This is a genomic window from Microbacterium sp. NPDC056044, from assembly GCF_042267145.1.
GTDB lineage: Bacteria > Actinomycetota > Actinomycetes > Actinomycetales > Microbacteriaceae > Microbacterium.
Map to the genome: position 1 here is coordinate 121,890 of NZ_JBHJWZ010000004.1, position 55,097 is coordinate 176,986.

Annotated in this window: 55 protein-coding genes and 1 riboswitch (1 of these 56 only partly in view); of the genes, 28 read left to right on the plus strand and 27 right to left on the minus strand. The window is 71.0% G+C overall.

The features are described 5' to 3' along the window. From ACFC1I_RS12455 to ACFC1I_RS12465, 3 genes are all read right to left on the minus strand, one after another. Positions 1 to 1,701, minus strand: a 1,701-nt coding sequence (locus tag ACFC1I_RS12455) for a sigma-70 family RNA polymerase sigma factor (RefSeq protein ID WP_376009658.1), incomplete at its 3' end; no start/stop codon positions are given. 306 nt (positions 1,702 to 2,007) lie between these two features. Then, positions 2,008 to 3,144 carry an N-acetylglucosamine-6-phosphate deacetylase gene (gene nagA, locus ACFC1I_RS12460; protein ID WP_376009660.1) on the minus strand — a complete coding sequence of 379 codons (1,137 nt, stop codon included), beginning with the start codon at positions 3,142 to 3,144 and terminating at the stop codon, positions 2,008 to 2,010. Between the two features lie 27 nt (positions 3,145 to 3,171). After that, on the minus strand, positions 3,172 to 4,686 hold the full coding sequence (locus tag ACFC1I_RS12465) for a beta-N-acetylhexosaminidase (RefSeq protein WP_376010850.1): 1,515 nt from the start codon (positions 4,684 to 4,686) through the stop codon (positions 3,172 to 3,174). A 151-nt stretch (positions 4,687 to 4,837) separates the two neighbouring features. Then, positions 4,838 to 4,922, plus strand: a riboswitch (ZMP/ZTP riboswitch). 52 nt (positions 4,923 to 4,974) lie between these two features. Between ACFC1I_RS12465 and glyA the strand changes: the two genes are divergently transcribed. Both glyA and ACFC1I_RS12475 read left to right on the plus strand, forming a co-directional pair. Continuing rightward, a complete protein-coding gene (gene glyA / locus ACFC1I_RS12470) occupies positions 4,975 to 6,249 on the plus strand; it encodes a serine hydroxymethyltransferase (protein WP_376009663.1) in 1,275 nt (424 codons plus the stop codon). A 313-nt stretch (positions 6,250 to 6,562) separates the two neighbouring features. Beyond that, positions 6,563 to 7,444 (plus strand): bifunctional methylenetetrahydrofolate dehydrogenase/methenyltetrahydrofolate cyclohydrolase, encoded by an 882-nt coding sequence (locus ACFC1I_RS12475; protein ID WP_376009666.1) that lies wholly within the window; start codon positions 6,563 to 6,565, stop codon positions 7,442 to 7,444. A 103-nt stretch (positions 7,445 to 7,547) separates the two neighbouring features. On the opposite strand, the gene ACFC1I_RS12480 is transcribed toward ACFC1I_RS12475, so the two are convergent. The 14 genes from ACFC1I_RS12480 to ACFC1I_RS12545 all read right to left on the minus strand — a co-directional run bounded on the left by ACFC1I_RS12480 (position 7,548) and on the right by ACFC1I_RS12545 (position 20,332). Next, complete coding sequence (locus ACFC1I_RS12480) at positions 7,548 to 8,195, minus strand: NAD(P)H-dependent oxidoreductase (protein WP_376009669.1); 648 nt, start codon at positions 8,193 to 8,195, stop codon at positions 7,548 to 7,550. Beyond that, positions 8,192 to 8,653, minus strand: a complete 462-nt coding sequence (locus ACFC1I_RS12485) for a MarR family winged helix-turn-helix transcriptional regulator (protein ID WP_376009672.1) — start codon at positions 8,651 to 8,653, stop codon at positions 8,192 to 8,194. The genes ACFC1I_RS12480 and ACFC1I_RS12485 overlap by 4 nt, the downstream gene beginning before the upstream one ends. A gap of 156 nt (positions 8,654 to 8,809) precedes the next feature. Next, positions 8,810 to 9,544 (minus strand): amino acid ABC transporter ATP-binding protein, encoded by a 735-nt coding sequence (locus ACFC1I_RS12490; protein WP_376009674.1) that lies wholly within the window; start codon positions 9,542 to 9,544, stop codon positions 8,810 to 8,812. Next, complete coding sequence (locus ACFC1I_RS12495; protein ID WP_376009677.1) at positions 9,541 to 10,386, minus strand: amino acid ABC transporter permease; 846 nt, start codon at positions 10,384 to 10,386, stop codon at positions 9,541 to 9,543. The genes ACFC1I_RS12490 and ACFC1I_RS12495 overlap by 4 nt, the downstream gene beginning before the upstream one ends. A gap of 22 nt (positions 10,387 to 10,408) precedes the next feature. Then, positions 10,409 to 11,263: an ABC transporter substrate-binding protein gene (locus tag ACFC1I_RS12500; protein ID WP_376009680.1), complete on the minus strand. Its 855-nt coding sequence runs from the start codon at positions 11,261 to 11,263 to the stop codon at positions 10,409 to 10,411. 264 nt (positions 11,264 to 11,527) lie between these two features. Then, on the minus strand, positions 11,528 to 12,577 hold the full coding sequence (locus tag ACFC1I_RS12505) for an RNA polymerase sigma factor (protein WP_376009683.1): 1,050 nt from the start codon (positions 12,575 to 12,577) through the stop codon (positions 11,528 to 11,530). Further along, the gene (locus ACFC1I_RS12510; RefSeq protein WP_376009686.1) at positions 12,577 to 12,957 is read right to left on the minus strand and encodes a YciI family protein; all 381 of its coding nucleotides are present in this window, start codon (positions 12,955 to 12,957) and stop codon (positions 12,577 to 12,579) included. The genes ACFC1I_RS12505 and ACFC1I_RS12510 overlap by 1 nt, the downstream gene beginning before the upstream one ends. A gap of 74 nt (positions 12,958 to 13,031) precedes the next feature. Further along, entirely contained in the window at positions 13,032 to 13,631 is a 600-nt protein-coding gene (locus ACFC1I_RS12515; protein ID WP_376009689.1) for a hypothetical protein, read from the minus strand. Positions 13,632 to 13,694: 63 nt separating this feature from the next. Further along, positions 13,695 to 14,498, minus strand: coding sequence for an aldolase/citrate lyase family protein (locus ACFC1I_RS12520; protein WP_376009692.1), 804 nt, complete (start codon positions 14,496 to 14,498; stop codon positions 13,695 to 13,697). Continuing rightward, positions 14,483 to 15,268, minus strand: coding sequence for a 2-keto-4-pentenoate hydratase (locus tag ACFC1I_RS12525; protein WP_376009695.1), 786 nt, complete (start codon positions 15,266 to 15,268; stop codon positions 14,483 to 14,485). The genes ACFC1I_RS12520 and ACFC1I_RS12525 overlap by 16 nt, the downstream gene beginning before the upstream one ends. Before the next feature lie 9 nt (positions 15,269 to 15,277). After that, positions 15,278 to 16,441 carry a 3,4-dihydroxyphenylacetate 2,3-dioxygenase gene (hpaD, locus tag ACFC1I_RS12530; protein ID WP_376009698.1) on the minus strand — a complete coding sequence of 388 codons (1,164 nt, stop codon included), beginning with the start codon at positions 16,439 to 16,441 and terminating at the stop codon, positions 15,278 to 15,280. A 44-nt stretch (positions 16,442 to 16,485) separates the two neighbouring features. Continuing rightward, positions 16,486 to 18,018: a 5-carboxymethyl-2-hydroxymuconate semialdehyde dehydrogenase gene (gene hpaE / locus ACFC1I_RS12535; protein ID WP_376009700.1), complete on the minus strand. Its 1,533-nt coding sequence runs from the start codon at positions 18,016 to 18,018 to the stop codon at positions 16,486 to 16,488. A 59-nt stretch (positions 18,019 to 18,077) separates the two neighbouring features. Then, on the minus strand, positions 18,078 to 18,767 hold the full coding sequence (locus ACFC1I_RS12540) for a GntR family transcriptional regulator (protein ID WP_376009703.1): 690 nt from the start codon (positions 18,765 to 18,767) through the stop codon (positions 18,078 to 18,080). After that, positions 18,764 to 20,332 carry a fumarylacetoacetate hydrolase family protein gene (locus ACFC1I_RS12545; RefSeq protein WP_376010852.1) on the minus strand — a complete coding sequence of 523 codons (1,569 nt, stop codon included), beginning with the start codon at positions 20,330 to 20,332 and terminating at the stop codon, positions 18,764 to 18,766. Before ACFC1I_RS12545 ends, ACFC1I_RS12540 begins: the two co-directional genes overlap by 4 nt. A gap of 134 nt (positions 20,333 to 20,466) precedes the next feature. On the opposite strand from ACFC1I_RS12545, the gene ACFC1I_RS12550 reads away from it, so the two are divergent. After that, positions 20,467 to 21,852 (plus strand): MFS transporter, encoded by a 1,386-nt coding sequence (locus tag ACFC1I_RS12550; RefSeq protein WP_376009706.1) that lies wholly within the window; start codon positions 20,467 to 20,469, stop codon positions 21,850 to 21,852. A 208-nt stretch (positions 21,853 to 22,060) separates the two neighbouring features. On the opposite strand, the gene ACFC1I_RS12555 is transcribed toward ACFC1I_RS12550, so the two are convergent. Then, positions 22,061 to 22,669: a TetR/AcrR family transcriptional regulator gene (locus tag ACFC1I_RS12555; protein WP_376009709.1), complete on the minus strand. Its 609-nt coding sequence runs from the start codon at positions 22,667 to 22,669 to the stop codon at positions 22,061 to 22,063. A gap of 114 nt (positions 22,670 to 22,783) precedes the next feature. On the opposite strand from ACFC1I_RS12555, the gene ACFC1I_RS12560 reads away from it, so the two are divergent. The 10 genes from ACFC1I_RS12560 (at position 22,784) to ACFC1I_RS12605 (ending at position 31,760) form a co-directional block, all read left to right on the plus strand. Continuing rightward, positions 22,784 to 23,521, plus strand: a complete 738-nt coding sequence (locus tag ACFC1I_RS12560; RefSeq protein WP_376009712.1) for an enoyl-CoA hydratase/isomerase family protein — start codon at positions 22,784 to 22,786, stop codon at positions 23,519 to 23,521. Then, positions 23,518 to 24,372, plus strand: a complete 855-nt coding sequence (locus ACFC1I_RS12565; RefSeq protein ID WP_376009714.1) for a 3-hydroxyacyl-CoA dehydrogenase family protein — start codon at positions 23,518 to 23,520, stop codon at positions 24,370 to 24,372. Before ACFC1I_RS12560 ends, ACFC1I_RS12565 begins: the two co-directional genes overlap by 4 nt. After that, on the plus strand, positions 24,369 to 26,486 hold the full coding sequence (gene paaZ / locus ACFC1I_RS12570) for a phenylacetic acid degradation bifunctional protein PaaZ (protein WP_376009717.1): 2,118 nt from the start codon (positions 24,369 to 24,371) through the stop codon (positions 26,484 to 26,486). Before ACFC1I_RS12565 ends, paaZ begins: the two co-directional genes overlap by 4 nt. A 19-nt stretch (positions 26,487 to 26,505) precedes the next feature. Next, entirely contained in the window at positions 26,506 to 26,967 is a 462-nt protein-coding gene (gene paaI, locus ACFC1I_RS12575; protein ID WP_376009720.1) for a hydroxyphenylacetyl-CoA thioesterase PaaI, read from the plus strand. 39 nt (positions 26,968 to 27,006) lie between these two features. Next, the gene (paaA, locus tag ACFC1I_RS12580) at positions 27,007 to 27,981 is read left to right on the plus strand and encodes a 1,2-phenylacetyl-CoA epoxidase subunit PaaA (protein ID WP_376009723.1); all 975 of its coding nucleotides are present in this window, start codon (positions 27,007 to 27,009) and stop codon (positions 27,979 to 27,981) included. Next, the gene (gene paaB, locus ACFC1I_RS12585; RefSeq protein ID WP_376009725.1) at positions 27,981 to 28,286 is read left to right on the plus strand and encodes a 1,2-phenylacetyl-CoA epoxidase subunit PaaB; all 306 of its coding nucleotides are present in this window, start codon (positions 27,981 to 27,983) and stop codon (positions 28,284 to 28,286) included. The genes paaA and paaB overlap by 1 nt, the downstream gene beginning before the upstream one ends. Positions 28,287 to 28,336: 50 nt before the next feature. Then, complete coding sequence (paaC, locus tag ACFC1I_RS12590; RefSeq protein WP_376010855.1) at positions 28,337 to 29,194, plus strand: 1,2-phenylacetyl-CoA epoxidase subunit PaaC; 858 nt, start codon at positions 28,337 to 28,339, stop codon at positions 29,192 to 29,194. An 83-nt stretch (positions 29,195 to 29,277) separates the two neighbouring features. After that, positions 29,278 to 29,793 carry a 1,2-phenylacetyl-CoA epoxidase subunit PaaD gene (gene paaD, locus ACFC1I_RS12595; RefSeq protein ID WP_376009727.1) on the plus strand — a complete coding sequence of 172 codons (516 nt, stop codon included), beginning with the start codon at positions 29,278 to 29,280 and terminating at the stop codon, positions 29,791 to 29,793. Further along, a complete protein-coding gene (paaE, locus tag ACFC1I_RS12600; RefSeq protein WP_376009729.1) occupies positions 29,793 to 30,989 on the plus strand; it encodes a 1,2-phenylacetyl-CoA epoxidase subunit PaaE in 1,197 nt (398 codons plus the stop codon). The genes paaD and paaE overlap by 1 nt, the downstream gene beginning before the upstream one ends. A gap of 9 nt (positions 30,990 to 30,998) precedes the next feature. Beyond that, positions 30,999 to 31,760 carry an enoyl-CoA hydratase/isomerase family protein gene (locus tag ACFC1I_RS12605; RefSeq protein WP_376009732.1) on the plus strand — a complete coding sequence of 254 codons (762 nt, stop codon included), beginning with the start codon at positions 30,999 to 31,001 and terminating at the stop codon, positions 31,758 to 31,760. Positions 31,761 to 32,032: 272 nt separating this feature from the next. Here ACFC1I_RS12605 and ACFC1I_RS12610 read toward each other — a convergent pair whose 3' ends face one another. Further along, complete coding sequence (locus tag ACFC1I_RS12610; protein ID WP_376009734.1) at positions 32,033 to 33,685, minus strand: thiamine pyrophosphate-binding protein; 1,653 nt, start codon at positions 33,683 to 33,685, stop codon at positions 32,033 to 32,035. Positions 33,686 to 33,836: 151 nt separating this feature from the next. On the opposite strand from ACFC1I_RS12610, the gene ACFC1I_RS12615 reads away from it, so the two are divergent. Beyond that, a complete protein-coding gene (locus ACFC1I_RS12615; RefSeq protein ID WP_376009737.1) occupies positions 33,837 to 34,145 on the plus strand; it encodes a hypothetical protein in 309 nt (102 codons plus the stop codon). Between the two features lie 11 nt (positions 34,146 to 34,156). Here ACFC1I_RS12615 and ACFC1I_RS12620 read toward each other — a convergent pair whose 3' ends face one another. Further along, positions 34,157 to 34,870, minus strand: coding sequence for an IclR family transcriptional regulator (locus tag ACFC1I_RS12620; RefSeq protein WP_376009739.1), 714 nt, complete (start codon positions 34,868 to 34,870; stop codon positions 34,157 to 34,159). Positions 34,871 to 34,998: 128 nt separating this feature from the next. On the opposite strand from ACFC1I_RS12620, the gene ACFC1I_RS12625 reads away from it, so the two are divergent. The 5 genes from ACFC1I_RS12625 to ACFC1I_RS12645 all read left to right on the plus strand — a co-directional run bounded on the left by ACFC1I_RS12625 (position 34,999) and on the right by ACFC1I_RS12645 (position 39,879). Next, on the plus strand, positions 34,999 to 36,909 hold the full coding sequence (locus tag ACFC1I_RS12625; RefSeq protein WP_376009742.1) for an FAD-dependent monooxygenase: 1,911 nt from the start codon (positions 34,999 to 35,001) through the stop codon (positions 36,907 to 36,909). A gap of 158 nt (positions 36,910 to 37,067) precedes the next feature. Next, positions 37,068 to 38,537: an NAD-dependent succinate-semialdehyde dehydrogenase gene (locus tag ACFC1I_RS12630; RefSeq protein ID WP_376010857.1), complete on the plus strand. Its 1,470-nt coding sequence runs from the start codon at positions 37,068 to 37,070 to the stop codon at positions 38,535 to 38,537. A gap of 103 nt (positions 38,538 to 38,640) precedes the next feature. Then, on the plus strand, positions 38,641 to 38,832 hold the full coding sequence (locus tag ACFC1I_RS12635; protein WP_376009744.1) for a dodecin family protein: 192 nt from the start codon (positions 38,641 to 38,643) through the stop codon (positions 38,830 to 38,832). 84 nt (positions 38,833 to 38,916) lie between these two features. Next, positions 38,917 to 39,282 carry a hypothetical protein gene (locus tag ACFC1I_RS12640; RefSeq protein WP_376009746.1) on the plus strand — a complete coding sequence of 122 codons (366 nt, stop codon included), beginning with the start codon at positions 38,917 to 38,919 and terminating at the stop codon, positions 39,280 to 39,282. Between the two features lie 3 nt (positions 39,283 to 39,285). Next, a complete protein-coding gene (locus ACFC1I_RS12645; RefSeq protein WP_376009747.1) occupies positions 39,286 to 39,879 on the plus strand; it encodes a GNAT family N-acetyltransferase in 594 nt (197 codons plus the stop codon). 6 nt (positions 39,880 to 39,885) lie between these two features. Here the strand turns inward: ACFC1I_RS12645 and ACFC1I_RS12650 are convergent, their stop codons facing one another. From ACFC1I_RS12650 to ACFC1I_RS12660, 3 genes are all read right to left on the minus strand, one after another. Beyond that, the gene (locus ACFC1I_RS12650) at positions 39,886 to 40,557 is read right to left on the minus strand and encodes a VOC family protein (protein ID WP_376009748.1); all 672 of its coding nucleotides are present in this window, start codon (positions 40,555 to 40,557) and stop codon (positions 39,886 to 39,888) included. 9 nt (positions 40,558 to 40,566) lie between these two features. After that, positions 40,567 to 40,707: a hypothetical protein gene (locus ACFC1I_RS12655; RefSeq protein ID WP_376009749.1), complete on the minus strand. Its 141-nt coding sequence runs from the start codon at positions 40,705 to 40,707 to the stop codon at positions 40,567 to 40,569. 98 nt (positions 40,708 to 40,805) lie between these two features. After that, complete coding sequence (locus ACFC1I_RS12660) at positions 40,806 to 41,171, minus strand: DoxX family protein (RefSeq protein WP_376009751.1); 366 nt, start codon at positions 41,169 to 41,171, stop codon at positions 40,806 to 40,808. Positions 41,172 to 41,274: 103 nt separating this feature from the next. Here ACFC1I_RS12660 and ACFC1I_RS12665 point away from each other — a divergent pair, with 103 nt between their 5' ends. Further along, complete coding sequence (locus ACFC1I_RS12665; RefSeq protein WP_376009754.1) at positions 41,275 to 41,706, plus strand: winged helix-turn-helix transcriptional regulator; 432 nt, start codon at positions 41,275 to 41,277, stop codon at positions 41,704 to 41,706. A 43-nt stretch (positions 41,707 to 41,749) separates the two neighbouring features. Further along, a complete protein-coding gene (locus ACFC1I_RS12670) occupies positions 41,750 to 42,829 on the plus strand; it encodes a winged helix DNA-binding domain-containing protein (RefSeq protein WP_376009756.1) in 1,080 nt (359 codons plus the stop codon). Between the two features lie 41 nt (positions 42,830 to 42,870). On the opposite strand, the gene ACFC1I_RS12675 is transcribed toward ACFC1I_RS12670, so the two are convergent. After that, entirely contained in the window at positions 42,871 to 44,307 is a 1,437-nt protein-coding gene (locus ACFC1I_RS12675) for a helix-turn-helix domain-containing protein (protein WP_376009759.1), read from the minus strand. Positions 44,308 to 44,448: 141 nt separating this feature from the next. Here ACFC1I_RS12675 and ACFC1I_RS12680 point away from each other — a divergent pair, with 141 nt between their 5' ends. Beyond that, complete coding sequence (locus ACFC1I_RS12680) at positions 44,449 to 46,329, plus strand: phosphoenolpyruvate carboxykinase (GTP) (protein ID WP_376009762.1); 1,881 nt, start codon at positions 44,449 to 44,451, stop codon at positions 46,327 to 46,329. Between the two features lie 343 nt (positions 46,330 to 46,672). Here the strand turns inward: ACFC1I_RS12680 and ACFC1I_RS12685 are convergent, their stop codons facing one another. Beyond that, positions 46,673 to 48,697: an ABC transporter ATP-binding protein gene (locus ACFC1I_RS12685; protein WP_376009764.1), complete on the minus strand. Its 2,025-nt coding sequence runs from the start codon at positions 48,695 to 48,697 to the stop codon at positions 46,673 to 46,675. 25 nt (positions 48,698 to 48,722) lie between these two features. Beyond that, on the minus strand, positions 48,723 to 48,938 hold the full coding sequence (locus ACFC1I_RS12690) for an AsnC family protein (RefSeq protein WP_363430483.1): 216 nt from the start codon (positions 48,936 to 48,938) through the stop codon (positions 48,723 to 48,725). A gap of 153 nt (positions 48,939 to 49,091) precedes the next feature. On the opposite strand from ACFC1I_RS12690, the gene ACFC1I_RS12695 reads away from it, so the two are divergent. From ACFC1I_RS12695 to ACFC1I_RS12720, 6 genes are all read left to right on the plus strand, one after another. Next, positions 49,092 to 50,033 (plus strand): ABC transporter ATP-binding protein, encoded by a 942-nt coding sequence (locus ACFC1I_RS12695; protein ID WP_376009767.1) that lies wholly within the window; start codon positions 49,092 to 49,094, stop codon positions 50,031 to 50,033. Further along, positions 50,030 to 50,917, plus strand: coding sequence for an ABC transporter permease (locus tag ACFC1I_RS12700; protein WP_376009769.1), 888 nt, complete (start codon positions 50,030 to 50,032; stop codon positions 50,915 to 50,917). Before ACFC1I_RS12695 ends, ACFC1I_RS12700 begins: the two co-directional genes overlap by 4 nt. Next, positions 50,914 to 51,741: an ABC transporter permease gene (locus tag ACFC1I_RS12705; RefSeq protein ID WP_376009770.1), complete on the plus strand. Its 828-nt coding sequence runs from the start codon at positions 50,914 to 50,916 to the stop codon at positions 51,739 to 51,741. The genes ACFC1I_RS12700 and ACFC1I_RS12705 overlap by 4 nt, the downstream gene beginning before the upstream one ends. A gap of 117 nt (positions 51,742 to 51,858) precedes the next feature. Further along, on the plus strand, positions 51,859 to 52,533 hold the full coding sequence (locus tag ACFC1I_RS12710; RefSeq protein ID WP_376009772.1) for a TetR family transcriptional regulator: 675 nt from the start codon (positions 51,859 to 51,861) through the stop codon (positions 52,531 to 52,533). Beyond that, positions 52,530 to 53,138 carry an SRPBCC family protein gene (locus tag ACFC1I_RS12715; RefSeq protein WP_376009774.1) on the plus strand — a complete coding sequence of 203 codons (609 nt, stop codon included), beginning with the start codon at positions 52,530 to 52,532 and terminating at the stop codon, positions 53,136 to 53,138. Before ACFC1I_RS12710 ends, ACFC1I_RS12715 begins: the two co-directional genes overlap by 4 nt. Beyond that, positions 53,135 to 53,827, plus strand: a complete 693-nt coding sequence (locus tag ACFC1I_RS12720) for a DUF4166 domain-containing protein (protein ID WP_376009777.1) — start codon at positions 53,135 to 53,137, stop codon at positions 53,825 to 53,827. Before ACFC1I_RS12715 ends, ACFC1I_RS12720 begins: the two co-directional genes overlap by 4 nt. Positions 53,828 to 53,892: 65 nt before the next feature. Here ACFC1I_RS12720 and ACFC1I_RS12725 read toward each other — a convergent pair whose 3' ends face one another. After that, positions 53,893 to 55,097, minus strand: the 3' portion of a protein-coding gene (locus ACFC1I_RS12725; RefSeq protein ID WP_376009780.1) for an MFS transporter. Its footprint extends 286 nt past the window's final position; the window shows 1,205 of its 1,491 coding nt (coding positions 287-1,491); its start codon lies beyond the right edge, outside the window; the stop codon is at positions 53,893 to 53,895.

Consider the following 55,097-nt stretch of genomic DNA (forward strand, 5'->3'; position numbering starts at 1 on the left):
CCCGGTGTTGCCGCCGTTGCCGTTGCCGGTGCCGTTGGTGGGAGTGCCGTTTCCGGTGGAGCCGCCGTTGCCGGTGTTGCCGCCGTTGCCGTTGCCGGTGCCGTTGGTGGGAGTGCCGTTTCCGGTGGAGCCGCCGTTGCCGGTGTTGCCGCCGTTGCCGTTGCCCGTGCCGTTGGTCGGCGTGGCGTCGCCGTTCTTCGCCGTCGTGCCATTGCCGTTGTTGCTGGTGGGGTTCCCGTTGTTGCTCGTCGGGTTCCCGTTGTTCCCGGTGGTGCCGTTCCCGTTGCCGTTGTTCGCGGTCGTGCCGTTGCCGGTGTCGGCCGTCGGGCTGCCGTCGTCGCCTTGCGCGTTCTCGCCTTGCGCGGTGCCGTCCCCGGTCGGACCCGATCCCGCCTCAGCGGTACCGCCCGCCTGAGCATCGCCGCCGGCGACGACGGGCTCGGAGACGAGGGGGATATCGGCCGGGCCGGGGCCCGACTCGCCGGGGAGCGGGAACGCGGTGTCGCCGGTCTCGTCCGGAAGGAGCGCCGGAGTGACCGCGTCGTCGGCCGCGATCTCGTTCGTCGGTGTCGGGTTCGGCGCGGGTTCGGGAGTGGCCGTGGCAGGCAGCATCACGGCCGCGGCGACCACGCCGCTGACCACGACGAGGCCCGCAGCGGCGAGCCCAGAGGCCGCGCCGATGCCGGCGACCGCCGAAGTGCCGAAGACCGCGGCGGAAGCGACGGCGGTCGTCGCCCCTGCTGCGCCGACCGCCCCCGCCGATCCGACACTGGCCGACGTCACCGCCGCACCGGCACTGACGCTTGCTCCCACGACGCCACCTGGCGCGATCGTCACAGCGCCGTGCACGACGCTCGACGGCATCGATGCCAGCGCCACCAGCGTGGTGCCGCCGCCCTGCACGGTCGCGAGGTAGCCGGCCGTGCCCACGGCGCCGAGGGCGAGGGGCAGCAGCACCAGGGCCAGCCGGCTCGACACCTCCTTGGCCTCGCTCGCGACGATGGAGCACCGCACGCAGCCGGCGAGGTGCCGCTCGAGCTTCGTGTGGTCACGGCGGCCGAGGTTCAGGCGCGCGTACGCGCCGAGGCGCTCGATGGTCCACTGGCAGTCCGAGCCGTCGGCCACCGAACGCAGATGCGCCTGGATCCAGGCTTCGCGCAGTCCCTCCCGCGCGCGGAACGTCAGCTGGGCGACCGCCGTCGGCTTCATGCCCAGCAGCGGCGCGATCTCGGCAGGCTTCATGCGCTCGATCTCGGAGTACCAGAGCACCTCCTGCCAGCGCGTCGGCAGACTGTGGAAGGCCTGATGCGTGAGGCCGCGATCGAGCGCGGCCTCACTCTCGTGCTCAGCACCGGACGGGTCTTCGACGCCGTCGAGCTCCGCGTATGCCGTCTCGCGGCGCGCGCGCCCCCAGGCCGCGGCGGTGTTGCGGATGCTGGTGAACAGGTACGCCCGGAACGAACCGGTCGGACCGCCGCCGTGGACGATCGACTGGTAGATGCGCGTGTACGCCTCCTGCACGAGGTCGTCTGCGTCGAGGCTCGAGGTCATGTTGCGCGCGACGGTGATGCCCGCGCGATAGTGGCGTCGCCAGAGCTCCGCGAACGCATCGGTGTCGCCCGATCGCGTACGCAGGACGAGATCGGCGTCGGCGTCTGCGACGACCTCCGTCTCGTGCTCCTGCACTTCCTCGTGGTCCATGGATCCCTCAGTTCCGCGGCGCTCATCGATGACGTCGATGCCGGGTGCCGACCGCGGCTCGTTCCATTGTCGTCGCCGCCTCTGGATTTGACCAGGTCTGCGACTCAGGGGACGCAGCATCCGTTCGAGCGATTTTTCAGAACTCGCGTAATAGATCGCGGGAGGCGCGGTCTCTTTCGTCAGAGTGGCCGGCCGCCCTTGTATGGGGCACGACGGCGGTCGCCTCCCGCGGGACACCCGCGGACATGGCGGGGCTCGGAGGTATCTCGGGGGAGGGACCTTCGGCCCCGCCTTTCCCGTGCGCGCTCAGGCGTCGCGCCCGGCGACCCAGACGCGGCTCACCGCGAGCGCGTCGTCGAGCAGCACCGCATCGGCGAGGGCGCCGACGTCGAGGGTGCCGAGGTCGTCGCGGTGGATCGCGTGCGCCGGCCGCCGGCTGAGGGCGCGCGACGCGACTTCGAGCGGCACGCCCGTGCCCACGACGTGGCGGAGGGCGGCGTCCTGCGTGAGGGTGGAGCCCGCGATCGCTCCGCCCTCTTCGAGGCGTGCGACGCCGTCGGTCACGCGCACCGCGAGGCCGCCCAGCTCGTACCGGCCGTCCTGCGCGCCGGCCGCGGCCATCGCGTCGGTGATGAGCGCGATGCGGTCGCCCGCGACGGCGAACAGCGTGGCGATGAGCTCGAGGTCGACGTGCACGCCGTCGGCGATGACCTCGACGGTCACCCGTTCGTCGCGCAGCCCCGCGACGACCGGCCCCGGTGCCCGGTGGTGGATCCCGGGCATCGCGTTGAACGCGTGGGTGAGCAGCGTCGCTCCGGCGTCGAACGCGCGCCGAGTCGTCTCGGCGTCGGCGTTCGTGTGGCCGACCGCGACCGCGACGCCGGCGTCGACGAAGCGCCGGATCGCGTCGAAGGCTCCCTGGCGTTCCGGCGCCAGCGTGACCTGGCGGATCGTCCCGCGTCCGGCCTCGAGAAGCCGGTCGACGGATGCCGCGTCCGGCGCCCGCAGCAGCGACTCGGTGTGCGCGCCTTTGTGGCCCGGGTCGAGGAACGGGCCCTCGAGGTGCGAGCCGAGGACGGTGGGATCGGCGTCGCAGAGGTCCGCGACCATCGCCACGCGTGCGGCGAGCTCGTCGATCGGCGCGGTGATGAGCGAGAGCACCGCGCGCGTCGTGCCGTGCCTGCGGTGCACCCCGCGGGCCGTCGCCACGGCCTCGGGCCCGTCGTCGAAGCTCGCGGCGGCCCCGCCGTGCCCGTGGATGTCGATGAACCCGGGGACGAGGCATCCGTTCCCGCCGTCCACGACCTCGTCGGCGACCGGGTGGTCGCCGCCGACGCCGGCCGCCGCGACGCGCTCGCCGTCGAAGAGCGCCCATCCGTCGGAGCGGTCGCTGTCGACCGTCGCCGAGCCCAGCAGGCGGACGGAGTGGACGAGGGTGCTCATGCGGTGCTCCGGATCAGTCGGCGCGGGTCACTCCGTGGCCCACGGGATCTCGTCGGACGGGTGGAAGCCGATGCCCAGGCTCGTCCACAGCGGGCCGAGGGCGCCGACGCGCTCGCGGAACGACGCCCACGTGCGTAGCTCGCTCGCCCCCGTCGCCGGCGACCACGCGGCCTCTGCGGCCGCGGCCGCACGCGGGAACGCCATCGTATCGATGTCGGCGGCGGTGCGGATCGTCTCGGTCCACAGCGGCGCCTCGACGCCGAGGATGCCGGAGTCGTCGACGCCGGGGACGACGTCGGACGGCTCCCACGAATAGGCGCGCTCGACGCTCGTCGGGCCGTTCGCCCACGTGAGGCCGAGGTCGGGGCCGGACGGGTACTTCATGTCGAGGTAGATCGCGTCGGCGGGGGAGAGGATGAGCTGCGCGCCGTTGTCGACGAATGCGGTCGCCTTTTCGGCGGCGCCCTCCTGCGGCGTGAGGAAGCCCCAGTACTGCCCGATCGTGGTGTCGGCGATGCCGGCCGCCGCACCGGCCTCGTGCCACGCCACCGGGGTCTTGCCGAGGTCGGCGATGATCTCGCTCGCACGTGACACGAATTCCGCGAAGTCCTCGTCGGTCGTCGACAGCGACTCGTCGCCGCCGAAGTGCAGGTAGGGTCCGGGCGTCATCGCGGCGAGCTCGCCGAACACGTCGGCCACGAAGTCGTACGTCGCCTCGTCGTGGATCTTCAGCGACGAGAACCCGACCGCCATGCCGTCGTACGGGGTGCCCGCGTGCGGCTCGTCCCCGCCGTAGTCGCGGATGATCTCGCGCATGTGGTCGCTGATGCTCGGGTCCTCGGCGAGCTCCGGGTAGGCGAGCCCGACCGCGTGCGTGTGGCCGGGCATGTCGATCTCGGGCACGACGATCATGTGACGGGATGCCGCGTACCCGACGATCGCGCGGTAGTCGGCCTTCGTGTAGAAGCCGCCAGGGTCGCCGCCCACCGAGGTTCCGGATGCCTTCTCGGTGAGCTCGGGGCGGGAGTTGAGCTGGAGGCGCCAGCCCTGGTCGTCGGTGAGATGCAGGTGCAGCGCGTTGAACTTCAGCGACGCCGCGCGGTCGATGTAGGCCGTCACCGTGTCGACGGGGTGGAAGTGGCGCGCGACGTCGAGCATGACACCGCGATACGCGAAGCGCGGGGCGTCGTCGATCGTCACAGCGGGCACGATCCAGCCGTCGCCCTCGCGGGCGATGAGCTGGCCCAGGGTCTGCACGCCGTAGAAGAGGCCTGCCGCATCGCTGCCGGTGACGGAGACGGATGCCTCGTCCACCGCGATCCGGTACGACTCGGGTGCGCCGGCGCCGGCGTCGACCCGCAGCTCGATGCCCGCGCCGTCGCCGGTGGCGAGGGCCAGCCCCGTGCGGGCCTCGACGATCGCGGACAGGGCGGCCGCAGCATCCGTCTCCCCGTTCAGTGTCGTCGTGGACGCGAGCCGGAAGGGCGCGCCGGAGCCGGCCTCGATCGAGACGGGGGCGGGGACGACGGCGGGAAGCGACACGGTGTCTCCATTCTGTGCGACCGGGGTGCAGCCGGCCACCAGTGCAGCGACGAGGACGGATGCTGCGACAGCACGTCCGCGTCGACGATTCATGTAAAGAGTCCTAACAAAAAGGATCCGACTCAGCCTAGCGCGTCGTGTTCCGTTATGCTCGGTGTGTCGCGACTGGCGTTGAGGTGGGACACCACCGGGGAGCGACCGACTACGGCATTCGACCGCACGCCTGGGCCGATGTGAATCCCGGCACCCCGTGCCGCGCACCCCGAAAGCCGCAGTCAAGGAGATCGCATGACCGATCAGTTCTTCAACGCCCCTCTCGCCGAGGTCGATCCCGAGATCGCCCAGGTGCTCGACCGCGAGCTCGACCGCCAGCGCGGTTACCTCGAGATGATCGCCTCCGAGAACTTCGTGCCCGTCTCGGTGCTCCAGTCGCAGGGCTCGGTGCTCACCAACAAGTACGCCGAGGGCTACCCGGGTCGCCGCTACTACGGCGGCTGCGAAGAGGTCGACGTCGCCGAGGAGCTGGCGATCCAGCGTGCCAAGGCCCTGTTCGGCGCCGAGTTCGCGAACGTCCAGCCCCACTCGGGCGCCACGGCCAACGCCGCCGTGCTGCACGCCATCGCGCGCCCCGGCGACACCCTGCTCGGCCTCTCGCTCGACCAGGGCGGCCACCTCACGCACGGCATGAAGATCAACTTCTCGGGCCGGCTGTACAACATCGTCGCCTACGGCGTCGACCCCGAGACCTCGACCATCGACATGGACGAGGTGCGTCGCCTCGCCATCGAGCACAAGCCGAAGGTCATCATCGCCGGCTGGTCGGCCTACCCGCGCCAGCTCGACTTCGCCGCCTTCCGCGCGATCGCCGACGAGGTCGGCGCGACGCTGTGGGTCGACATGGCGCACTTCGCCGGCCTCGTGGCCGCGGGCCTGCACCCGAACCCGGTCCCGCACGCGCACGTCGTGTCGTCGACCGTGCACAAGACGATCGGCGGCCCCCGCTCGGGCTTCATCCTCACCAACGACGCCGACCTCGCGAAGAAGATCAACACCGCGGTCTTCCCGGGCCAGCAGGGCGGCCCGCTCATGCACGTGATCGCCGCCAAGGCGACGGCGTTCAAGCTCGCGGCGACGCCCGAGTTCAAGGAGCGCCAGGAGCGCGTGCTGCGCGGCGCCCACATCATCGCCGAGCGCCTGTCGCAGCAGGACGTCAAGGACGCCGGGATCGCGGTCCGGTCGGGCGGCACCGACGTGCACCTCGTGCTCGTCGACCTCCGGAACGCTCAGATCGACGGCAAGCAGGCCGAGGATCTCCTCCACGAGATCCACATCACGGTCAACCGCAACGCGGTCCCCAACGACCCGCGCCCGCCGATGGTCACGTCGGGCCTGCGCATCGGAACGCCGGCGCTCGCGACCCGCGGCTTCGGCGACGCCGAGTTCACCGAGGTCGCCGACGTCATCGCGCTCGCGCTGCAGCCCGGCGCCGACGTCGAGGCGCTGCGCCTGCGCGTCGCCGCCCTGACCGCGGCCTTCCCGCTGTACCCCGACTTCCGCCACTGAGTGGGAACGCCGCCGCACTGCGGCGGCGCCGTCTGGTACCACTGTCGACACGGGTGCTGCGGCCGGACCCCGCGCCGCAGCATCCGTCCCCCCTCCCTCACGCCCGGCCCGCGAGAGTACAGCTGGTCGCCGAGAGGGTGGTTGGTTCCCCACCTCTCGTCCGCCGGCTGTACTCTCGCGGACTGGCGGGTGGGGCGGCGGGACCGGGGCGAGACCCGGGCCGGCGGCGGGCCGGGAGGCCGGGGCCGAGCCGGGAGACCGGTAGGCGGGGCCGGGCCGGGCATGAAGCGCACGACACACGAGGAGACGAACGATGACGGCACAGAAGCTCGACGGGCGCGCGGCTGCGGCTCAGATCAAGGATGAGCTGCGCGAGCGCGTCGCGGCGCTCAAGGAGCGGGGCATCACGCCCGGCATCGCGACGGTGCTCGTCGGCGCCGACCCGGCGTCGCAGCTGTACGTCGGCATGAAGCACCGCGAGTCCGAGGCCATCGGAATGAACTCGATCCAGCGCGAGCTGCCGGCCGACGCCACGCAGGCCGAGGTCGAGGCGCTGATCGACGAGCTCAACGCCGATCCCGAGTGCCACGGGTACATCGTGCAGCTGCCGCTTCCGAAGCACCTCGACACGGATGCGATCCTCGAGCGCATCGACCCCGCGAAGGATGCCGACGGCCTGCACCCGACCAACCTCGGCCGGCTCGTGCTCAACGTCAACTCGCCGATCACGACGCCGCTCCCGTGCACGCCCCGCGGCGTGATCGAGCTGCTGCTGCGCAACGACTACGACCTCAAGGGCAAGGACGTCGTCGTCGTCGGCCGCGGCGTGACGATCGGGCGTTCGATCGGCCTGCTGCTCACGCGCCGCGAGATCAACGCGACGGTGACGCTGACGCACACCGGCACCGCCGACCTGTCGCACCACCTGCGCCAGGCGGACGTCATCGTCGCGGCGGCGGGCGTGAAGCACATCGTGCAGGCGGCCGACGTGAAGCCCGGGGCTGCTGTGCTCGATGTCGGCGTCACCCGCGAGGACGACCCCGAGACCGGCAAGTCGCGCGTGTACGGCGACGTCGCGCCGGACGTCGCCGAGGTCGCCGGCTACGTCTCGCCGAACCCCGGCGGCGTCGGCCCGATGACGGTGGCCCTCCTCATGACGAACGTCGTCGAGGCCGCCGAGCGCTCGCTGGCCTGATCGCGCGCGAGTCCGCCGCCGAGTCGGAGATCGGCGGTGGTGCGGGTGGTTTCGCACCTTCTCCTCCGAGTACGTGGAGATCTCCGACGTTGCGGTGCGCGAGTCAGGCCGCGACGAGCTCTGAGCGCTCGCGCGGGCGCACGGACGTAGCATCCGTCGCTCCGAACGAGGCCATTCCGCGCACCCAGCGGTCGCGGTCGGCCTCGGTGCTGTGCCGCACCTGCGCCAGGCGCGTCACCCCGCGCACCGTGATGCCGCAGTACTCGAGCGTCGCGTTGCGGAGCGACCGGATCGCGGCGTTGCGGTAGACCCAGGCGTTCCAGAACGTGGGGGAGTCCATCGTCATGACGATGCGGGCGCTGCGCCCCGTCAGCAGTTTGTCCCACAGGCGCCCCGTCGGGCGGTAGCGGTACGCGAAGCCGCGCACGAAGACGCGGTCGATCCACGTCTTGAGGGCGCCCGGCAGCGACCCCCACCACTGCGGGAAGAAGAACACGAGGTGGTCGGCCCAGTCGACCTCGGCGACGTACGCGGCGACCTCGGGCGTGAGCGGCACGTCGGCATCGGTGCGCGGGAGCCGCACCTCGTCTCGGAGGGACGGATGCTGCGGCACGCCGTCGCTCGCCAGGTCGACGACGCGCACCTCGGCGCCGCCGGCGCGTGCGGCATCGGCGTACGACTCGGCGAGGGCGTGGTTGAGGCTGCCGGCGAAGGGCGTGCCGACGATCACGAGGATGCGGGGAGCGTTCATGCGAAGGTCTCCTGAGGTGCGAGCGGTGTCTGCTGGATGAAGGCGGTGAGGGCGACGAGCTGGGCGTTCAGTCGAGGGGCGTCGATGGGGTCGGCGGCGAGGGCGGGGTGCGTCAGCATCGCGGCGAACTCGCGCTCGAGCACCTCGCCCGCGTCACGCACGAGGGCGGTCCCCTTCGGAGTGAGGGCGAGCAGGATGCTGCGTCCCGCGCCCGGCGTCGCCGCGGCGGTGATCCACCCGTCGTCGACGAGCGCGGGCACCCGCTTGCTGACGGCGGCCTTGGTGACGCCGAGGCAGCGGGCGAGTGTCGTCATGTCGACGGGCTCGTGGTCGTAGAGCACGGCCAGGAACTGGAAGTGGTTGAAGGTCACGCCCCACCCCGCCTGCAGAACGGTGTCGGCGAACGCGTCGAGCTCGGCGATGAGTTCGTGGAGGGTGAAGGTGAGGCGCTCGGACACAAGACTGAGTAAACCAGTTGACTCACCGCAAGTCAACAAGTTGACTCACTGCGCTGCGTTCACATCACGTGATCTCGCCGAGGCCATGCGTTATGCGCGCGCACAACGCATGCGCTCGGTGAGAGCACGCGATATGGACACCGCGGCCTGGCCGACTCAGGCGGTGAAGCGGGCGAGGAAGGCACGGGTGCGCGGCTCGCGCGGTGCCGCTAGCACCTCGGACGGGGGACCTTGCTCGACGATCGTTCCCGCGTCGAGGAACACCACGCGGTGGGCGACATCCCGCGCGAACGCCATCTCGTGCGTCGCCATGAGGATCGTCGCCCCGTCGGCGGCGAGCTGGCTCACGAGTTCGAGCACCTCGCCGACGAGCTCGGGGTCGAGCGCCGACGTGATCTCGTCGAGGAACAGCACCTCGGGGTCGGTCGCGATGGCCCGCACGATCGCGGCGCGCTGCTGCTGGCCGCCCGAGAGCCGGTCGGGGTGCTGCTGCGCGAGATCGGCGAGGCCGATGCGGCCGAGCAGTTCGAGCGCGCGCGTCTCGGCGTCGCGCCGCGGCATCCGGTGCACCACGCGCGACGCGAGGGTGACGTTGTCGAGCACGGTCAGGTGCGGGAAGAGGTTGTAGCTCTGGAACACGGCGCCGAAGCGGGCACGTACGCGGTTCGCGTCGACGCGCGGGTCGGAGATGTCGTCGTCCTCGAGGAAGATCTGCCCGTCGTCGATGGGTTCGAGCAGGTTCAGGCACCGCAGCAGCGTGGACTTGCCCGATCCGCTCGCTCCGATCAGCGCGACGACCTCGTGGGTCGCGAGCTCGAGGTCGACGCCGCGCAGCACCTCGCGCTCGCCGAACGACTTGTGGATGCCGGTCGCCCGCAGCAACGCCGTCACAGGATCGCCCCCGCCTGCTCGCGCTCGCGGAGCCTCGCGGTGTACCAGTCGGTGAGGCGGATCGTCGGGATCGCGAGCAGGATGAACAGCACGCCCGCCACGACGTACGGCGTGAAGTTGTAGGTCAGCGACGCCACCGATCGGGCGGCGGCGATCGCGTCGACCGCGCCCAGGATGGAGATCAGCCCGACGTCCTTCTGCATCGAGATGAAGTCGTTCATGAGCGGCGGCGTGATCTTGCGGAAGGCCTGGGGCAGCACCACACGGCGCAGCGTCTGCACGTAGCCGAGCCCGAGCGCTCGCGCCGCGAGGCGCTGCGAGGGATGCACCGCCTCGATGCCGGCGCGGATCACCTCGGCGACATACGCGGAGTAGGTGAGCGTCACCGCGATCACCCCGAGCAGCACCACCGGCATGCGCGTGTTCGTGATCGTGGGCAGGCCGAACCCGATGAGGTACAGCACGATGATGAACGGCAGGCCGCGAAAGAGGTCGGTGTAGCCCGCGGCGAGCACCCGCGCGGGGAAGAACACCGGCCCGCGGAGGGTGCGCAGCACCGCGATCACGAGCGCGACGACGGCGACCGTCACGACCGAGTAGGCGAGCACCTGCAGGTTGATGAGGAAGCCGTCCCACACCTTCGGCAGCGCCTGGATCGCGACGTCGAGGTTGAAGAACGACTGCTGGACCTGCGACCAGCCCTCGGTGTTGATGACCGTCACCCAGACGATCGCGGCGAACGCGAGCGACGACGCGATCGCGATGAGCACCGACCGCTGCGAGCGGCGGCGCCGGTACGCGCGACGGTCGAGCTCGAGCGCGCTGGGCTGGTGCGTGGTCACCGGACGACCGTAGCCGACGAGGTCACTTCAGCTGCAGCACGCCCTCGCTGAGCACCGCCAGCCACTCCTCCTCGAGGGCGTCGAGCGTGCCGTTCTCGCGGAGCGTGTCGACGGCCGCCGTGACGTCGGCGGTCAGCGGCGAGTCCTTCGCCAGCAGCAGGCCCCACTGGTCGGGCACGCCCGCAGCCGGGAGCTCGCCCACCGTGAACGAGTCGTCGATGTAGAAGTTCACGGCCGTGTAGGCGGTCGGGGTGTCGAGCACGATCGCGTCGATCTGGCCGGCCTTGAGCGCGGCGACCGCGTCCTCGTTCGAGCTGTAGAGCTGCGGCGTGGCGGTCGGCGCGATGGCCTCCTCGATCGTCGTCGCGCTCGTGGACCCCGACATGGCGCCCAGCACCAGATCCTTGAGTCCGGCGATGTCGGTCACGCCCTCGGCCGCGCCGCCCTTCAGCGCCACCACCGACTGGCTGGCCTCGTAGTACGGCGACGAGAAGTCGACAGCCTGCTTGCGCTCGTCGGTGATCGTGTACTGCTGGATGTTGAAGTCGAAGCTCTTCGGTCCCGGCGCGATCGCCGACTCGAAGCTCGTGCGCACCCACTCGACGTCTTCGGCGGCGAAGCCGAGCTCCTCGGCGACGGCGTAGGCGACGGCCGCCTCGAACCCTTCGCCCGACTCGGGGTCGTCGTCGATCACGTAGGGCTCGTACGCCGTCTCGCCCGTGGCGATCGTGAGCTTGCCGGGGGTGAGGTACCCCTCGTCGGCGGCGGGGGCGTCGCTGCTCTCGGGGGCGGAACCCGACGCGCACCCGGTGAGGGCGAGCGCTGCGACGGCGACACCGGCGATGGCGAGACGGACGAAATGGGTGCGGCGCGACATGGTGTGCCTCCAGAGATCGGGTACCGCGCGGGCGTGCTGTCGCGGCGCGGCTCCTTCCATCTTGTCCACGGCTCCCGCGCCGTGGCCGATACGGGTCGGTTTGTTACACGTCCGATGCCCGAGGAAGCCGGGATCGGCGGCCTCCGTTCCGCACCGTCGCGCTGCCCGAATCGGCAATCGCTGCTGCTCCGAACGGCAGCGAATGCCGATTTCGACAGCGCGATGGAGATGACGGATGCTGCGGCCCGCACCATCCGTTCACGATCACGGCGCGATCCGCGCCTCTGCCGCGGCCAGCGCGTGTCGCGCCCCGTCGGTCGGCGCGATCGCGACGAGCCCGCGGTAGAGCTTCACGAGCGCCTCGACCTCGAGCGTGCCGGTGCGGGCGCGGTCGCAGTGCACGGCCTGGATCGCCGCCTCGAGCTGGAACCGCCCGAGCGGCCGGCCGAGGGCCGAGGCCCGCCGCAGGAGCGCGGCGCCCTCGGCGATGAGCCCGCGGTCCCAGTCCGCCGGGTCCTGCTCGTCGAGCGGGGGCCACGGCAGATCGGCGCGCGCGGGCGCCCGCGACTGCGCGTAGGTGAGCAGCGCCGCGAGGCCCCACGCCTCGGGCTCGTCCTCGAGCAGCGTCGCGGTGAGCACCGCGAGCCAGCGCGCCTCGTCGGCGAGCGACTCGCGGGGCTCGTCGCCCTGGTCGAGCCACCCGATGGCGTACGCGCCGTAGATCGCCTCGAGCACAGCGGGCAGGCGCGCCGGCATGTCGGCACGGGTGGGCACGCGGAACGGGATGCCGGCATCGCGGATCCGCCGCTTCGCGCGCACGAGCCGCTGGGCCATCGTCGCCGGCTCCACCGCGAACGCGCGGGCGATCTCGGCCGCCTCGAAGCCCAGCACCGTCTGCAGCATGAGCGGCGTGCGGACGGCGGGGTCGAGCGCCGGGTGCGCGCACGCGAAGAGCAGCTCGAGCCGGCGGTCCGGGATCGCCTCGGACCGTTCCAGCGCAGTGAGCGCGTCGACCTCGCGCTCGTCCGCGCGCACCGCGGCGATTCCATCGTCCAGCGTCACGCCCGTGCGGTGGGCGGCCGACGAGAGGGCGTCGCGCAGGCGATTGCGTGCCACGGTGACCAGCCACCCTTCGGGATTGGCGGGGATGCCGGCATCCGGCCAGGTCGTGAGTGCGCGCTCGAACGCGTCGGCGAGGGCGTCCTCGGCAAGGACGACGTCGTGGGTCGACGCGGCGATTACGGCCAAGAGGCGGCCGTACGACTCCCGCGCGGCGCGCTCGGCGACCGCACGGGAGTCGGCGGCGGCGGGCATCAGCTCGCGAACGCGGTCCAGGCGCCGTTCTCGAAGCGGGTGGCGCTCGGCCGCACCTCGACGGTGCCCCAGCTGATCGACGGCGCTTTGCCGGCCCAGCCGATCGCGGCGTCGAGGTCGTCGACCTCGATCACGAACGTGCCACCGAGCTGCTCCTTCGTGTCGGCGAACGGGCCGTCCTGCACGCGCAGCGTGCCGTCGGGCGCGGTCACCGTCGTGGTCACGGCGGAGGGCTGCAGCACTTCGGCCGTCACCAGCACGCCGGCGGCGTCGAGCGCCTTGGCGTACTCGTCGAACTCGCGCATGCCCTCGGCCCAGGCGTCGTCGCCCATGTCTTCGGGAGTCATCTCGGGGTAGTGGAGGAGGAGTGCGTACCGCATGACGTCGTCCTTTCTGGAGGTTGTGACACCTTCATGACGATCGGCGACCGCCCCGATCGACAGCTCGCGCGGAATCAGCCCTTGCCGAGTTCGTCGAGCATGCGTCGCTGCTCGTCGGTGAGCCCGTCGTTCAGTTCACGGCGACCGGCGGATGCCTCGGCGGAGGCAGCGCCCGGATAGCCGGACGGACTCGGAATCGACGGAGCAGCCGGGGCCGCAGCATCCGTCCCCGCAGTCTTCGAACCGGTCGCCTTGTCGTACAGCGTGCCCGCGTGGGCTTCGACCTTGTCGTCGATGGCGCCGTAGATCGCCCAGCCGATCAGGAGGATCACCGGCGGGATGACCCAGCCCCAGAAGGCGCCGAAGATGCCACCGCCGATCGAGACGCCGGTGAAGACGACGGTGACGATCCAGACGAGGAACGCGACCGCGAACGCGAGCAGGAACTCGACGAGCTTCTCGCCCGCCTTGGTGCGCTGGTTCGCCGACTTCGCCGCCATCGAGCGGAACCACTTCTCGACGAGCGGCTTGATCCAGATGACGAGCGCCGTCATCACGATGCCCGCCCACAGGGCGGCCCAGCCGACGCGCGCGGGCGTGAGCCACCCGACCACCAGCAGCACGACGATGTTGAACACCAGCAGCGACGCGAACCGCACGACCCACTTCTTCATGGCTTCACTGTGCCACGTCCCGGTGACATGCGGGAACGGATGCTGCGGCCCCGCGAAGCGGCGTCAGTACGAGGCGCGCTCGCCGGAGGCGCCCGTGGGGATGAAGCGCGCGGCCAGGGCCTCCGAGCCGCGGGCGAGGAGAGCGACGTCGGCGCCCACGAGCACGAACGAGGCGCCGGCCTCGAGGTAGGCGTCGGCCGCGGCCGGGTCGAAGGCGTTGACGCCGACGGGCTTGCCGGCGGCGCGGACGGCGTCGAACGTGCGACGCACCGCGTCGACGACGTCGGGGTGGGTCTGCTGGCCCAGCACGCCCATCGACGCGGCGAGGTCGCTGGGCCCGACGAACACGCCGTCGACGCCGTCGACCGCGGCGATCTCGGCTGCCGCCTCGACCCCCGCCGCCGTCTCTATCTGGACGAACAGCGAGACGTGCGCGTCGGCGTCCTGGAGGTATCCGTCGACGCGGTTCCACCGGGCGGACCGCGCGAGCGCGGAGCCCACGCCACGTGTGCCCCGCGGGGGATAGCGCACGGCGGCGACGGCGGCCGCAGCATCCGTCGCCGAAGACACCATCGGGACGAGCAGGTTCTGCGCTCCGAGATCGAGCACCTGCTTGATCGTGACGACGTCGCCGATCGGCACGCGCACGAGCGGGGTGACCGGGTAGGCGGCGACCGCCTGCAACTGGGCGAGGACGGACGCGAGGCCGTTCGGGGAGTGCTCCATGTCGATGAGCAGCCAGTCCAGGCCCGACCCGGCGGCGATCTCGGCGACGAGCGGCGAGCCGGAGCACACCCACATGCCCGCGAGCGGGCGGTGGGCAGCGGCGAGGGTCTCGCGGAAGGTCGGGCTCAGACGAAGCGGCATTCGATCACTCCCATGGGTCCGTAGTCGCACCTGACGGTATCGCCCCGCGACACCCACATGGGGCGGGTGAACGAGCCCGCGAGGATGATCTCGCCCGCCTCGAGCCGCGCACCGTGCTGGTGGAACTTGTTCGCCAGCCACGCGACGCCCGTCGCGGGGTGCCCGAGCACGCCCGCAGCGACGCCGGTCTCTTCGATCTCGCCGTTGCGGCTGAGGACGCCGGGGACCCAGCGCAGGTCGATCTCGTCGGGGCGCTTGTGCACGTCGCCCAGCACCATCGCGCCGTAGGCGGCGTTGTCGCTGATGGTGTCGACGATGGTGCGGCCCTCGAGCTCGATGTGCGAGTTCAGCACCTCGAGCGCGGGAACCGCGTAGTCGATCGCGGCGAGGGCGTCGTCGAGGGTGCAGTCGGGGCCCTCGAGCGGGGTCTTCAGCACGAACGCCAGCTCGACCTCGATGCGCACGTTCGAGAACTTCTCGACCGGGATCTCGGCGCCCGAGCGGTACACGGTGTCGTCGAACATGACGCCGTAGTCCGGCTCGGTGATGCCGGTGGCCTGCTGCATCGCCTTCGACGTGAGACCGATCTTGCGGCCCACGAGCGTGCGTCCGGCGGCGATGTTCTGGTCGCGCCACACCCCCTGGATCGCGTACGAGTCCTCGACCGTCGCGTCGGGGTACCGCGCCGCGATGCGCGGGATCACGCCGTGCGCACGGTCGGCCTCGGCCAGCTCCGCCGCGATCGCGGCGATGTCGTCGGGGTGCAGCATCCGTTCCCCCTACAGCTGGTGGCCGAGCTTGTACTCGCCCTGCTTGTACTCGGGCATCGCCTCGGTGTCGTCGGGGCGCGTGTACGAGAAGCCGTCGGCGCCGATCGTCACGGCCATCTCGGACGTGTCGGTGCGGGCCACCACCGGCTGCGGGTTGCCGTCGAGGTCGAGTACCAGCGAGGCCTCGGTGTACCAGGACGGGACGACGGGGTTGCCCCACCAGTCGCGGCGCTGGTTGTCGTGCACGTCCCACGTGACGACGGGGTTGTCGGGGTCGCCGGTGTAGTAGTCCTGCGTGTAGATCTCGACGCGGTGCCCGTCGGGGTCGCGCAGGTACAGGTAGAACGCGTTCGAGACGCCGTGGCGGCCGGGTCCGCGCTCGATCGCGTCGGAGCGGCGCAGGGCCCCGAGCTTGTCGCAGATCGCGAGGATGTTGTGCTTCTCGTGCGTCGCGAAGGCGACGTGGTGCATGCGGGGGCCGTCGCCGCCGGTCATGGCGGTGTCGTGCACGGTGGGCTTGCGGCGCATCCAGGCGGCGTAGACGGTGCCCTCTTCATCCTGGATGTCCTCCGTGACGCGGAAGCCCAGCGACTGCATGAAGTTCACCGCGCGGGGGACGTCGGGGGTGACCTGGTTGAAGTGGTCCAGGCGCACCAGCTCGCCGGGGGTGTGCAGGTCGTAGCGCCACGACAGGCGCTCGACGTGCTCGGTGGCGTAGAAGAACTCGTACGGGAACCCGAGCGGGTCGGTCACGCGCACCGAGTCGCCGATGCCCTTCGTGAACCCCTCGGGGCGCCGCTCGATGCGGCAGCCGAGCTCCTCGTAGAAGGCGACGGCCTTGTCGAGGTCCTCCGCCGACCGCACCCGGTACGAGAACGCGGCGACGGCGGCCACCGGTCCCTGTCGCAGCACGAGGTTGTGGTGGATGAACTCCTCGGTCGACCGCAGGTAGATCGTGGATTCGTCCTCCTCGGTCACGTACAGGCCGAGCACGTCGACGTAGAACTCGCGCGACGCGAGCAGGTCGGTGACGACGAGCTCCATGTACGCGCAGCGCAGGATGTCGGGGGCGGGCGCGCTCGGCGTCGGGATCGGGTTGTCGGAGAGGATCGGCGCCTCCTGGCTCACGTAGAAGCCGGAAGAGGTGCGGGTCATCTGGTCACGGTGCGTCATGTCGCGTCCTTGCGTGGGATTCTCGGAGATGGATGCTGCGCCTCTCAGTGGCCCGCAGCATCCGCCTTCCCGAAGGTGGGGTTGTGAGCCGGGCCGAGCGTGATGTGCACGGCCTGCTGGTCGGTGTAGAAGTCGATGGAGCGGTACCCGCCCTCGTGTCCCAGGCCCGAGGCCTTGACGCCGCCGAACGGGGTGCGGAGGTCGCGCACGTTGTTCGAGTTGAGCCACACCATGCCGGCCTCGATGGCCTGCGAGAAGTTGTGGGCGCGCTTGAGGTCGTTGGTCCAGACGTACGCGGCGAGGCCGTAGCGCACGCCGTTGGCGAGCTCGAGGGCCTCTTCGTCGGTGTCGAACGGCGTGATCGCGACGACCGGGCCGAAGATCTCCTCCTGGAAGATGCGGGCGTCGGGCGCGACGTCGGCGAACACGGTGGGGCGAACGAAATTGCCGGTCTCGAACCCCTCGGGGCGGTCGCCGCCGGCGACCAGGCGCGCCTCGGACTTGCCGATCTCGATGTACGAGACGACCTTGTCGTAGTGCTCGGGGTGCACGAGGGCCCCCACCTCGGTGGCGGGGTCGTGCGGGTAGCCGACCACGACGCGGTCGGCCTGCGCGGCATAGCGCTTGACGAACTCGTCGTAGACCGGGCGCTCCACGAGGATGCGCGAGCCGGCGGTGCAGCGCTCGCCGTTGAGGGAGAACACGCCGAAGATGGTGGCGTCGATCGCGGCGTCGAGGCCGGCGTCGGCGAACACCACGGCGGGGGACTTGCCGCCGAGCTCCATCGACAGGCCCTTGAGGAACGGCGCCGCGTTGCCGAAGATGATCTGCCCGGTGCGGGACTCGCCGGTGAACGAGATGAGCGGCACGTCGGGGTGCTTCACCAGCGCGTCGCCGGCGTCCTCGCCGAGCCCGTTGACGAGGTTGAACACACCCTTGGGGAGGCCCGCCTCCTCGAAGATGCCGGCCCACAGCGACGCCGACAGCGGCGTGAACTCGGCGGGCTTGAGCACGACGGTGTTGCCGGTCGCGAGCGCGGGGCCGAGCTTCCACGACTCGAGCATGAACGGGGTGTTCCACGGCGTGATGAGGCCTGCGACGCCGATCGGCTTGCGGTTGACGTAGTTCATCTGGCGGCCCGGCACCTTGTAGGCGTCGTCGGCCTGCGCCACGATCAGGTCGGCGAAGAACCGGAAGTTCTCCGCCGCGCGCCGCGCCTGGCCGAGCGCCTGCGTGATCGGCAGGCCCGAGTCGAACGACTCGAGCTCGGCGAGCCGGGCGTCGCGGGACTCCACGATGTCGGCGATGCGGTGCAGCACGCGCGAACGCTCGCGCGGCAGCATCCGCGGCCACGGACCGTCGGTGAAGGCGCGCCGCGCGGCGGCGACGGCCCGGTCGATGTCCGCTTTCTTGCCGGCGGCGGCCTGCACGTACGTCTCGTTCGTCACCGGGTCGAGCACGTCGAACGTGTCGCCGTCGGCCGAGTCGACGAACTCGCCGTCGATGTAGTGCTGGATGCGGCTCGGCAGGCCCTCCGGCACGTGCCGGGTGGCCGTCGTGGTCTGGGTGTCAGTCATGTGTGCTCCCTGGTCGGAGGTCGTGGAGACGGATGCGCGCCGGCCGCAGCATCCGTGGATCAGAACGCGGGAAGGCCCAAGGCCTCATCGGGGTGCTCGTGGATCATGTAGGCGTCGAGGGTGGCCGATCGGTGGCGGCGCGCGGCCTTCTCGATCTCGCCGAGCGGGGCTCCGGTCTCGATGAGGACGAGGATGTTCTCGTGCTCGCGCACCGACTCCTGGGCCCGGCCGGGCACGAAGCTGAAGGTCGAGTCGCGCAGGTGCCCGAGCCGGGCCCACTCGGCGTGGACGAGGTCGAGCATGCGGGGGTTCGCGCACTTCTCGTACAGCGCCGCGTGGAAGTCCTGGTTGAGCGCCGTGAACGAGCGGGGATCGAAGTGCTCGAGCGTCTCGATCATGCGCTCGTTGATGCGACGCGCGTTGCGGATGTCGTCGGCGGTGAGGCGCCGAGCCGCGAGCGCGGTCGCGGTGCCCTCGAGGATCGACAGCGCCTGCATGCTGTAGCGGTACTGCGAGTCGTCGACCATCGACACCCGGGCGCCGACGTTGCGCTCGAACGTGACGAGCCCCTCGGCCTCGAGCTGGCGGATCGCCTCGCGCACCGGCACGACGCTCATGTCGAGCTCGCCGGCGATGGTGCCGAGCACCAACCGGTAGCCGGGCGTGAACTCCTGGCGCGCGATGCGCTCCTTGATCCAGCGGTACGCCTGCTGCGACTTGCTGAGCGTGTCGGCTTCGGTCGGGCTCATGCGCGGCCTTCCTCTCGGGCGTCGCGGGCGTCCCGGGCGTCGCGGGCGTCGAACTTCGCGCGCCACTCGGCGTTCATCGGGAAGAGTCCGTCGACGTGATGCCCCTCCGCGACGCGGTCGGCGATCCAGGCGTCCTCGTCCTCCTGGGCGAGAGCGGCGTCGACGATCTCCTCGGCGATCGACGGCGGGATCACGACGACCCCGTCCGCGTCGCCGACGATGATGTCGCCCGGCTGGACGGTGGTGCCGCCGCACGCGATCGTCACGTCGGCGTCCCACGGGACGTGCTTGCGGCCGAGCACCGCGGGATGGGCGCCGGAGGAGTACACCGGGATGCCGACCGCGGCGACGGCCGCAGCATCCCGAACTCCACCGTCCGTGACGATGCCGGCCGCACCGCGAGCGTGCGCGCGGATCGCGAGGATGTCGCCGAGCGTGCCCGACCCGGCCTCGCCGCGCGCCTCGATCACGACGACCTCGCCGTCGCTGACGGCGTCGAACACGCGCTTCTGCGCGTTGTAGCCGCCGCCGTGCGACGCGAAGAGGTCTTCGCGGTTGGGCACGAAACGCAGCGTGCGGGCGGTGCCGACGAGCTTGGATTCCGGATGCAGCGGCCGCACGCCGTCGACGTGCACGTTGTTCAGTCCGCGCTTGCGCAGCTGCGCCGAGAGGCCGGCCACCGGCACGGCCTCGAGCTTCGAGCGCAGCGCGTCGCTGAGAGCAGGAGATCCGGTGGAGGCAGGGGAGTCTGCGGCGGAACGTCCTGCGTCCGCCGGATCTCCTGATCCGGGGGACTCGGCGGCGGCCAGTCCGGCCGCCTCGCGCGAGCCCCAGGCCTCGGTGCGCTGAAGGTCGTCGACCGCGGGCAGCGAGCCGAGCTCAGCGTCGAACGCGGCCGAACCCTGCACCACCGTCGTCACGAGCCGACCTGTCGACGGACCGCCGGGCACATCGACCTCGACCTCGACGACGTCGCCGGGCCGCGCGACCGACGAGCCGGCCGGGGTGCCGGTGAGGATCACATCGCCGGTCTCGAGCGTGAAGTGCTGCGACAGGTCGGCGACGAGCTGCGCGAGCGGGAAGATCATGCCGGCGGCCGTGTCGTCCTGGGCGATCTCGCCGTTGAGCCACGTGCGCACGCGCAGCGCGTCGGGGTGGATCGCGCGGGCGTCGATGAGCGACGGACCGAGCGGCGTGTAGCCGTCGCCGCCCTTGGAGCGCACGTTCGAGCCCTTGTCGTTCGCGCGCAGGTCGTAGAGGCCGAAGTCGTTCGCGGCCGTCACCCACGCGACGTGGTCCCACGCGTCGGCGAGTCCGACCCGGCGGGCCGGCGTGCCGATCACGAGCGCGATCTCACCCTCGAACGCGAGCAGCTCGGTGCTGTCCGGGCGTTCGATGGTGTCGCCCGAGGCCGCGACGGAACTCGACGGCTTGAAGAAGTACGACGGATGCTGCGGCCGCCGCCCGCGCTGATCCGCACGCGACGCATAGCTGAGGTGGATGGCGACGATCTTGCCCGGGCGGCCGGGGAGGGCCGCGAAACGGCGGTCCGCGGTGTCCTTCATCTCGTCCATGAGCTCCCTTACTCGAAGCGACCTGTTGCGTCGTATTCGAAATCGTATATGATCGTGCAGCATCCGGCAACCATCCCCACACGGTTCGCCGGCGACGATGTCGTCACCCCGACACAGGAGTCACCATGAGCAGCACATCAGGACCCGCAGCAGGGTTCACCCCCACCGGAACCATCGCGGCATCCACCGATCGGCGTCGCGTCGTGTTCGCGACCGTCGTCGGCACCACCGTCGAGTGGTACGACTTCTTCATCTACGCGACGGCGGTCGGCCTCGTCTTCGGCCAGCTGTTCTTCGCGCCGCTCGGCGCCAACAGCGCCATCGTCGCCTTCGCGACCGTCGGCGTGAGCTTCCTCTTCCGCCCGCTCGGCGCCTTCCTCGCCGGGCACTTCGGCGACAAGTACGGCCGCAAGGTCGTGCTGATGTGGACGCTGATCCTCATGGGCGCCGCGACCGCCCTCATCGGATTCCTGCCGACCTACGAGGCGATCGGCGTCTGGGCGCCGATCCTGCTCGTTTTCCTGCGCATCATCCAGGGCATCTCCGCCGGCGGCGAGTGGGGCGGCGCGGTCCTGATGGCCGTCGAGCACGCGCCGAAGAAGCGCCGCGGCGCGTTCGGCGCCTCGCCGCAGATCGGCGTGCCGCTGGGCCTCCTGCTCGCCTCGGGCGTCATGGCGCTCATGGCGATGATCGCCCCCGGTGACGCGTTCCTCGTGTGGGGCTGGCGCGTGCCGTTCCTGCTCAGCGTGGTGCTGATCCTCGTGGGCTACTACGTCCGCCGCCGCGTGGAGGAGAGCCCGGTCTTCGCCGAGCTCGCCGAGCGCAAGGAGAAGGCGCGGATGCCGATCATCACGCTCTTCCGCAAGCACCTGCTCCTCGTGTTCATCGCCGCGCTCGTGTTCGCCGGCAACAACGCCGTCGGCTACATGACGACCGGCGGCTACATCCAGGGCTACTCGACCAACCCCGAGGGGCCGCTCGCCCTCGAGCGCGGACCCGTGCTGTGGGCCGTCGCGGGCTCGGCGGTCACCTGGCTGCTGTCGACGCTGGCCGCCGGCTTCATCTCGGACCGCATCGGCCGCCGCACGACGTACATCATCGGCTGGATCCTGCAGCTCGTGGGGGTGTTCCTCCTCTTCCCGCTCGTGAACACCGGGAACATCTGGCTGCTCTTCCTCGGTCTCGCGATCCTCACGATCGGCCTCGGCTTCACGTACGGCCCGCAGGCCGCGCTCTACTCCGAGCTGTTCCCGGCATCCATCCGCTTCTCGGGCGTCTCGATCTCGTACGCGATCGGCGCGATCCTCGGCGGCGCGTTCGCCCCGACCATCGCGACGGCCCTCGTGCAGGCGACCGGCTCGACGATGTCGGTCACGTGGTACCTCGCGGGGATGACCGTCATCGGCCTGATCGCGACCCTCCTCCTCCGCGACCGCTCCGGCATCCCCCTGGGTCCCGACCACGAGGCCGAGCAGTCGGTCAGCCCGATCTACGGCCTCTCGAAGGCCTGACCCCTTCGACACCGGATGCCGCGTCCCCGAGCCGCTGATCAGGCTCGGGGACGCGGCATCCGTCCCTCCCTCCCGGTTCTCCCGCCCGAGCGATCCCTGCCGAAACACGGGTCGGTAACGGCGACGCGCCGGTGATGGATGCTGCAGCACGGCGTGTCCGGTGACGGACCCGTGTTTCGGCATGAAGGGGGGACCGGGAACGGCTGAGTCAGCGGGTGCGCATGCCGTCGAGGGCCACGGCGACGACGTCGTGCGCGAGACGCTCGCGGTCTACCGGGCCGCCGGGGCGATACCACTCGACGATCGAGTTGACCATGCCGAAGACCAGGCGCGTGGCCACGGCGCCGTCGACGTCGGCGCGGATCTGCCCCGAGCGCTGCGCCTCGGCGACGAGCGCGGTCACGCGGTGGTCGAACGCGCGACGGCGCTCGAGTGCGGCGCGCTCGACGTCGCTGTTGCCGCGCACGCGCAGCAGGAGCGTGACGTAGGGGAGCTTGTCGACGAGCACGCGCACGGCTCCGCGCAGCACGGCGCCGAGCCGCTCGGCCGCGTCGCCCGCCGACGCCTCGGGCTCGTCGAGCACGCCCTCGAGTCCGTCGAGCGCCTCGTCGAGGGCGAGCGCCAGCAGCTGCTCCTTCGAGTCGAAGTGGTGGTACAGCGCCGATTTCGTGAGCCCCAGACGCGTGGCGAGGTCGGCGACAGAGGTCGCGTCGTACCCCTGCTCGTTGAAGAGCGCCACCGCGACGGCGAGCACCTGGTCGCGGTCGTACCCGGGCCTGCCGCGTCGCGCGGGGGAGGCGTCGGTGCTCGCGGGCATGCGCCCAGTCTCGCACCCGTCGGCGTCGACGCCGCGCAACGCGGTGACATTACTGAACGATCGATCAGATAATATGGGCGCGAGACCGCGACGGAGCGGATCGAGAGGATGCCGATGCCTGAGCCGCTCAAGATCCAGCGCCGCGACGACCGCGTCATCGCGACGCTGTCGCGGCCGGAGGTGCGCAACGCCATCGACCAGGACACGATCGACCGCCTGCACGAGCTGTGCGGCGAGCTCGAGCGCGAACCGCGCACGCTGATCCTCATCGGCTCCGACGGCGTGTTCGCCTCCGGCGCCGACATCGGCCAGCTGCGCGAGCGCCGCGCCGCCGATGCCCGGCGGGGCATCAACACGCGCGCGTTCACGCGGGTGCGGGGCCTCCCGATGCCCGTCATCGCCGCGATCGAGGGGTACGCGCTGGGCGGCGGCGCCGAGCTCGCGTACGCGGCCGACATCCGCATCGGCACGCCGAGCCTCAAGATCGGCAACCCCGAGACCGGCCTCGGCATCATCGCCGCGGCGGGCGCGACGTGGCGCCTGCCCGAGATCGTCGGCGAGGCGCGGGCCGCCGAGATGCTGCTGACGGGACGGATCCTGGATGCTGCGACCGCCGTCGACTGGGGCCTCGTGTCGTCGCTCTACGAGCCCGGCGACCTGCTCGCCGCGGCGAATGCGATCGCCGACCGCATCGCGCGCAACGACCCGCTGGCGACGCGCCACACCAAGACGGCGCTGCTCGCACCCCGTGCGGCGCACCCCGAGATCGAGCTGGAGCTGCAGGCGCAGCTCTTCGAGAGTCCCGAGAAGGACCGCCGCATGACCGCGTTCCTCGAGAGGAAGCGCACATGAGCGTGCCGGGGCGGGTCGGGGTGATCGGCGGCGGGCGCATGGGTGCGGGCATCGCCCATGCGTTCGTGCTCGCCGGCGCCGAGGTGGTCGTCGTCGAGCGTGGCGACGAGGCGGCGGCCGCGGCATCCATCCGTCTTCTCGAGAGCGTGCGGCAGAGCGTCGAGCGCGGGACGACCGATCGCGGTTTCGACGCGCTCGCCGCGGCGATCGAGACGGAGACGGATGCTGCGTCCCTGAACGGCTGTGGACTCGTGATCGAGGCGGTGCCCGAGGACCGGGAGCTGAAGGTGGTCGCGCTCGCGCGCGCCGAACGCGTCGCCGGGCCGGAGGCGGTGCTCGCGTCGAACACGTCGTCGATCTCGATCGATGACTTGGCGTCGGGGCTGTCCCGTCCGGAGCGGTTCCTCGGGCTGCACTTCTTCAATCCTGTGCCGTCGTCGCAGCTCGTCGAGGTGGTGACCGGCGTGGCGACAGACCCCGCGCTCGTCGACGACGCCCGGGGCTGGGTCGCCGCGCTCGGCAAGACGCCGATCGTCGTGCGCGACAGCCCGGGATTCGCGTCGAGCCGCCTCGGCGTCGCGCTCGGGCTCGAGGCGATCCGCATGCTCGAGGAGGGCGTCGCGAGCGCCGCCGACATCGACGCGGCGGTGGAGCTCGGGTACCGGCATCCTGTCGGTCCGCTCCGCACCACCGACCTCGTCGGCCTCGACGTGCGCCTCGGCATCGCCGAAGAACTGCAGCGTGAGCTGGGGGAGCGGTTCGCGCCGCCGGACCTGCTCAGGCGCCTCGTCGCCGACGGACATCTCGGCCGCAAGACCGGCCGCGGCTTCTACGAATGGAGTGAGAAGTGACCCAGATCCTCCCCAGCTACCTGCGCGACGAGTGGTGGACTCCGGATGCCGCGGCCGACGCGGCGACGGTGCGCGACGCCTCGACGGGCGAGGTCGTGACGCTCGTCAGCACCGAGGGGATCGACCTCGCCGGCGCCATCGCGTACGCGCGCACGGTGGGTCAGTCGAGTCTCGGCGCGCTGACCTTCCACCAGCGCGCGCTGCTGCTCAAGCAGTTCGGCGCCGCGCTCACGGCGCGCAAGGAGGAGCTCTACGAACTGTCGAAGCGCGCCGGCGCGACAATGCGCGATTCGCTGAGCGACGTGGACGGCGGCATCGGCGTGCTGTTCACGTACTCGTCGAAGGGGCGGCGCGAGCTGCCCAACGCGCAGGTCTACCTCGACGGCCCGGTCGAGCCGCTGTCGAAGGACGGCTCGTTCCTCGGGCGCCACGTGTACACGCGGCTGCCCGGGGTGGCCGTGCAGATCAACGCGTTCAACTTCCCGATGTGGGGCGCGCTCGAGAAGTTCGCGCCGGCGTTCCTCGCGGGCGTGCCGACGATCGTGAAGCCCGCGACGCCGACGGCGTACGTCGCCGAGGCGTGGGCGCGCATCCTCGTCGAGACCGGGCACCTGCCCGCGGGTTCGCTGCAGCTGGTGAGCGGCGCGGTTCCCGGGCTGTTCGAGCACCTCGGGCTCGGCGACCTCGTCGGGTTCACCGGCAGCGCCTCGACGGCGTCCCGGCTGCGGGAGCGGGCGGCACCCGCCGTGCGGTTCACGAGCGAGACCGACTCGATCAACGCGTCGGTGCTCGGCCCCGACGCCGTGCCCGGCACACCCGAGTTCGACGCGTACGTCAAGCAGCTCATGGTCGAGCTCACGACGAAGGCCGGGCAGAAGTGCACGGCGATCCGCCGCGCGATCGTGCCGTCCGATGCCGTCGAGCCACTCGTCGGGGCATTGCGGGCGAAGATGGCCGAGCGCGTCGTCGTCGGCGACCCGCACGCCGAGGGCGTCACGATGGGCCCGCTCGTCTCGCTCGCGCAGCGCGACGAGGTGCTGCGCGCGGTCGGCGAGCTCGAGGCGGCGGGCGGCCGCGTTCTGCTCGGGACGACGGATGCCCCGGACGTCACGCTCGCCGACGGCTCGACCGGCCCCGCGCCCGACGGGGCGTTCGTCGCGCCGATCGTCATCGGGTTCGACGGCGCGGCCGACGCGCTGCCCGACGCCGTGCACGACGTCGAGGCGTTCGGGCCGGTGGCGAGCGTGCTCGCCTACCGCACGGTCGATGAAGCGGCCGACCTCGTGGGGCGCGGCGGCGGGTCGCTCGTGACGAGTGTCGCGACCGCCGACCCGTCGGTCGCCGCCACGCTGCTCGCGCGCACCGCCGCGTACAACGGCCGCCTGCTGTTCCTCGACCGCGACGACGCCCGCACCTCGACCGGGCACGGCGCTCCCGTCCCGCATCTGGTGCACGGCGGACCGGGCCGCGCCGGCGGCGGCGAAGAGCTCGGCGGCATCCGCGCGGTGCTGCACCACATGCAGCGCACCGCGGTGCAGGGCTCACCCGCGATGCTCACCGCCCTGACCGGCGTGTGGCATCAGGGCGCAGCATCCCGCTCCGATCGTCACCCGTTCCGCAAGTCGCTGGCCGAACTCGCGATCGGCGACCAGCTCGCGTCGCCCCTGCGCGCCGTCACGCTCGATGACATCGAGACGTTCGCGCACTTCACGGGCGACCTGTTCTACGCGCACATGGACGAGGAGGCCGCCGCCGCGAACCCCTTCTTCCCGGGCCGCGTCGCGCACGGGTACCTGCTGGTGTCGTGGGCCGCGGGGCTCTTCGTCGACCCGGAGCCCGGCCCCGTGCTCGCCAACTACGGCCTCGAGAACCTGCGGTTCGTGACGCCGGTGTCGCCCGGCGACGAGATCCGCGTGGTGCTGACCGCGAAGCAGATCACCCCGCGCGAGACGGACGAGTACGGCGAGGTGCGGTGGGATGCCGTCATTCTCAACCAGCGCGACGACATCGTGGCCACCTACGACGTCCTCACTTTGGTCGCGAAGACGGCGGCGGAGTCGGATGCTGCGGCCGAGGCATCCGTCCCTCCCGTGTCGGCGGAGGTCGGTGCGTGATGCCCGCGGGAGTGACGCCATGACCGACCCCGCCGCGCACTTCGCCGGGCAGCGCCACATGCTGCAGCGGGACCGGGCGTCGGCGGCGCTCGGGATGGTCGTCGAGCGCGACGAGCCGGGGGAGGCCGTCGTGTCGATGCGGGTGCGCGACGACATGACGAACGGGTTCGCGATCACGCACGGCGGCATGGTGTTCGCGCTCGCCGACACCGCGTTCGCGATGGCCTGCAACGAGGATGCCGAGGTCACGGTCGCCGCCGGCGCCGACATCACCTTCTTCAGGGCGACCCACGCCGGCCAGACCTTGACGGCTCACGCGCGGCGGCGCATCCGCTCCGGCCGGAACGGCCTCTACGACGTGACGGTGACCGATGAGACCGGCGCCGTCGTGGCAGAGTTCCGGGGCCGGTCGCTGACGACCCGGCGCGCGCACCCGGACGATGCGGTCGGCGGCGGGGACGAAGCATCCATCACCGAGTAGACTTTACTGAACGAACGGTCTGTAAATGAGGAGTCGATGATGACGACCGAGACCCTGATCGACGAGGCGGCCGAGCAGGCGGCCTTCGACGCGATCATCGAGGCGGACTCGCGCATCGAGCCGCGGGACTGGATGCCGGCGGCCTATCGCAAGACGCTGATCCGGCAGATCTCGCAGCACGCGCACTCCGAGATCATCGGGATGCAGCCCGAAGGCAACTGGATCTCGCGCGCGCCGAGCCTCAAGCGCAAGGCGATCCTGATGGCGAAGGTGCAGGACGAAGCGGGCCACGGCCTGTACCTGTACTCGGCCGCGCAGACCCTCGGGATCACGCGCGACGAGATGACCGAGCAGCTGATCGAGGGCCGCGCGCGCTACTCGTCGATCTTCAACTACCCGACGCCGACGTGGGCCGACATGGGCGCGATCGGCTGGCTCGTCGACGGCGCCGCGATCTGCAACCAGGTGCCGCTGTGCCGTGCGTCGTACGGCCCGTACGGCCGGGCGATGGTGCGCATCTGCAAGGAGGAGTCGTTCCACCAGCGGCAGGGGTTCGAGATCCTGCTGACCCTCATGCAGGGCTCGCCCGCGCAGCGCGAGATGGCTCAGGATGCCGTGGACCGCTGGTACTGGCCGTCGCTCATGATGTTCGGACCCCCGGACGACGAATCGCCCAACTCGGCGCAGTCGATGGCGTGGAAGATCAAGCGCTTCTCGAACGACGACCTCAGGCAGCGGTTCATCGGGATGCTGGTGCCCCAGGCCGAGGTGCTGGGTGTGACGCTTCCCGACCCCGAGCTGCGGTGGGACGATACCGCCGAGCGGTGGCACACGAGCGAGATCGACTGGACGGAGTTCCACGAGGTGCTCGCCGGCCGCGGGCCGATGAACGTGGAGCGGATCCGCAACCGACGCAACGCGCACGAGGACGGCGCCTGGGTGCGCGAGGCCGCCGCCGAGTACGCCCGCAAGCAGCAGCTGCGCGAGGCCGCGGCGATGAAGGGAGCCGCGTGATGGCCACTCCAGGTGCGTCGCCGCGCGAGTCGTGGCCGCTGTGGGAGGTGTTCGTGCGCGCGAACCGCGGGCTCAGCCACGTGCACGCCGGGTCGCTGCACGCCCCCGACGCCGAGCTCGCGCTGCGCAACGCGCGCGACCTGTACACGCGCCGGGGGGAGGGCACGTCGATCTGGGTCGTGCCCGCCGACGCGATCACCACGAGCGACCCCGACTCGAAGGGCGCGTACTTCGAGAGCCCGGCGGGCAAGAACTACCGCCACGCGACGTACTACACGGCGTCGGAGGGGGTGCCTCACCTGTGACGACCACCGGCCACCCGGGTTCGGGGCGCGATCGCTCCGTTGGGGCGGAGATCATCCGCCCCAACGGAGGAAATGCGCCCCAAGCCGGACAAGAGAGCTCGCACGGCGATGTGACTGTCGAGCAGGTCGAGCTGTCGGCCGAGCTGGCCGGCGGCGAGGGCCGCGCCGCGACCGCGGACGTCGCCGAGTACGCGCTGTGGCTCGGCGACGACGCGCTCGTCCTGTCGCAGCAGCTCGGCGCGTGGATCGCGCGCGCCCCCGAGCTCGAGGAGGACGTCGCGCTCGCCAACATCGCGCTCGACCTGCTCGGGCACGCGCGCTCCTTCCTCCGCTACGCCGGCACCTACGACGACCGCACCGAGGACGACCTCGCCTACTGGCGCGACGAGCCGGAGTTCCGCAGCGCTTGGCTCTTCGAGCAGCCCAACGGAGACTTCGCGCAGACGATCGCGCGCCAGCTGGCAGCATCCGTCTATCTCTTCGAGCTCTACACGGCGCTGCAGGAGTCGTCCGACGAGACGCTCGCCGCGATCGCCGCGAAGGCCGTGAAGGAGGTCGAGTACCACCGCGACCACGCCGTGCAGTGGACGTTGCGCCTCGCGGGCGGCACCGAGGAGTCGCGGCGGCGCATGATCCGGGCGATCGGCGACGTGTGGCCGTACGTGGGGGAGCTGTTCCGCGACGAGCCGCTGACCGATCGCCTCGGGGGAGTCGCCGTGCGCCCGTCGTCGCTGCAGCCGGCGTTCGACGCCGTGATCGCGGCGGTCTTCGCCGAGGCCGAGCTCGAGGTGCCGACCACCCCGATGTCGTCGGCAGGCGGCCGCCACGGTTCGCACTTCCCGACGCTCGGGTACCTCCTCGCCGAGATGCAGGTGCTCGCCCGGCAGCACCCGGGAGCGACATGGTGACCGCCGGCGTTCAGGATTCAGTCTCGGTGCCGCCGCAGGCCGAGAGTCTCCCGGAATCCCGCGGGGCCGCACCCTCGCGCGCGGTGACGGGACTGAATGCCGAGCCGGCTGCCTCCGGCACCGGCGTCGAGCGGGCGTGGGAGGTGGCGGCATCCGTCCTCGATCCCGAGGTGCCCGTGCTCACGATCGAGGATCTCGGCGTGCTGCGCGACGTCGCGGTCGACGCGGGACGCGTCACCGTCACCATCACGCCCACCTACTCGGGCTGCCCCGCGATGGATGCGATCCGCGACGACGTCGTGCTCGCCCTCACGTCCGCGGGCTTCGACGACGTCGACGTGCGGCTCGTGCTCGCGCCAGCTTGGACCACGGACTGGATGACGGATGCCGGCAAGCGCAAGCTCGTCGACTACGGCATCGCGCCGCCGACCGGGCGCGCGGCCGTGAACGGGCCGATCCGGCTGCAGCTGTCGGTGCGCTGCCCGCGCTGCGGGTCGCTCGACACGCGCGAGCTCGCCAGGTTCGGGTCGACGTCGTGCAAGGCGCTGTACGAGTGCCGCGCGTGCCTCGAGCCCTTCGACCACTTCAAGGTGCATTGATGCGGGCCGATGAGGCGGCGGCGGGCGAGAATGCGCGCATCGCCGAGACGCTGCTCACCACGGCGGTGGGCGGGCCGCGCGGGGCCAAGCATCGCGCCCGGTTCCACACGCTGCGGGTCGCCGCGGTGAGGCAGTTGACGGATGCCTCGATCGAGGTGACCTTCGCGATCCCCGAGGAATCCCGGGACGAGTTCGACTACCTCGCGGGTCAGCACGTGGCCCTGCGGGCCACCCTCGACGGCCACGAGGTGCGTCGCTCCTACTCGCTGTGCCGCGCGGAGGACGCCGGCGGCGGGGGCGACGGCCCGCGCACGATCAGCGTCGCGATCAAGCGCGACTCGGGCGGCCGGTTCTCGACCTGGGCGCAGACGGAGCTGAAGGTCGGCGACGAGATCGACGTGATGAGCCCGCAGGGGACGTTCACCTCGAAGCTCGCCGACCTGGATGATGCGCACGTGGCGGGCATCGCTGCGGGGTCGGGCATCACGCCGCTCATGGCGCTCGCCGCAACGGTGCTCGCACGGTCGGCGACGTCGCGCTTCACCCTCGTCTACACGAACCGCTCGAGCCTCGACGTGATGTTCCTCGACGAGCTCTCCGACCTCAAGGACCGCTACCCGACGCGGCTCGCCCTGCACCACGTGCTCTCGCGCGAGCAGCGTACGGCGCCGCTGCTGTCGGGCCGCATCGACGAGCCGCGGCTGCGGCGCATCCTCGGCGACTTGGTGTTGCCCGACACCGTCGACGAGTGGTTCCTCTGCGGGCCGTTCGAGCTGGTGCAGCTCTGCCGCGACACCCTCGCCGACATCGGCGTCGACCCCGCGCACGTGCGCTACGAGCTGTTCACGACGGGCGAGGGGGAGCGGGCCGAGCCGGCGGCGGGGCGGCCCGTCGTGGTCGCTGAAGACGAGCCGGTGCGCCGCATCGAGTTCACCCTCGACGGACAGTCGCAGGCGGTCGACAGCCCGGTCGCCGCACACGAGTCGATCCTCAACGCCGCGCTGCGCGTGCGGCCCGACGTGCCGTTCGCGTGCGCCGGCGGGGTATGCGGCACGTGCCGCGCTCGGCTGCTGCAGGGATCGGTCACGATGACCGAGAACTACGCGCTCGAGCCCGACGAGCTCGAGCGCGGGTACGTGCTCACCTGTCAGTCGCACCCGACGACCGATACCGTCGTCGTCGACTACGACGTCTAGGAGGACGCCATGATCGACCTCGCCATCGACGGCGCCGTCGCCGAGATCACGCTGAACGCCCCCGAGAAGCTCAACGCGCTCTCGCTCGGGGCCCTGCGACAGCTGGACGACGCGTATGCGGAGGCCGCGGCATCCGGAGTCCGCGCTCTCGTGCTGCGTGGCGAGGGGCGCGCGTTCTGCGCCGGCCGCGACATCGCCGGCGTCGACCCCGAGACCGATGACGTACCGGGATACCTCGGTCAGGTCGAGCGGCTGATGCGCCGCATGGCGGACTTCCCCGCGCCCACGTTCGCACCGGTGCAGGGGGCGTGCCTGGGCGTGGGGCTGGGGCTCGCGATCGTGACCGACGTCGTCTACGTCGCCGACTCGGCGAAGGTCGGCTCACCGTTCGCGAACCTCGGCGCGATGCTCGACTCCGGCGGCCACGCGCTCCTCTACGAACGGCTCGGCGCGCACCGTGCGCTCGACCTCATCTACACGGGCGACCTTCTCTCGGGGTCCGAGGCCGTCGAGGCCGGGCTGTTCAGCCGGGCGATGCCGGCCGACGAGGTGCTCACGTTCACGCGAGAGCGGGCGGCGCGGGCGGCCTCCGGCGCGACGGCGGCCTTCGTCGCCTCGAAGCGCCTGATCGCGCGCCTGCGCGACGCGCGCCTGTGGGATGCCGTCGCCGAAGAGACCCGCGGCCAGGAGGCGCTGCGCGCCACCGCCGACTACCGCGAGGGCTTCGCCGCGTTCCAGCAGAAGCGCAAGCCGGAGTTCACCGGCGAGTAGCGGGGCGGCCGCGCCGCTCGCGACGCTCTTCCTGGTTCGCGACGCTCCTCGTGGTTCGTGACGCTCCTCTTGGCGACTGGGGTACTCCCATTTCGCCATTGAACTTCCGGTTCACATGAGTGCGCCTGAGTCGTTGAACTTCCGGTTCACACCGGGTGCGCCTGAGCCGTCGCCCCCCGGTTCACACCGCCCTCGCGACGCGGGCGGTGCTGTGTGAACCGGAAGTTCAACGTGCTTTTCGGAGAGTCCGTGCGCCGACGCCCGCGCCCGGGTCAGGAGTTCACGCGGATGATCTCGTGCTGGTACGGCGCGACCACTTCGCCCGAGATGCGGCAGTCGAGCACGAGAAAGCGACGGGATGCTGCGGGCTCGGCCGCCCACTCCGCGAGCCGGTCGAGGTCGGCCATGGTGCGGACCACGACCCCCTCCGCTCCGACGCCGCTCGCGAGCGCGGCGAAGTCGACCTCGGGGATGAGCATGGGCTCCTTCGCCAGCCCCTTGAGCCCGTAGAGGTTGATCTCCGCGCCGTAGGCGGCGTCGTTCCAGACGACTGCGACGCCGCGGCCGCCGGCGACGCGCACCGCGGTCTCGAGGTCGGCCAGGGCCATGAGCCCGCCGCCGTCGCCCGTCGTCAGCACGACGGTCGCGGAGGGCTTTGCGAGCGCGGCGCCCGGCACCGACGGCCAGCCGAGCCCGATGGACTGGAACGCTGTGCCGACCATCGTCATGCGGTCGGGCGACGCGACCGGCCAGTACATGTTCGCCCAGCCGATGAAATGGCCGCCGTCCGACACCACCACCCGGTCCGACGGCAGCAGCTCGCCGATGCGCGCGGCGACCGTGCGGGGATCGAGGCGGCCGTCGGGCGCGACGCCGTCACCCGGCTCATATGCGCGCAGCGGCATGAGGTCTGCGGACTCGCGCCAACCGCTCGCCGCGCCGCCGCGGGCAACGAGCCCGTCGGCGACCGCGCGGGCCACCACGGCGGCGTCGCCGCGCACGTACCCGCCCACATGCGGGTGGGTCGCGGCGGGTGCGACGTCGACCTGGAACACCCGGGTGCCCGGCGCGAACAGGTCGCCGAACCGCATCGTGAACTGATTCAGGGACGCCCCGAAGACGACCGCGACGTCGGCCTCGCGCACGAGCGACATCGCGCCCTCGGCACCGAAGCCGCCGGTGACGCCGAGGTCGAACTCGGCCCGCGGGAAGACGCCCCGGCCGAGCGCGGTCGACGCCGTGATCGCGCCCACGGCGTCGGCGACGTCGCCGAGGGCCTCACCGGCACCCGAGATCCACGCGCCCCGGCCTGCCAGCAGGAAGGGCCGCTTCGCCGACGCCAGCGCCTCGACGAGTCCCTCGACCGCGCCCTCGGCGAACGGCCCCGCCGGCACCAGCGGCGCCGGCAGGCGAGGTTCCGGGGCCTCGGGAAGCGGACCCGCGTCGCGCGCGGCGACGTCGTAGGGGATCGCGAGCACGGTCGGCACCCGGTAGGTGAGGGCGTGCTCGATGGCGATGATCGTGGTGGCCGCAGCATCCGCTCGTCCGACGGTATAGGTGCGCGCGCCGACGGCCGAGGCGAGGGCGATCTGGTCGACGTCCCACGGGCGCGGGCCCGAGGTCGGCTCGTCGCCGACCACCAACACGAGCGGCACATGCGCCTGCACGGCCTCGGCGAGAGCCGTGAGGGTGTTCGTGAATCCGGCGCCGTAGGTCGCTGTCGCGGCGGCGAGCCGGCCCGACGTTCGGTGGTAGGCGTCGGCGGCGACGACGCCGCCCGCCTCGTGGCGCACCGCGGTGAAGTGCACATCGGTCGAGCGCTCGAGCGCGTCGAGGAAGTACGCGTTGCCGTTGCCCATCACGCCGAACACGTGATCGATGTGGTGGGCGAGCGTGAGGGCGACGTGCGCCGAGACGGTGCTCATGGCGGGAGACATGGCGATGCCTTTCGAGACGGAACGGATCAAGAGCCGTATGTGTCTCGCGCGTGCGCGCTCCGTGCCCATTTTTCGAGCACCGGCGGGCGACGGTGCCACCGGACGTCACGAGTATAGGTCTTCGGGCAGGATGGATCTCATGAAGACGACCCAGCTCCGCCGGTACACGCTCGTCGAAGGGGAGTACGACGCCTTCGTCGCCTGGTACACCGAGTGGATGCCGCGGGTGCGGCCCGCCGCGGGCTTCACGATCGAGTTCGCCTACGGGCTTCCCGAGACGAACGAGTTCGTGTGGGCCGTGAGCGCCCCCGGCGACGCGGACGCGTTCGCCGCCCTCGAACAGGCGTACCTCGCCTCCGACGCGCGGGCCGAGGCGTTCGACGGCGTGCCGCAGCGCGTCGCGGTCTACAACATCAGCCTCGTCACCGAGTTCCCCACCACCGCCTGAACGGCGCGACGTCAGCCGCCGAGCGCCTCGCGGATCGCGGTCGCCGACCGCGTCAGACGCGCCGCGATCTCCTCGTCCGACCGCGCGCTCGCGACGAACACGACCGCGATCGCGGCTGGCCCGCGGCCGCGCGCGACGAACGGCACGGCGACCGCCCTGAGGCTCGGGATGACCTCGTCGTGGCTGGTCGCGAAGCCGCGGGCCGCGGCATCCCTCACCTCCGCCGCCAGTTCCGGTGAGACGCCGTGCGGCCACGCGGCCTCGGGCAGCAGCGACAGGATCGCCTTGCCCGGAGCGCCACGCGTCGTCGGATGCCGCGTGCCCGGCCGCTGCGCGACGGGGTTCACCGCGTGACGCGGCTCGACGCTGGAGAGCGTGACGCACTCCTCGTGGTCGAGCACCGCGAGGAAGCAGGTGACGCCGAGGTCGCCCGCGACCGCGGTGAGCTCGGGGAGGGCCTCGGCCTGCAGATCGTGCGCGACGCCAGCGGCGAGGGCGGCGAGGCGTGCGCCCAGCTCGATGCGCCCGGCGGCGTCGCGCTCGACGAGCCCGTGGTCCTCGAGCGTACGGAGCAGCCGGTAGGCGACCGACCGGTGCACCTCGAGCCTCGCCGCGATCTCGTCGATCGAGAGAGGGCCGCGTGCGTCGGCGAGCACTTCGAGGATCCGGATGCCGCGGCTCAGCGTCTGCGATGCGGGCGCGGTCGTGCCCTCCAGCCTTGTCATGCGGCATCCCTTCGTATACGATCTGTTCAATAGTAGAACGCTGTGTTCGAATATAGAACACGCACTCGCTCGCAGCAAGCACCCCACGCGCCACGAGCCCTCGACACCGTCGTCCGAGGAGGACACCGATGCAGTTCCACCACCATGGCTACGTCTCCGCCGATCCGCGCGTGCAGGACGCCGCCGGCACCGGCATCGACCGCCCGGCCGAACTGCCCGACGAGATGGACATCCTCATCGTGGGCTCCGGCCCCGCCGGCATGCTCCTCGCGGCCCAGATGTCGCAGTTCCCCGGCGTCACGACCCGCATGATCGAGCGCCGCGAGGGCCGCCTCGTGCTGGGGCAGGCGGACGGCATCCAGCCGCGGAGCGTCGAGACGTTCCAGGCGTTCGGGTTCGCCGAGCGGATCGTCGCCGAGGCGTACAACATCGCCTGGATGAACTTCTGGGGTCCCGACCCCGAGAACCCCGATGACATCATCCGCACCGCGCGCACCGAGGACTACGCCTTCAAGATCAGCGAGTTCCCGCACCTCATCGTGAACCAGGCGCGCGTGCTCGACTACTTCGCCGAGGCCGCGGCCCACGGCCCGGGCCGCATCCTGCCCGACTACGGCATCGAGTTCGTCGGCCTCACCGTGCACGACGGCGAGTTCCCGGTCGAGGTGCGCGTGCGGCACGTCGCGGGGGAGCGCGCCGGCGAGGAGCGCACCGTGCGCGCGAAGTACGTGATCGGGTGCGACGGCGCGCGCAGCGGCGTGCGCGAGGCGATCGGGCGCAAGCACGTCGGCGCGTTCTCGGCGCACGCCTGGGGCGTCATGGATGTGCTCGTCAACACCGACTTCCCGGACTGGCGCACCAAGTGCGCGATCAACGCCGAGGCCGGCAACATCCTGCTGATCCCGCGCGAGGGCGGCTACCTCTGCCGCGTCTACGTCGACCTCGGCGCCGTCGCCGCCGACGACGACCACCGCGTGCGCCAGACGCCCATCGAGGCGGTCATCGCCAAGGCGAACGACATCCTCCACCCGTACTCGCTCGACGTGAAGCAGGTCGCGTGGCACAGCGTCTACGAGGTCGGTCACCGCGTCACCGACAAGTTCGACGACGTCGACGTCGACCAGCGCCACGACCCGCGCGTCTTCCTCACGGGCGACGCGTGCCACACGCACAGCGCCAAGGCTGGCCAGGGCATGAACGTCTCCATGCAGGACGGCTTCAATCTCGGCTGGAAGCTCGGGCACGTGCTCACCGGCCTCAGCCCCGCATCGCTCCTGTCGACCTACTCGGCCGAGCGTCAGCCGGTCGCCCAGCAGCTCATCGACTTCGATCGCGAGTGGTCGAGCCTCATGGCCCGCAAGCCCGAGGAGATCTCCGACCCGCAGGAGCTCGCCACCTTCTACCTCGGCACCGCCGAGTTCCCGTCGGGATTCGTGACGCAGTACGGCGCGTCGATGATCGTGACGGATGCTGCGCACCAGGCGCTCGCCGAGGGGTTCCCGCTGGGCAAGCGCTTCAAGTCGGCGGAGGTCGTGCGCGTATGCGACGGCAACCCGGCGCACCTCGGCCACCACGCGAAGGCCGACGGCCGCTGGCGGATCTACGCCTTCGCCGACGCGCCCGCGCCGGGCGAGGCATCCGTCCTCTCCGACTGGGCCGCGTTCATCGCCTCGCCCGAGTCTCCGGTGCAGCGCTTCACGCCGGAACGCGCCGACGTCGACGCCGTGTTCGACGTCAAGGTGATCTACCAGCAGCCCCACGAGGACGTCGACATCACCCGCGTGCCCGAGCCGTTCCTGCCGAAGACCGGACCCCTCGGGCTGACGGACTGGGAGAAGGTCTACGCCGCCGCGCCGAGCGCGTGGACGAGCACCGACATCTTCGAGGAGCGCGGCCTGTCGCGCGACGGCGTGGTCGTGGTCGTTCGCCCCGACCAGTACGTCGCGGCGGTGCTCCCGCTCGCCGCGACGGACGAGTTGTCGACGTTCCTCGCGCAGGCGTTCGTGCCCCAGCGTGAGCCGGTGGCGCTCGCCGGCTGAGCCGTCCGCGATGGCGATCACGCCCTCGCTTCTGTACATCGCGTATATCGGCCGCCGTGGCGGCGACGGGCCAGAATGGGCCCGGTAGACATCGACAGAACGGATGCCGCATCCCCGCGGCATCCGGAACCGACAAGGGAGTCCCCGTGACGACGACGATCACCGAAACCCGTGAGTCCGAGCTGCTCGCGTCCGTCCCCGACGGGCTGTTCATCGGCGGGCAGTGGCGTGGGGCAGCCGGCGGCAAGACGCTGAAGGTCTACGACCCCTCCAACGGAGAAGTCGTGAAGGAGATCGCGAACGCGTCGCCGGAGGACGGCATCGCGGCGCTGGATGCGGCGGATGCGGCGTTCCCCGCGTGGGCGGCGACGCCGGCGCGGGAGCGGGCCGAGATCCTGCGTCGCGCGTTCGACCTGCTGCAGGAGCGCAAGGAGGACTTCGCGCTGCTGATGACGATCGAGATGGGCAAGCCGCTCGCCGAGGCGCGCGGCGAGGTCGCGTACGGCGGCGAGTTCCTGCGCTGGTTCAGCGAGGAGACCGCGCGGATCCAGGGCCGCTACGGCGCGAACCCCGAGGGCACCGGCCGCATGATCGTGTCGCAGCACCCGGTCGGTCCGTGCTTCCTCATCACGCCGTGGAACTTCCCGCTCGCGATGGCGACCCGCAAGATCGCGCCCGCGCTCGCCGCCGGCTGCACCGTCGTCATCAAGCCCGCCGAGCTCACCCCGCTCACGACCCTCGCGTTCGCGAAGCTGCTCGAAGACGCCGGCGTGCCGGCGGGTGTCGTCAACGTGTTCACGACCTCGACCTCGGGTGCCGTGTCGGAGCCGATCATCCGCGACCCGCGGCTGCGCAAACTCTCGTTCACCGGGTCGACGCAGGTCGGCCAGCGCCTGCTCGAGCAGGCCGCGCAGGGTGTGCTGCGCACGTCGATGGAGCTCGGCGGCAACGCGCCGTTCGTGGTGTTCGACGACGCCGACCTCGACAAGGCGGTCGACGGCGCGATCGCGGCGAAGTTCCGCAACATCGGCCAGGCCTGCACCGCCGCCAACCGGTTCATCGTGCACCGCCCGGTCGCCGACGAGTTCGCGCGCCGGGTCACCGAGCGCGTGAACGGCTTCACGATCGGCCGCGGCACCGAGGAGGGCGTCACGATCGGCCCGCTCATCGACGACCGGGCTGTCGCGAAGGCATCCCAGCTCGTGCAGGACGCGGTGGCCCGCGGCGCGAAGGTCGCCACCGGCGGCAACGAGGTCGAGGGGCCCGGCACGTTCTACGAGCCGACCGTGGTCACCGACGTGCAGGCGGGGTCCGACATCCTCCGCGAGGAGATCTTCGGGCCGGTGCTCGCGATCGTCCCGTTCGACGACGAGGACGAGGCCGTGCGTCTCGCCAACGACACCGAGTACGGCCTGGTCTCGTATGTCTTCACCGAGAGCCTCGCCCGCGGGCAGCGCATGATCGAGCGTCTCGAGACCGGCATGATGGGCCTCAACATGGGTGTCGTCTCCAACGCCGCCGCCCCGTTCGGCGGCTGGAAGATGTCGGGTCTGGGCCGCGAGGGCGGCGCCGAGGGCATCCACGAGTACCTGCAGACGAAGTACACGCTCACGCCCAACCCGTTCTGACGTTCGCGGGGCGCGCACGCACCCCCTTCCGAACGAGCCGCGGCACGATCACTATGGACCTGTCCGCATCGAGCGATGAGGGGTTGACATGAGCGTGTACCGAGTGATCGACGTCATCGGCACGAGTGCCTCGTCCTGGGAGGAGGCCGCGCGAGAAGCCATCAGCACCGCATCGGGATCGCTGCACGATCTGCGCATCGCCGAGGTGACGAAACAGGACGTCGTCGTCGGCGACGACGGCGGGCTGCTGTTCCGGTCGCGGATCCAGCTCTCGTTCAAGTACGCGCCGGAGTGACCCGACGTGACGCCTCTGGTGGCGTCCCGGAAGGCTCTCGATGTTGGGTGTCAGCGTGTGCCGACTGGAGCGGAGGAGCCGTCGATGGAGTCACCGGTCGAGAGTCTGACGAAGTCCGCGCCATCCTGGGGCGCCAAGATGGCGTACGGCGAGACCATCGATGTCGGCGGGCGGCAGGTGACACCCGCGGCGCTGGTCATCTTCGGGTTCGGCGGCGGCAGCGGATCGGGCAAGTTGCCGCAGGGCGCCGGGCTGCCTCAGGGTGAGGGTGAAGGAAGCGGCGGGGGAGGCGGCGGCTACGTGCTGCCCATCGGCGCGTATGTGAACGGCCCGAAAGGTCCGAAGTTCCAGCCGAACCCGGTGGCCATGGTCATGGTGAGCGTCCCTCTCGTCTCCGCCGCCGGCTGGGCGCTGGCGCGGATCATCACCGCCGTGAAGTCGGGGCGATAGGGCATGGCGCCACCGACGTCCCACGTGATCCGGCCGCTCACGCCCGAGACCTTCCCGGCGTGGCTGGCGCTCGCCGAGAAGCACAACGGGGTCTGGGGCGGGTGCTACTGCTCGTACTTCCACGGCGACACGGCGGGCACCGTCAAGAGCGAGTACGACCGGGCCACGTTCAAGCAGCGGCTCGTCGACGAGGGAGTCGCGCACGCAGCGCTCGTGTTCGACGGCGATGACGCGATCGCGTGGTGCGAGTACGGCAGTCCGGCCGAGCTTCCCGGTATCTACCACCGCAAGGAGTACGACGCCGGCGAGGCGAACCCGGCGCCCTGGCGCATCACCTGCTTCTTCGTCGACCGCGACCACCGGCGCTCGAGGGTGGCGCGAGAGGCGCTGGACGGTGCGCTCGAACTGATCGCGCAGGCCGGAGGCGGTGAAGTCGTCTCGTTCCCCAACGAGCTCCCGCCCGACAAGAAGACGTCGTCCTCGTTCCTCCACAACGGCACGAGGGCCATGTTCGAGAAGGCTGGGTTCGCGTTCGAGCGCCACATCGGCAAGAACAAGACGGTGATGCGCATCACCGTCCCGCCGGCCGTCGCCTGACGCCGTTCAGTCGTAGGTGTCGGTCCACGACGCGATGTCGACGCCGTGGTTGTCGGGCGACGCGAGCGACCACCAGGCCGGAGCGTGCGAGTCGTCGGCGAGTCTTCCGCCGGCCGCGAGCGCAGCATCCACGCGGGCCCGGGCCTGGTCGGCGGGGACGAAGACGTCGAAGTGCGTGCGGCCCCTCGACGGCGCGTCCGGGGTGAGCGGGTTGAAGGCGAGCTGCGGTCCGCAGCGCAGCGGGTCCGCAGCATCCGTGTCGCCCATGTCCTCATAGCCGAGCGCCGCCGTGAAGAACGGGCGCACGTCGGCTTCGGAATGCTGGGCGACGTAGATGCCGATCGACTGCACGCGCGTGGGATCGGGCGTCAGGCGCTGCTCGGCGGCGGCCTGCGACACGGCCGCGGCGAACTCCCCGGCAGCCGCGGGGATGCTGTCCGTGCCGCGGTACGGGATGCGCACGACGACGCCCTCCGGACGCACGTCGATGTCGGGCCGGATGCCGGATCGCTCCGCGGCGGCGACGATCGGGGTGACGAGCCCCGCGGCGTGGGCGAGGGAGGTCGCGGCGAACACCGCCTGCGGGCCGGTGCCGGTGACCCGCCAGTCCGAGACGCCCGTCGCCCGATGAAAGGCTGCCGGAGAGATCCAGGTCGATCCGCTCGTCGACTCGTCCATGGAGATCTCCTACACCGGTTCGGTCGTACGGATCAGGCCGCAGTTCACGCACGACCAGGCCACCAGGAAGCGCTCGTCGTCGAGGATCTCGAACGTCAGCACATCCCCGCACGTGGGGCAGCTCCGCGGATCCTCGGCCGGCACCGTCATGCCGTCAGCTTAGGGAGATCGCGTGCCGCGACGCCACGGCAGGGGGAGAACGGATGCCTCGGGCCGAGGCATCCGCTCATCATCTCGTGACGACGGGATCAGAGGACGACCAGGAAGCCGATCACGGCGCTCACGGCCGACAGCACGGCGAGCACGACCGACGGCGTCGGGTTCTCCTTGCGGCGCACGTGCACGGCGATCGCGCCGACCATGACCACCGTCAGGGCGGCCGCGGCGATAGGGGTGAGGATCGGGGCGACGCCGGTCAGGAGCGGCAGGATCAGGCCGATGCCACCGACGACCTCCGCCGCGCCGATGAGCTTCACGGTCGGGTCGGCGAAGTCGTCGGCCCAGCCCATGCCGTTCGCGACGAGGGCGGACTTCGGGCGGGCGACCTTCATGGCGCCGGCGCCGATGAACGCGAGCGCGAGCAGGCCGTTGAGGATCCAGAGGGCGATGATCATGGGTTCTCCAGGAGGGGGTCTGTTACTGTGCGTAAGCAACCTCATGATGCGTCACCGTCGAGACGCGTACAAAAGGCACACGGATGTAAGTAGGTGACACGCGATGGCGACCACTCTCACCGTCGAACTCCCCGGCGAGCCCACCCCTACCGGCTATGAGCAGTCCTGCGAGCAGGCGGCCCCCGGCGCCGACCACGGCCGCGCCATCCGCGACGTGCTCGACCGCATCGGCGACAAGTGGTCGCTGCTCGTGATCGGCACGCTGCGGCGCGAACGGCTGCGCTTCACCGAGCTGCAGCGGCACATCCCGGGCATCTCGCAGCGCATGCTGACGCTGACGCTCCGCCAGCTCGAGCGCGACGGCCTCATCACCCGCACGGTGCACGCCGAGGTGCCGCCGCGCGTCGAGTACGAGCTGACGCCGCTCGGCGGCACGCTCATCCAGCTCGCGGCGGCGCTCGCCGACTGGGCGATCGTGAACCATCCGCGCATCGAGGACTCGCGCGCCGCGTACGACGCGACCCATCAGCGGTGATTCGCGGACACCGGGCGTCCGCCGCCTGGGCCATGATGAGCGAGTGGATGCTTCGACCCTCAGACACGAGCGGCTCCGGTCGCATCGGCTGAGCGCCCCCGCGGCGACGGTCGCCGACGCCGCGCGGCACATGCTCGCCACGCAGAGCCAGGAGTTCTGGGGTGGACGCTGGGCGCTCGCGACGCGCGTGCGCGGACGCACGACGGTGCGTGACGTCGACGCGGCGTACGGCCGCGGCGAGATCGTGCGCAGCTGGACCATGCGCGGCACCATCCACACGATCCCGACGGCCGACCTGGCGTGGGTGCTGTCGCTCACCGCCGAACGCCAGCGCCGCCAGGCGGCGGCGGTCCACCGGCGCGAGGGCATCGACGCCGCCGAGGCCGACCGTGCCGAGCGCCTCGCCCGTGCCGCGCTCGCGGGCGGGAACCGCCTCACCCGCAAGGAGCTCTTCGAGGTCTGGGAGCAGGGCGGCGTCTCGACCGTGGGTCAGCGCGGGTACCACCTGCTCGTCGCGCTCTCGCTGCGCGTCGTGCTGTGTCAGGGGCCGGTCGTGCCGCGTGAGAAGGGCCCCACGCGCGAGCAGTTCCTCGTGCTCGCCGACGAGTGGATCACGGATGCCGCGACCCCGGCCGATCCGATGGCGGAGTTCTTCGTCCGCTATATCGCCTCGCACGGGCCCGCGGGCGCGCGGGACTTCGCGTGGTGGACCGGCCTCCCGCTCGGAGCTTCACGCGCAGCGGCGGACGCGGCATCCGACCGCCTGCGGATCGTGGCGGACGAACCCGAGCCGCAGTACATCGTCACCGGTGCCGCGCCGCGGCGCAGCGCCGCCGCTCCGGAGGTGGTCGCGCTGCCGCCGTTCGAGGAGTACTACCTGTCGTACGTCGATCGCACCGTGCCGTGCGCGCCGGAGTTCCTGAGTGCGATCGGCCCGAGCATGAACGGCATCGTCCGGCCGATCCTCGTCGCCCGTGGTGAGGCCGTGGGCGTGTGGACCCACTCGCTCGCTGTGGGCCGCCACGCCGAGTCGCCGATCCCCGAGCTGTTCACCCCCGGCGCCGCGACCGACGAAGAGGTCGCGGCCGCCCTCGACCGCTACCGCGACTTCATCACGGCCTGATCCCTGACGGATGCCTCGGCCCGCGGCATCCGTCCCTCTGCTCAGGCGTGGCGGTCGAGGAAGTCGTACACCTCGTTGTCGTCGACCCCGGGGAACGCGCCGCGGGGGAGCGGCGAGAACATCTGCATGTGCACGCGGGCGCTCGGCCAGGCCTTGCCGGTCCAGCGGTCCGAGACATCCGACGCGACCCGGCGGCAGCAGGACTCGTCGGGGCAGGTCGAGGTCGCGCGCTTCTGCGTCTCGCGGCCGCGGAACCACCGGGCGTCGTCGAAGGGCACACCGACCGTGATCGAGAACTCGCCGGCCGACGTCGTGCCGGTCTGCGTCGAGCACCAGTAGGTGCCCGCGGGGGTGTCGGTGTACTGGTAGTGCTCGGTGGTGCGGTTCTGCTCCGAGAAGGCGGCGCGCGCCGAGAACTTGCGGCAGGCGATCTGGCCGTCGACGGCGCCGGTGACGTCCATCGGGAGCGGCAGGTCGTCGTTCTCGTAGACGCGGGAGATCGCGCCCGAGCCGTCGACGCGCAAGAAGTGCAGCTTGATCCCGAGGTGGTGGGTGGCGAGGTTGGTGAGCCGCATGCCGGCGGCCTCGTGCGTCACGCCGAACGCGTCGCGGAAGTCCTCGACGGCGAGGTTGCGGTCCTTCTTGGCCTGCTGCAGGAACGCCACCGAGGCGGTCTCGGGCATGAGGCAGCACGCGGCGTAGTAGTTGATCTCGAGCCGCTGCTGCAGGAAGTCGGCGTAGTCGGTCGGGCGCTTGTGGCCGAGCAGGCGGTGGGCCATCGCCTGCAGCGCCATCGAGCGCAGGCCGTGGCCACCGGGGATGGAAGCCGGGGGCAGATAGATGCGGCCGTGTTCGAGGTCGGTCACCGAGCGCGTCGAGTGCGGCAGGTCGTTCACGTAGATCAGCTCGAAGCCGAGCTTCTCGGCCATGATGCTGACGGTGCGGTGCGTGAGGGCGCCCGACACGTGCCCGGCCGCCTTGAGCTGCTTCTCGGCGAGCTTCTCGATGTCGGGGAGGTAGTTGTCGCGGTCGCGCATCATGAGGCGCAGCTCGGTGTTGGCGCGGCGCGCCTCCTCGGGGGTCGCGATGGCCTCGCGCTCGCGGCGCTGGAGTTCGCGGTGCAGGCCCAGGATCGACTCGATCGTGTCGTCGGACATGCCCTTCGTCACCTTGATCGGCGTGACGCCGAGCTGGCGGAAGACCGATCCTGTCTGCGCGCGCTCGAGCTCGATCTCGAGCGCCGCGCGGCGGTTGGGCGGCTCGGCCGAGAGCAGGTCGCCGACCTCGACGCCCGTCGTCGAGGCGATCGCCTGCAGCAGCGACAGCTTCGGCTCGCGCTTGCCGTTCTCGATGAGACTGAGCTGGCTTCCGGCGACCCCGACCAGCGCGCCGAGCTCGTCGAGCGTGTACCCGTGGGCGAGACGCTGATGACGGATGCGGTGGCCCAGAGTCGACAGTTCCAGGGAGGTGGGGGGCATTCCTTGATGCTAGCGAAAGAATCGCAACTCTTGACACCAGATTTCGTGGGAAGAGCTGCCCGTTACGCCGGAAAGTAGAGGAAGACCACGAATCTGCATCGTCGAAACCCACTGACGGTCGAATCAACGAGGAGCGACACCATGGCCATTGCCGACATCTTCGCCCGAACCGAAGGCTCCACCGCCGCCCGTCCGACCCTCGCCCGGACGTATGGCGAGGTGCCGACCGTTCAGGGCGAAGGCATGGTCGCACTGCGCGCCTGGGTCGACGAGATCGCCGCGCTCACGCTGCCGGCCCGCATCCACTGGGTCGACGGCTCCCGCGCCGAGAACGACATGCTGCTGCGCGAGATGGTCGACGAGGGCAAGCTCATCAAGCTCAACCCCGAGTGGCGGCCGGGCTCGTACCTGGCCCGCTCGCACCCGAGCGACGTCGCGCGCACCGAGGCGCGCACGTTCATCGCGTCGGAGCTCGAGGAGGACGCCGGCCCCACCAACAACTGGGCCGCACCCTCCGAGATCCGCGCCACCATCACCCCGCTGTTCGAGGGATCGATGAAGGGCCGCACGATGTACGTCGTGCCGTTCTCGATGGGTCCGGTCGGCGGTCCGCTGTCGCACGTCGGCGTGCAGGTCACCGACAGCGCGTACGCCGTCACCTCGATCGGCATCATGACGCGCGTCGGCACCGACGTGCTGCGCGAGATCGCGGGCGGCGCGCACTGGGTCAAGACGGTGCACTCGGTCGGCGCCCCGCTGCAGCCGGGCGAGGCCGATGTCGCGTGGCCGTGCAACGACGAGAAGTACATCGTGCACTTCCCCGACACCCTCGAGGTGTGGTCGTACGGCTCGGGCTACGGCGGCAACGCGATCCTCGCGAAGAAGTGCTTCGCGCTGCGCATCGCCTCGGTGATCGGCCGCGACGAGGGCTGGCTCGCCGAGCACATGCTCCTCATCCGCGTCATCGACCCGGCGGGCCGTGCGTACCACATCGCCGCCGCGTTCCCGTCGGCGTGCGGCAAGACGAACCTCGCCATGCTCCGCCCGACGATCCCGGGCTGGCGCGTCGAGACCCTCGGCGACGACATCGCGTGGCTGCGCCCCGGCGAGGACGGGCGCCTCTGGGCCATCAACCCCGAGGCGGGCTTCTTCGGCGTCGCGCCCGGCACCGGTCAGTCCACCAACGTCACGGCGGTCGAGACGCTGTGGGGCAACACGATCTTCACGAACGTGGCGCTGCGCCCCGACGGCGACGTGTGGTGGGAGGGCCTCACCGAGGAGCCGCCGGCGGAGCTCACGGACTGGGAGGGCAACCCGTGGACCCCGGCATCCGGTCGTCCCGCCGCCCACCCGAACTCGCGCTTCACCGTCGCCGCGGCCCAGTGCCCGCAGATCGCCGACGACTGGGACGCCCCGCAGGGTGTGCCGCTCGACGCGATCCTGTTCGGCGGGCGCCGCGCCACCAACGTGCCGCTCGTGGTCGAGGCGACCGACTGGACGCACGGCGTGTTCATGGGCTCGAACATCTCGTCCGAGAAGACGGCAGCCCAGGAGGGCACGGTCGGCGAGCTGCGCCGCGACCCGTTCGCGATGCTCCCGTTCTGCGGCTACAACATGGCCGACTACTTCGGGCACTGGCTCAAGGTCGGGCAGAAGCTGCGCTTCGACCGCGCCCCGCGGGTGTTCCAGGTCAACTGGTTCCGCAAGGGCGCCGACGGCCGGTTCCTGTGGCCCGGCTTCGGCGACAACTCGCGCGTGATCGACTGGATCATCCGTCGCATCGAGGGCGAGGTCGGCGCCGTCGAGAGCCCGATCGGCCGCCTGCCGAAGAGCTCGGACCTCGACCTCGACGGCATCGAGGTGTCGCAGGCCGACCTCGACGAGCTGTTCGCGGTCGACCCTCAGCTGTGGCTGCGCGAGGCCGACCTCACCGAGGAGTTCTACCGCACGTTCGACGGCCGCGTGCCTGCTCCGCTGTGGGCTGAGCTCGCCGCGCTCCGGTACCGCCTGCAGCGCGCGTGACAAGGAATCGGATGCCCCGGCCCCGCCTGTGCGAGGGGTCGAGGCATCCGTCTCCTGTGTGACAGACCCGTCGCACAGACCGGCGCCCGGCCCTCTTCTTGGCAGAGGGGCCGGGCGCCTACTTTCGTGTTCGCACCCGTGCCCGACTCGAGCCGTTCCGCAGTCGCTCCGGGCGGGGACGCGGGCCCCTGCACCCGCACAACGCGACTGCGGAACAGTGGCCACCTCGGGTCCGGGCTCGAGGTATTCCGCAGTCGCTCCGGGCGGGTGCGTCGACCGCGCACCCGCACAACGCGACTGCGGAACAGCAGGGGATGGCCGGCCGCACGGCGGGGCCGGGGGATCAGACGAGCAGCTGGTGCTTCGCGAGGTCGCGGTACAGCGGGGTCGAGGCGACGAGCTCGGAGTGGGTGCCCTGGCCGACGACGCGCCCGTGCTCCATCACCACGATGTGGTCGCTGTCGACGACCGTCGACAGCCGGTGCGCGATCACGATGAGCGTGCGGCCGGCCGCGACGGCGTCGATCGCCTCGCGCATGCGCTGCTCGTTGAGTCCGTCGAGCGACGACGTCGATTCGTCGAGCAGCAGGATCGGGGGAGCCGCCAGCAGCGCCCGCGCGATCGCGAGCCGCTGGCGCTCGCCGCCCGACAGCATGACGCCCGACTCGCCGACCGGCGCATCGACGCCGAGCGGGTTGCGGTCGAGCACCTCGCCGAGGTTGACGGCGCGGAGCACCGCCTCGCACTCGGCGTCCGTCGCCTCGGGGGAGGCGAGCCGCAGGTTGTCGCCGATCGTGCCGGCCAGGGTCGGCGCGTCCTGCTCGACGTAGCCGAGCTGCGCCCGCAGGTCGTCGCGGTCGAGCGTGCGCACGTCCGCGCCGTCCAGCAGGATCGCGCCGCCGGTCGGGTCGTAGAACCGCTCGATGAGGGCGAGCGTCGTGCTCTTGCCGGCGCCCGACGGGCCGACGAGGGCGACGCGCGCCCCGCGCGGGACCGAGAACGACACCCCCCGCAGCACGTCGCTGTCGGCGGAGGCGGAGGTCGCAGCATCCACCAGTCCTTCGAACCCGGTGTCGCCCGCGCCGTCGCCGATCACGATCGTCGACGTGTCGACGTGGGCGCTCTCGAGCACGGCCAGCGCCTCGGACTCGGCCTTGCGGCGCGCCGCCACGACGTTCTCGGGGTAGCGGAACCGCACGTCGCGGAACTCGATCGCCGCGGGATCCGGCCGCTCGCCTGTCGCGATCTGCCGCTCCTGCAGGTCATTCGCGACAGGTGAGCCGGAGGCGGCGCGGGCAGCGATGGCGGCGTCGTCCTGCGCCTCGGTCGGGAGATCGAGCACCTCCTGGATGCGGCCGAGGGCGCCGAGCGCCTGGTTCACCGACGTGATCGCGCCGAAGAACGAGCCGAGCGGGGCGATCAGCATGAAGAGGAACATGATGAAGGTCACGAGGCTCGCGATCGACAGCGCGCCGGTCGCGACGCGGAAGCCGCCGAGTCCGATGACCACGAGCAGCGACACCTGCAGCGCGATGCCGGCGATCGGCACGACGAGCGCCGACACCTTCGCGATGCGCACGCCCACGGTGTAGGCCTCGGTCGCCTGCTCGGTCACCGCGTCGACCTCGCGGCCGGTGGCGCCCGACGCGCGCACCGTGCGGATCGAGCCCACGGCCCGCTCGACGCCCGAGGCGAGGGCGCCGACCTTCTCCTGCTGCTCGGTGGACGCCGTGCGGATGCGGCCGCTCAGCGCCACCACGCCCAGCACCGAGACGCCGATCACGAGCACGATGATCGCGAGCAGCAGCGGGTCGATGAGCGCCATCGCGACGAGCGCGCCGACGAACAGCAGCGCGTTGCCGATGGAGTCGGCGAGGCCCTGCGTGAGCGCGGCGTACAGGAGCGTCGTGTCGCTGCCCACGCGCGACACCAGGTCGCCGGTGCGGCGGGCGTCGAACTCGCTGATCGGCAGGTGGAAGATGCGGGCGATGAGGCGGCGGCGGCTCGAATACACGACTGCGGTGCCGGTGCGCTGCAGCAGGTAGTGCTGCCAGCCCGAGATGAGCGAGGCCAGGATCACGAACCCCACGAGCGCCCAGATCAAGAGGCCCAGGTCGAGGCCCTCCTGCACGCGCGTGATGACCTGCCCGACCAGCAGCGGCTGCACGAGCGACGCGGCCGCGCTCAGGATGCTGAGCACGACCACGACGGCCAGCGTGCGCTTGTGCTCGAAGAGATAGGGGAGCAGCTGCGAGAAGCTCGCGCGCGGCCCCTCGTCGGCCTTGCCGCGCCGGGAGCGCCCGCGGCGGGCGCGGGCCGGCTCTGCGGGGGCGGCGGCGGGGGCTTCGTCGAGATCGGCGGAGGGCATGGGTGTACCTCGTTCGTGAAGGGGCTTACCTTCGACCGTACTTCTTGTGGACGGCCTGCCGGCTCACCCCGAGGGCGCTCGCGATGGCCTGCCATGAGAAGCCCAGGTTGCGCGCCTTGCGCACCTGGGCCTCCTCGGCACGTGCGAGCTCGCGGCGCACCTCGGCGAGCCGGTGCAGCTCCGCGATCGGCTCGCGACCGCCGGCCGCCCCGATCAGGGTGGTCAGTTCGTCGCCGCTCATCGGGCAGCCTCTCGGATGTGGGAGATGGATGCTGCGGGCCGCGGCATCCGCGTCAACCATAGTTGACGGCGCTCGAGGTGTCAACCGATGTTGACTATACGGCCGCCCGTCCCGCCACTGGGCGGTGTCGGAGCGGAGCGTTAGGGTAGTCCGGTGCCCGCCCCCGTGATCACCGCTGACAACCTCGTCAAGGCCTACAAGGTCAAAGGCAAGCCCGACTTCCTCGCCGTCGACGGCCTGTCGTTCGAGGTCGCTCCGGGCGAGTCGTTCGGCCTCCTGGGCCCCAACGGTGCGGGCAAGTCCACGACCATGAAGATGGTCGGCGCCGTGTCGACGCGCACCAGCGGCGATCTGACGATCCTCGGGCTCGATCCCGACCGCTACGGGCCGGAGATCCGCTCGCGCCTCGGCGTCGTGCCCCAGCAGGACAACCTGGACGGCGAGCTCAACGCCCGCGAGAACCTCTACATCTACGGCCGCTACTTCGGGCTGCCGGGCAAGGTGTGCCACCAGAAGGCCGACGAGCTGCTCGCGTTCGCGCAGCTCGAAGACAAGGCGAAGAGCAAGGTCGAGCAACTCTCGGGCGGCATGAAGCGGCGCCTCACGATCGCGCGCGGCCTCATCAACGACCCGCGCATCCTGCTGCTCGACGAGCCGACCACGGGTCTCGACCCTCAGGCCCGCCACGTGCTGTGGGACCGTCTGTTCCGCCTCAAGGAGCGCGGCACCACCCTCGTGCTGACGACGCACTACATGGACGAGGCCGAGCAGCTCTGCGACCGGCTGATCGTCGTCGACAAGGGCCGCATCATGGCCGAGGGCACGCCGTCGTCGCTCATCCGTGAGCACTCCAGCCGCGAGGTGCTCGAGGTGCGCTTCGGCTCCGACCGCAACGAGCAGGTCGCGCCGCAGCTCGAGGGTATCGGCGACCGGGTCGAGGTGCTGCCCGACCGCATCCTCGTGTACGCGAGCGACGGCGAGGCCGCTCTCGAGGCCGTGGCGCATCGCGGGCTCACCCCGATCACGTCGCTCGTGCGCCGCTCCAGCCTCGAAGACGTCTTCCTGCGGCTCACCGGAAGGTCGCTGATCGAATGACCCTCCCCTCCGAAGACGCCGGCGCGCCGGACGCCACGACCCGCGTGCAGCCCACGCTCGACGAGCTGCGCGACGAGGCGATGCAGTGGGGCCGCAAGCCTCGCGCGTTCGGCACCTGGTACGTCACCGAGCACATGGTGCGAGCGATGCGCGCGTACGGCTGGACGATCATCGTCGGGGCGCTCGGGCAGCCGATCCTCTACCTGCTCGGACTCGCGGTCGGTCTCGCCGCGCTCATCGACGCGCCGATCACGCAGAACGGCGTCGAGGTGTCGTACCTCGTGTTCGTGGCGCCGGCGCTCCTGATGACGGCCGCGATCTCGGTCGCGTCGGAGGAGTTCTCGTACCCGGTCATGGCCGGGTTCAAGTGGCGCCGGTACTTCTTCGGGTTCAGTGCGACCGGGCTGTCGCCGGGGCAGATCGCGGGCGGCGTCATCGCCGGCGCCTCCGCGCGCATCATCGTCGTCGTGATCGCGTACTACCTGTTCCTGTGGCTGTTCCAGGCGGTGCCCAACCCCGAGACGGGCTGGCTCACGATCCCGATCGGCCTGCTCGCGGGCCTCGCGTTCGGCATCCCCTACATGGCGTACGCCGCGTCGATCACCGACGACAAGGGCCAGGTCGCGCTCGTGCAGCGCTTCATCTTCATGCCGATGTTCCTGTTCTCCGGCACGTTCTACCCGCTGGCCACGCTGCCGCTGTGGCTGCAGTGGATCGGGTGGGTCTCGCCGCTCTGGCACGCGACCGAACTCGGCCGCGTCGTGACCTACGGCCTGCCGATGGATCCGTTCGCGATCGTCGTGCACGTCGGCTACCTGCTCCTGCTCTCGATCGGCGGGTACCTGATCGGCCGCCGCATCTTCCAGAGGAGGCTCGGCGCATGACCGTCGCGACCGGAACCGAGACCGCCGCCATCCGCGCCGGCGGTGTGCGCGCACTGTGGGCGGGGAACCCGCACTCGGTCGTGCAGCGCGGGCTCCTCGCCGCACGCTCGTCGAGCTGGGCAGTGGTGCTCTCGGGCTTCTTCGAGCCCGTCTTCTACCTCGCGTCGATGGGCATCGGCCTCGGCTCGCTCATCGGCGACGTGCAGACCTCCAGCGGCGTCGAGGTGCCCTACGCGGCGTTCATCGCCCCGGCGCTGCTCGCCGTCTCGGCGATGAACGGCGCGATCTACGACTCGACGTGGAACGTCTTCTTCAAGCTCAACTACGGCAAGCTCTACGAGGGCATGCTCGCGACGTCGCTCGGCCCGCTCGACGTCGCGCTGGGCGAGATCCTCTACGCGCTGCTGCGCGGCCTGCTCTACGCGACAGGCTTCATGATCATCATGCAGATCCTCGGCCTCAACCTGGCGTGGACCGCGATCCTGGCGCTCCCGGCCGTGCTGCTGATCGCCTTCGGATTCGCGAGCCTCGGCATGGCGGTGACGAGCTACATGAAGACGTTCCAGCAGATGGACTGGATCAACTTCGTGCTGCTGCCGATGTTCCTGTTCTCGGCGACGCTGTACCCGATCACGATCTACCCCGAGTGGATCCAGCACATCATCATGGCGTTCCCGCTGTGGCACGGCGTCGAGCTCATCCGAGGACTCACGACCGGCATCCTCACGCCCGAGATGTGGTGGCACGTGCTCTACTACGTCGTCATGATCGCGGTCGGCCTGGTCTTCACGACGAAGCGCCTGCGCGCGCTGTTCCTCGACTGATCCGAAGAGAGGCGGATGCTGCAGCCCACCGCGGGCCGCAGCATCCGCCTCTCCGCGTGCCCGGCGTGACCGACGTCGGTATTGAACATGTTCAGAAACGTGAGTAGGTTTCTGAACATGTCCAGTTCTGTTGGCACCGCAACGAAGAGCGAGCGCACGAGAGCGCTCATCCGCGACATCGCGCTGCGATCGTTCCGCGAGCGCGGGTACGACCAGACGACGATCCGGCTCATCGCGACGGAGGCGGGGGTCTCGGTCGGGACGACCAACTACCACTTCGCCTCGAAGAACGACCTCGTCCAGGAGCTCTACCTCGACGTCCAGCAGCAGCATCGCGATGCCGCGGAGCCGCTGCTGGCGACCAGCGACGATCTCATCGAGCGGCTCGGCATCGTCTTCCGCACCGGGCTGGCGCAGCTCGAGCCCTACCACCGCTTCGCTCCCGAGTTCCTGTCGGCGGCGGTCTCGCCGCGCTCGTCGATCAACCCGCTGTCGAGCGACTCGTCCGCGTCGCGCGAGATCGTCGTCGGCCTCTTCCGCGAGGCGATCGCGGGCGCCGCCGACAGGCTCCCGGCGGAGTTCGACGAAGACCTGCCGTCGGCGCTCATGCTCGGGCACCTGCTCCTCGCCCTCTTCTGGGTCTACGACACGTCCGAGGGTCGCGAGCGCACGGGCAGGCTGCTCGACCGCGGCCTCCGGCTCCTCAAGCTGTCGCTGCCGCTCGTGCGGCTGCGCGTGCTCCGCAAGCCGCTGCGTGAGCTGCTCGACCTCATCTCCGAGGTGCAGGCATGAGCCCGAGCCGGCCGATCTTCGTGAGCATCCGCATCGCGGCGCCGATGGAGCGGGTGTGGGAACTGACCCAGGATCCGGCGCTGCACGCCCGCTGGGACGTGCGGTTCAGCCGCATCACCCCGACCGAGCCCCTCGCCGGCGGCGGCACGCGCCTCGTCTACGAACGGCACCTGCCCGGCTGCATCCTCACGGGCACCGGCACGACGATCGGCGAACGCGAGCGTCCCGACGGCACGCGCACCTCCGCCCTGCGATTCGACAGCGACAGTCGACTTTCGCCCCTCGGCGCCGGCCGGGGCTACTGGCGCTATCGTCCCGACGGTGACGGGGTCGTGTTCACCACCGGCTACGACTACACGCCGAACTGGGGCAGCGCGCTCGATCTCGTCGTGCGACCGCTGATCGGCTGGGCGACCGCGTGGAGCTTCGATCGCCTGCGGATCTGGGCCGAGACCGGCACCCCGCCCGAACGGTGGCCGCTGCGCTCGGCGCTGCGCTTCTGGCGCCCCGAGCGGCCTCGCGCCGCACGGTGCGGGCGGCGACCCCCGGCCCGCCGGGTCATGGACGACGCCCCGGCGACGCTGCGCGAGCTGGTGCACCCGTGACCGCCGGGACCGCCGTCGCGGCGTCCGTGTTCGCGCGCGCCATGGGCGACGACTTCGCCCGTCTCCACCCGATGCTGCAACGACGCTTCGGCGTCGGCCTCGCCGCCGGCTACGGCTGCGTCGGCCGCGGCACGATGACCCGCATCCGTCGCGGGCCGTGGTGGACGATCCCGTTCCTGCAGCTCGGACGCTTCCGCAACATCCTGATCCCCGAGACGGGCGAGGACGTCGCCTTCACGATCGAGAACCACCCCTACCGCGATCCGTTCGGGCGCGAGACGGTCACCTTCGTACGCCACTTCCGGATGCCTCGTGCCGTACGCCGCTTCGATGCCACGATGATCCTCGGCGACGACGGCCGGGTCGTCGACTACCTCGGCAGCCACCAGCACCTCGCGGTCGACCTCGACCTCACCGCCGAGCACGACGGCAGCCTGCTGCTGCGCTCCGGCCGGCAGCGCTTCTACGAGGGACCCCTCGGCTTCCGCTTCCCGATGCTCTTCAGCGGGCGCGCCGAGCTGCGCGAGAGCTACGACGATCGCGCGGAGGTCTTCCGCATCCGGCTCGAGGTCCGAAACCGCGTCTTCGGCTTCCTGTTCGGCTACGAGGGCGAGTTCCGCTGCGAGTTCCCCGAGGCGACGGATGCCCCCGCCCACACGAAGCCGCTCCGGCACGAGCGACGCATGTGATCGGAAACGATGGATGCTGCGATCCCACGCGGGATCGCAGCATCCATCGTCCGTGAGAGACCGGGTCAGAGCGAGCCGGTGGCTCCCACGCCCAGGTCGGCGTCGTAGTCGACGTCCTTCGTCTCGGGGGAGAGGAGGAGCGCGATGAAGGTCAGCACGCCCATCGCCGAGAGGTAGAGCCCCACGAGCCAGGGGCTGCCGTCGGCCCAGGCCCACAGGGCGACCGCGACGATCGGCGCGAGCGCGGCGCCGAGGATCGACGACACGTTGTACGAGATCGCCGAGCCCGAGTAGCGGACGTTGGTCGGGAAGAGCTCCGGCAGCACGGCGCCCATCGGGCCGAACGTCGACCCCATCAGCATGAACCCGAAGATCAGGAACGCCTGCGTCAGCGCTCCGGTGAACTTCGGGTCGAGCTGCGGCGACAGGAACAGGTTGAACGTGAGGCCGAACACGATGATGATGCCCGTCACCCACAGCAGCAGGCGGCGGCGGCCGATCGTGTCGGCGATCGGGCCCGACAGCAGCGTGAAGATGCCGAAGAACACGACGCCGATGATCTGCATCAGCACGAAGTCGGTGTAGCCGAAGCCGAGGCCCGGGTAGAACTGCGCGGCGAACGCGGCCGGGTCGAACGCGGTGCCCGCGGCCTCGGCCGCCTTCTGCGCGGCGGCGGACGCGACTTCGAGGTCGGCGGCCTTCGTGCCGTACGACAGCGTGAAGTTCGTCATCAGGTAGAAGAGCACGTAGGTCGCCAGCATGATGAACGTGCCGAGGATCAGGTGCCACCAGTGGTGACGGATGACGGTGCCGAGCGGGAACCTGCGGATCGCGCCCTTCTCTTCAGCCTTGACGAACGTGCCCGACTCGACCAGGCGCAGACGCACCCAGAGGCCGATGATCACCATGACGGCCGAGAAGAGGAACGGCACGCGCCAGCCCCACGCGAGGAAGTCGGCCGAACGCTGACCCGCGCCCTCGGGGTGGGGGAGCAGGAAGTTGATCGCGAGGAAGACCGAGTTCGCGATGATGAAGCCGAGCGGCGCTCCGAGCTGCGGGAACGTGCCGTACCAGGCGCGCTTGCCCTTCGGCGCGTTCTCGGTCGCCACGAGCGCCGCACCCGACCACTCGCCGCCGAGCGCGAAGCCCTGGAACAGGCGCAGGATCAGCAGCAGCACCGCTGCCCACACGCCGATCTCGTTGAACGTCGGGAGGCACCCGATGAGGAACGTCGCGATGCCCATCGTGAGCAGCGACGCGACGAGCGTCG

Excerpts from the sequence above, each read along its gene's own strand:
- ACFC1I_RS12565 (WP_376009714.1), top strand. The coding sequence starts at position 23,518 with ATGAGCGTGCCGGGGCGGGTCGGGGTGATCGGCGGCGGGCGCATGGGT.
- ACFC1I_RS12700 (WP_376009769.1), top strand. The coding sequence starts at position 50,030 with ATGACCCTCCCCTCCGAAGACGCCGGCGCGCCGGACGCCACGACCCGC.
- ACFC1I_RS12625 (WP_376009742.1), top strand. The coding sequence starts at position 34,999 with ATGCAGTTCCACCACCATGGCTACGTCTCCGCCGATCCGCGCGTGCAG.
- ACFC1I_RS12540 (WP_376009703.1), bottom strand. The coding sequence starts at position 18,767 with ATGAGCCCGACCGAAGCCGACACGCTCAGCAAGTCGCAGCAGGCGTAC.
- ACFC1I_RS12505 (WP_376009683.1), bottom strand. The coding sequence starts at position 12,577 with ATGCCCGCCGCCGCCGACTCCCGTGCGGTCGCCGAGCGCGCCGCGCGG.
- ACFC1I_RS12650 (WP_376009748.1), bottom strand. The coding sequence starts at position 40,557 with ATGGACGAGTCGACGAGCGGATCGACCTGGATCTCTCCGGCAGCCTTT.
- ACFC1I_RS12605 (WP_376009732.1), top strand. The coding sequence starts at position 30,999 with ATGATCGACCTCGCCATCGACGGCGCCGTCGCCGAGATCACGCTGAAC.
- ACFC1I_RS12645 (WP_376009747.1), top strand. The coding sequence starts at position 39,286 with ATGGCGCCACCGACGTCCCACGTGATCCGGCCGCTCACGCCCGAGACC.
- ACFC1I_RS12480 (WP_376009669.1), bottom strand. The coding sequence starts at position 8,195 with ATGAACGCTCCCCGCATCCTCGTGATCGTCGGCACGCCCTTCGCCGGC.
- ACFC1I_RS12705 (WP_376009770.1), top strand. The coding sequence starts at position 50,914 with ATGACCGTCGCGACCGGAACCGAGACCGCCGCCATCCGCGCCGGCGGT.
- ACFC1I_RS12685 (WP_376009764.1), bottom strand. The coding sequence starts at position 48,697 with ATGCCCTCCGCCGATCTCGACGAAGCCCCCGCCGCCGCCCCCGCAGAG.
- ACFC1I_RS12475 (WP_376009666.1), top strand. The coding sequence starts at position 6,563 with ATGACGGCACAGAAGCTCGACGGGCGCGCGGCTGCGGCTCAGATCAAG.
- ACFC1I_RS12510 (WP_376009686.1), bottom strand. The coding sequence starts at position 12,957 with ATGCGGTACGCACTCCTCCTCCACTACCCCGAGATGACTCCCGAAGAC.
- ACFC1I_RS12660 (WP_376009751.1), bottom strand. The coding sequence starts at position 41,171 with ATGATCATCGCCCTCTGGATCCTCAACGGCCTGCTCGCGCTCGCGTTC.
- paaI (WP_376009720.1), top strand. The coding sequence starts at position 26,506 with ATGACCGACCCCGCCGCGCACTTCGCCGGGCAGCGCCACATGCTGCAG.
- ACFC1I_RS12555 (WP_376009709.1), bottom strand. The coding sequence starts at position 22,669 with ATGCCCGCGAGCACCGACGCCTCCCCCGCGCGACGCGGCAGGCCCGGG.
- ACFC1I_RS12675 (WP_376009759.1), bottom strand. The coding sequence starts at position 44,307 with ATGCCCCCCACCTCCCTGGAACTGTCGACTCTGGGCCACCGCATCCGT.
- paaB (WP_376009725.1), top strand. The coding sequence starts at position 27,981 with ATGGCCACTCCAGGTGCGTCGCCGCGCGAGTCGTGGCCGCTGTGGGAG.
- nagA (WP_376009660.1), bottom strand. The coding sequence starts at position 3,144 with ATGAGCACCCTCGTCCACTCCGTCCGCCTGCTGGGCTCGGCGACGGTC.
- ACFC1I_RS12560 (WP_376009712.1), top strand. The coding sequence starts at position 22,784 with ATGCCTGAGCCGCTCAAGATCCAGCGCCGCGACGACCGCGTCATCGCG.
- paaE (WP_376009729.1), top strand. The coding sequence starts at position 29,793 with ATGCGGGCCGATGAGGCGGCGGCGGGCGAGAATGCGCGCATCGCCGAG.
- ACFC1I_RS12615 (WP_376009737.1), top strand. The coding sequence starts at position 33,837 with ATGAAGACGACCCAGCTCCGCCGGTACACGCTCGTCGAAGGGGAGTAC.
- paaA (WP_376009723.1), top strand. The coding sequence starts at position 27,007 with ATGACGACCGAGACCCTGATCGACGAGGCGGCCGAGCAGGCGGCCTTC.
- hpaD (WP_376009698.1), bottom strand. The coding sequence starts at position 16,441 with ATGACGCACCGTGACCAGATGACCCGCACCTCTTCCGGCTTCTACGTG.
- glyA (WP_376009663.1), top strand. The coding sequence starts at position 4,975 with ATGACCGATCAGTTCTTCAACGCCCCTCTCGCCGAGGTCGATCCCGAG.
- hpaE (WP_376009700.1), bottom strand. The coding sequence starts at position 18,018 with ATGACTGACACCCAGACCACGACGGCCACCCGGCACGTGCCGGAGGGC.
- ACFC1I_RS12680 (WP_376009762.1), top strand. The coding sequence starts at position 44,449 with ATGGCCATTGCCGACATCTTCGCCCGAACCGAAGGCTCCACCGCCGCC.
- ACFC1I_RS12525 (WP_376009695.1), bottom strand. The coding sequence starts at position 15,268 with ATGCTGCACCCCGACGACATCGCCGCGATCGCGGCGGAGCTGGCCGAG.
- ACFC1I_RS12640 (WP_376009746.1), top strand. The coding sequence starts at position 38,917 with ATGGAGTCACCGGTCGAGAGTCTGACGAAGTCCGCGCCATCCTGGGGC.
- ACFC1I_RS12710 (WP_376009772.1), top strand. The coding sequence starts at position 51,859 with ATGTCCAGTTCTGTTGGCACCGCAACGAAGAGCGAGCGCACGAGAGCG.
- ACFC1I_RS12545 (WP_376010852.1), bottom strand. The coding sequence starts at position 20,332 with ATGAAGGACACCGCGGACCGCCGTTTCGCGGCCCTCCCCGGCCGCCCG.
- ACFC1I_RS12620 (WP_376009739.1), bottom strand. The coding sequence starts at position 34,870 with ATGACAAGGCTGGAGGGCACGACCGCGCCCGCATCGCAGACGCTGAGC.
- ACFC1I_RS12520 (WP_376009692.1), bottom strand. The coding sequence starts at position 14,498 with ATGCCGCTTCGTCTGAGCCCGACCTTCCGCGAGACCCTCGCCGCTGCC.
- ACFC1I_RS12715 (WP_376009774.1), top strand. The coding sequence starts at position 52,530 with ATGAGCCCGAGCCGGCCGATCTTCGTGAGCATCCGCATCGCGGCGCCG.
- ACFC1I_RS12665 (WP_376009754.1), top strand. The coding sequence starts at position 41,275 with ATGGCGACCACTCTCACCGTCGAACTCCCCGGCGAGCCCACCCCTACC.
- ACFC1I_RS12500 (WP_376009680.1), bottom strand. The coding sequence starts at position 11,263 with ATGTCGCGCCGCACCCATTTCGTCCGTCTCGCCATCGCCGGTGTCGCC.
- ACFC1I_RS12515 (WP_376009689.1), bottom strand. The coding sequence starts at position 13,631 with ATGAAGAAGTGGGTCGTGCGGTTCGCGTCGCTGCTGGTGTTCAACATC.
- ACFC1I_RS12550 (WP_376009706.1), top strand. The coding sequence starts at position 20,467 with ATGAGCAGCACATCAGGACCCGCAGCAGGGTTCACCCCCACCGGAACC.
- ACFC1I_RS12655 (WP_376009749.1), bottom strand. The coding sequence starts at position 40,707 with ATGACGGTGCCGGCCGAGGATCCGCGGAGCTGCCCCACGTGCGGGGAT.
- ACFC1I_RS12690 (WP_363430483.1), bottom strand. The coding sequence starts at position 48,938 with ATGAGCGGCGACGAACTGACCACCCTGATCGGGGCGGCCGGCGGTCGC.
- ACFC1I_RS12610 (WP_376009734.1), bottom strand. The coding sequence starts at position 33,685 with ATGAGCACCGTCTCGGCGCACGTCGCCCTCACGCTCGCCCACCACATC.